The organism is Novosphingobium sp. BL-S-19, from assembly GCF_055521675.1.
The window spans coordinates 495,091-550,444 of sequence record NZ_CM145497.1; the positions used below are offsets into that span (position 1 = coordinate 495,091).

The window sequence follows — 55,354 nt, forward strand, 5'->3', positions numbered from 1 at the left end:
GCAGCGTGGTCGTGCCGCTGATCGCGGGGTCCTGAGAGTTGAAGCCGCCCGATCGATAGCCGGTGGCCGCGCGGGCGTAGAGGTTGATGTCGTGCGCGATGTCATACCCGGCCATCAGATTCCAGGTGAACTTGCTGAAGCTGGCATGCCCGGTTTCGGCCACCGGCAGCGGCGCGGCGCCGTTCTGCTGGCGGATCATGCTCTTGTCGTCCCAGGTGTAGCGCCCGCCCGCCGTCAGGCGGATGCCGCTGTCCCGCCCGCCGGGGTAGAACGTGAACTGGCCGTAGAGCGCCTTGCTCTCGCTGGAGGCGGTGTAGGTCAGCCGCGCCAGCGTCTGCACAAGGCGATAGCGCGCCGGATTGGCGGCGGCGAAGGACGGGCCCAGCGCGCCGAAATTGGCCAGGAAGATCGCGTTGGTGTCGAGGACGTAGCCGCTGTTCTGATAGCCGTCTTCCGATCCCTTTTCCCAGAAGTAGAAACCGCCCACGACCCAGTCCAACGTGTCGGTATCGCCGGAAACCTCGATCTCCTGGCTCAGCTGCTTGTGGTGGCGGTGGTTGTTGATGTCATAGAGGTTCTGCGACGTCGTCGGCACCGGCGCGGCGGCGATGAACGGGCGCGCGGCGGCGGGGATGGAGGGGATGTACTGCAGCAGCGAGACGGGCATCCCGTTGAACAGCGTGGCGTTGGAAAAGGCCGGCCCGGTGAACGCGCCGATGCCGTCCAGATCGGCGACGGAATCGCTGTTCCAGAAACGATAGCCGGTGGTGGACTTCACCTTGAAGGCGCCGAAATCGTTCTGGACCTGCAGGTTGTGGCCCCAGCTCTTGTCCATCGCCTTGCCCAGAATGTCGTTGCAGACTTTGCTGCGGTACTTGCGCCGGGGCTCCGCCAGTGCCGCGCATTCGGGATCGGCGAACGTCACGCCGGCCAGATATTGCGCCACCGGGGCCTGTTGGGTGACCGCCACCGATTGGCCGTCCACCACGATCGGCGGGCGATAGGTGCCGTCCGCCACGTTGGTCAGCTGGAAGGCGGGCGGGCTGCCGTCGATCCGGTTCCAGTCGAAGATGTACTGGATGCTGCCGGTGCCGCCCAGTTCGGCGCGGGCGGCGATGCGGAAGGCATCGCTGTTGCGCGCACCGGGGTCTTTCGAATCCTTGGGCTGCAGGATGTTGTCCACCACGCCATTGCGCTGCGAATGGCTGTAGGACAGGCTGGTGGCCACGCCGGCGATTTCACCGGGATCGAGGATGATCTTGCCGTTCCACGCATCGAAGTTGCCGTATCCGGCCTCTGCCTTCAGGCGGAAGGTCTTCGACGGTTCGCGGGAGATGAAGGCCATGGCGCCGCCGGTAGTGTTGCGGCCGAACAGCGTGCCCTGCGGCCCGCGCAGCACTTCCACGCGCTGGATGTCCATCACGTCCAGCCCCATCGCGCCCGAACGGGCGATGTAGACGCCGTCGACATAGAGGCCGTTCGCGGCATCGACGCCGAAGCTTTCGCTGCCCCCGTTGGAGATGCCGCGCATGGAGAAGACCGCCGCGCTGTTGCTCACCGTGCCCGGCAGGATCGTGACGTTGGGCGCCAGGCCGCTGAGATCGCGCGAATCCTGGATGCCCAGCTGCTCGATCTTCTCGCTGCCGATGGCGCTGATCGCGATGGGCACGTCCTGCAGGTTTTCCGAACGCTTCTGCGCGGTCACCACGATCTCGTTCAGGCCGGACTGGGCTGGCTCTGCCGGCTTTTCCTGCGCCATGGCGGGCAGGGCAAGCGCAAGCCCGCTGGCGCCCGCCAGCAAGCGCACGATGAGGGTGGGGCCGCTGAATCTCTGATGGCATTTCGGCATCGATTGTCTCCCGTGATTGTCTTTTTGTTCGCGGCAGGTCCGGCCCTATCCGGCCCGCTATCGCTGGTGCCCGGATCGGAACCGGTGTGGTGCACACCCTCCGGACGGAGGCGCGCCGGTGAGATTGGCCGTCAGGACGGCATGTAGAGTTGCGCGGCCTTGCCCCCGTCCACCGGCAGCGCGGTGCCGGTGACGTAGCTGGCATCGTCGGAGAGCAGGAAGGCGATGGCGCGGGCCAGTTCGTCCGGATGGCCGCCGCGGCCCATGGGAATGGCCTCCGTCGTGCGCGCGGCGATCTGCGGCGCGCGGGCGGCGAATTCCGCCGTCCCCACGGTCTGTACCTGGCCGGGGACCACGGCGTTCACGCGGATGCCCAGCGGCGCGCCTTCCATCGCGGCCACTGCGGTGAAATGGACCAGCGCCGCCTTGGAGGCCGAATAGCTGGCCATGTTGGGCGCCGCGCGGATCCCGCACGTGGACGCGACATTGACGATGGCACCGCCGTTTCCGGCATCGGTCATGGCCTTCATCGCCGCCTGCGTAGCGACGAAGGCGGCATCGGCGTTGACCGCGAAATCCTTTCGCCAGTGCTCTATCGTCAGCCGCGCGATCGGCGCGTAGTGGGTGGACATCGCGTTGTTCACCAGCATGTCCAGCCGGCCGTGGCGGCGGGCGACATCCTCGATCATCGCGGTGAGGGCGGGGAAGTCCGCCACGTCCAGCCGGACCGCCGTGATGCGGCTGCCTTCGGCCTCTATCGTGGCCAGGGCGTGGTCCAGCTTTTCCTGCCGGCGCCCGCAGATCGTCACCAGCGCGCCGCGCCGGGCGAGCAGGGCGGCGGTTGCCAGCCCGATGCCGTCGCTGCCGCCGGTGACCACGGCCACGCGCCCTTCGAAATCCCGAATCATCGCTTTCCCAGCTTCCTCTTGTCCCGTGGTGCGCAGCTCGCGAGCGGCTGCGTTACGCAATTGAATTCTTCAAAATGCGTAGAATGTAAACATAAAAAATACGAATCTACGCCAAAAGGACGAAATGGAGCGATTGCGCGGAACGCATGAAATGGCGCGAAAGTGTCGCCTGAATATGCGAAAAATGGGCATCTTGGTGGAGCGAATGGCGGGATCTTCGGAAAATCGCACAGCGCCGCAGTTGTCGATATAGCGCGTAAAAATAATTGCCTTGAAATACGCGAACAAGGGAATATTCTGGCCGCAGAACACAAACGATGCGAGTCGACGGGAACGGGATGTCTGGCGCGAAGCCGGGGCTGCGAAAGCGGGCCTTGCGGGCTTGGCCGGACCCATGTGCGCCCACGGCTACCGGGTAGGGGAAGGCAGTGCTCAATCAGTGTGACGGTGCGGGGGTGGCCACGGTCGACCCGGTCTTTGCGGAAGTCACCGCAGCCGGTGCCCCGTTCGAAATCGGTGAGCGGGACGGCCTGCGCATCTTCGTCAACGCGCCGTCGGACCTTGGCCAGTTGCTGGAAACGGCGCGCCGGTTCGGCGATCAGACGATGATCGTCGATTTCGAAGGCCCCGAAGGCGAGCGTCGGCTGAGCTATGCCGAGGTTTTCGCATGGCGTGACCGGCTAGTCCGTCACCTCGGCATCCGCCGAGGAGACAGGGTGGCGATCGCCATGCGCAACCGGGCGGAATGGATGGTGGCCTTCCTTGCCGTCATCAAGGCCGGCGGCGTGGCGGCGGTGCTCAACAGCCGGGGATCGGCGGCCGAGATTGCGGATACCATCGACTATGTCGATCCGGCGCTGGTTCTTGCCGATGGCGAGCGTGCCACGGCGATCCGCGATGGCGGCTATCGGGGCCGTGTTCTGGACCTGACCGATCCGCTGGAGGGGGAGGGTGCGGAGCCCGAACCCGTCGCACCCGCCGGGCCCGACGATGCCTGCGCGATCCTCTTCACATCCGGCACCACCGGCCGCTGCAAGGGGGCGGTGCTTTCGCATCGCGGCCTGATTACCGGACTGCTGGGCACGCAGTTGACCGGATCGATGGTGCTGCACAACATGGCGCGCCAGTACGGGATTTCGGTCGAGACCATGATGGAGCAGGCGCCGCCGCAGGCGATCCTGCTGGTCTATCCGCTGTTCCACATTTCCGGGCTGGGTTCGGGCTTCCTGGCGCCGATGCTTTCGGGCGGGAAGATCGTGACGATGCGGCGCTGGGATGCGGCGGAAGCAGTGCGGCTGATCGCCAAGGAGCATGTCACCCAGCTCTCCACCGTGCCGACGATGCTGTGGGACATGGTGCACAAGGCGCGGCTGGCCGATGCCGATCTGGCATCGCTGCGCAACATCGGCTCCGGCGGGCAGGCGCTGCCGCTGAATCTGCTGGAAGAAGTACACCGCCTCTGCCCGCACGCGCTGCTGGGCACCGGCTACGGTATGACGGAAACCTCCGGCGCGATCGCGCAGGCTGTGGGCGACGATTTCCTGCAGGCGCGCGCCTCTGCCGGCCGCGTGCTGCCGCTGGTGGACATGCGCATCGTGCGGCCCGACGGCGGCCTTTGCACAGCCGGCGAGAGCGGCGAGATCACGGTGCGCAGTGCCATGGTCATGTCAGGGTACTGGAACCGGCCGGAAGAGACCGCCGCCGCGCTCACGCCCGATGGCTGGCTACGTACCGGCGACATCGGCTTTCAGGACGAGCGTGGCTACATCACCATCGTCGACCGGTCGAAGGACATGGTCATCTCCGGCGGTGAGAACATCTACTGCGCCGAAGTGGAGCGAGTGCTGAGCGAACTGCCGCAAGTGCGCGAATGCGCGACTTTCGGGGTGGCGGACGACCGGCTGGGCGAACTGCTGGTGGCGGTGATCGATGCCGACGGGCTGGACGCGGATACCGTGCGCGAATGGGTGGGCGGGCGGCTGGCCCGCTACAAGGTGCCGGCGCACGTCGCCTTCTCGGCCGGGCCGCTGCCGCGCAACTATTCCCAGAAAATAGACAAGATCGCGCTGCGTGCGCTGTGGCCGCAACTGGCCGCGCAAGGCTGACTGCGCAACCGACAACGCGACAACGGACAGGAGAACATCGCATGGGCATGCCCCGTGACATCGGCATTATCGACTGCATGCTCGGCATTCCGGAGGCGGAGGACCGTTCCGAATGGTTCGCCCCGTTCCGTCCGCTGATCAAGGATCAGCAGACGATCCAGCAGTTCGCGATGCCCGCGCAGTACATGTTCAAGGATATTCCGCAGACCGGCGATGTGGACGATTTCGTGAGTTGGACCGTCGCGCAGATGGACCGCCACAACGTGGACAAGGCTATGGTCGGCTGGAACGACAATGCCACGTCCTACCGCGCGAAGGAGATGTTCGGAAACCGCTTCTTCTTCGACCTGCCGGTCGATCCCAATCGCGGGATGGAGGAAGTGCGGCGCATCCGGCGGATCCATGCCGAAGTCGGCCTGTCGGCGATCAGCTGCTTTCCGGCGGGAACGCTGCCGCAGGTGGCGATCAACCACAAGTACATGTTCCCGATCTACGCCTGCGCAGAGGAACTGGGCCTGCCGGTGCTGCTGAATGTGGGCATTCCCGGCCCGCGCATCCCGATGGAAACGCAGAAGGTTGAGCATCTGGACGAAGTCTGCTGGTTCTTCCCGGACCTGAAGATCGTCATGCGCCACGGGGCAGAGCCGTGGGAGGCGCTGGCGGTGAAGCTGATGCTGAAGTGGCCGAACCTCTATTATTCCACCAGCGCCTTCGCGCCCAAGCATTACCCCAAGGCGATAATCGATTACGCCAATACGCGCGGCGCGGAGAAGATCCTCTACGCCGGCTATTTCCCGATGGGCCTCAGCCTGGAACGCATCTTTTCCGACATGGAGAACGTGCCGTTCAAGGACCATGTCTGGCCCAAGTTCCTGCGCGAAAACGCGATCAGGGTTTTCGATCTCAAGTCATGACCGGAGAGGTACCCATGTCCGAAGCCGATCCGCGCGCCGCCAGCGATGCGCGCACCCCGCCCGTTGCCGTGTGGCAGATCCTCGAAAAGCTGCGCGGCCAGGATCTGGTCGACTGGCGCCTTGCCGAAGTGAAAGGCCGCGCTTCCGTGGAAGCGCGCAACCTGAATAACGGCATCCCGTTCGGCTGGTATCCGATCGACTTGTCCGCCGACCTTGCCGTGGGCGAGGTGAAGCCGCTGCACTACTTCGCCAAGGATCTGGCGATGTGGCGGGGCGAGGATGGGCAGGTGCGCGTGGTCGATGCCTATTGCCGCCACCTTGGCGCGCACATGGGTCACGGCGGCAAGGTCAACGGCAACCTGCTGGAATGCCCGTTCCACGCCTGGCGCTATGACGGGAACGAGGGCGTGGTGAAGGACATCCCCTATGCCCGCGCGATCCCGCCGCAGGTGAAGCGCAAGTGCGTGCGCACCTGGCACGTGGTGGAAGTGAACCGCTGGATCTGGGTCTGGTATCACCCTGAGGACGCCGATCCGCTATGGGAAGTGGCGGTGCTGCCGGAGGCGACCGATCCCGACTGGACCGATTACGAGGTCCACGAATGGAACGTCTGGGGTTCGCTGCAGAACATGGCCGAAAACGGCGTGGACTTTGCGCACTTCAAGTACATCCACGGCACCGCCGATGTGCCGCAGGGCGATCTGCGCTGGGGCGAATGGGGCCGCGGTGCGGATGTTAAGGCGAAGATGGGCACGCCGATGGGTGAAGTGGACGGCCTTATCAGCTATGACACGATGGGCCCGGGCCAGAGCTGGACGCGCTTCACCGGCATTTCCGAAACGCTGATGATCGCCTGCCTTACGCCGGTGAGCGAGGATCACGTCCATGCCCGCTTCTGCTTCACCCAGCCCAAGGCGCAGGCCGAAGGCCCGATGGGGCGGCTGGCCAAGGGCCTGATCCGCGACATCTGCAAGCAGTTCGATCAGGACAAGGTGGTGTGGGACCGCCAGAAATTTGAGCCCTCTCCGATCATCTGCGACGGTGACGGTCCGATCCCGCAGTTCCGCAAGTTCTATTCCCGCTTCTACGCCCAGCAGGATTGAACATGGCGGACATGTCGGGAGAAGGAACGTCGATGACCCGTCGCACGATGATCGCAGGTGCGGCGGCGGCCGGGGGGCTTGCCGCCGCACCTGCCCTTGCGGCCACGAAGGCCGCGACCGGGGCTGGCCATCCGCTCGATACGCACGATGCGCTGGGGCTGGCGGAGCTTGTCCGTACGCGTCAGGTATCGCCACTCGAACTGCTGGATACAGCGATCGGCCGGGCCGAGGCGCTAGACCCGCGCCTGCATTTCATGGCGCAGCGGCATTACGACTATGGCCGCGCAGCGATTGCCAACGGGCTTCCCCAAGGGCCGTTCCGGGGCGTGCCCTGGCTGCTGAAGGACCTGAACACCTATATCGCCGGGCTGCCGACCGGCAACGGCAGCCGATTCTTCAAGGATTACCGGCCCGACGTGACCTCCGAACTGGTGCGCCGGATCGAGAAGGCGGGCTTCGTCGTCTTCGGCAAGACCGCGGTGCCCGAACTGGGTCTGACCGGCACGACCGAGAACCAGGTGACCGGTGCTACCCGCAATCCGTGGAACCCGGCGCATATTGCCGGCGGTTCGTCGGGCGGGGCGGCGGTGGCGGTGGCATCGGGCGTGATCCCGGCTGCCCATGCGACTGACGGCGGCGGATCGATCCGCATTCCGGCATCGTGCTGCGGCCTGTTCGGCCTCAAGCCCAGTCGCGGCCGCGTGCCGATGGGGCCGCCGCGCACGGAAGGGTGGGGCGGGCTTTCGGTGCACCACGCGGTAACGCGCAGCGTCCGCGATTCCGCCGCGATCTTGGACGTTACGCACGGCGTAGAGCCCGGCAGCCGCTATTCCGCGCCCACCCCGTATGAGACGTTCCTGGCGCAAGTGACCAAGGCGCCGGGCAAGCTGCGCATCGCGCTGATGCTGGAGGCGCCGTCCCGCGCGCCGATCGATCCCGAGTGTCGCGATGCCGCGCTGGCCGCCGCGCGGCTGTGCGAAAGCCTTGGTCACACGGTCGTCGAGGCTGCGCCGAAGCTGGACGTGGCTGCCCTTGGCGCGGCCGGTTTCGCGTTGATCGCCTCTTCCGTGGCGGCGGACATGCTGGACCGGGCCAAGGCCACCAGCATTCCCGTGGGCCCCGATGTGCTGGAACCGATCACGCTGGCTTTCGTGGAGATGGGCCAGCACGTCACCGGCATGGACTATGTGCGGGCCAACAATGCGCTGCAGGCGGCGGCGCTGACGATGGCGCAGTTCATGGCCGATTACGACATGATCCTCTCCCCCACGCTGGCCGCGCCGCCGTTGGAACTGGGCAAGATCAACCTGACGCCGGGTGTCGATTTCGCCGCATGGGGCGCGCGCGCGGCGGCGTTCTCACCCTTTACGCAAGTGGAGAACATGACCGGCCAGCCCGCCATGTCGGTGCCGCTGGGCATGTCGAAGGCCGGCCTGCCGATCGGCGTGATGTTCGTCGGCCGTTACGGCGACGAGGCGGGACTGCTGCGCCTTGCCGGTCAGCTGGAACAGGCCGCGCCGTGGAAGGACCGGCGCCCGCAAGTGTGATCGGCCTCGGCCGGCCAATGACAATTCAGGAGTACGGGTAATGCGCGGATTGAGCGGCAAAGTCGGCATCGTAGCCGGCGGCGGGCGAGGCATCGGTGCGGCAACGGCGCGCCGCCTTGCAGCCGAGGGTGCTTCGGTGGTGATCGGCGATATCGTCGAGGAATGGGCGCTGGATACCGCGCAGACCCTGCGCGTGGCGGGCGGCAACGTCATCGGCATGCGGCTGGACGGCACCAGCGCTGCCTCTCAGGCCGCGATCGTGGCAGCGGCACTGGCGGAATTCGGCGGGCTGGACTTCTACCACTCCAACCTCGCGGGAGGGACGGAAGGCGATATCGACGTGCTGAACTGCACGGAGGAAGTGCTGGATCGTTCCTTCGCGATCAATGCCAAGAGCCATTTCCTCGCCACGCAGGCGGCGCTGCCGGTGCTGCTGGAGCGGGGCGGCGGGGCGATGATCTATACCTCGTCCGGCGCGGCGATTTCGGGCAATCCGCTGCAGGTCGCCTATCCGATGACCAAGAACGCGCTGCACGCGCTGGTCCGCCATGTCGCGCGCAAGTTCGGCAAGCAGGGCGTGCGCGCCAACGGCATCTGCCCCGGCGTGGTGATGACCGAGGCGGTGGCCCAGCACCTGACCGACGACTATGTGGCCGGTATGCTGGAGGCGATCCCGCATCGCAGGCTTGGCCAGCCGGACGATATTGCCGGCGCCGTGGCCTTCCTCGCCTCCGACGACGGCGAATGGGTCAACGGCCAGCTCTGGCACGTCAACGGCGGCTCGCTGCTACGCGATTGAGCATCGATCAAGCCCGGGGATTTCCCAATGCGGAGAAGCGCTTTCGATTCGACGTGCCGTTTCGATACTGGCAAGACCCTTCGCTTATCGGCAACGATGGGAAAGAAACGGGCGAGGGCATGGACGATCTGGCGGACTTCGATGAAACGGACCTGAAGATCGTGGAGCAGTTGCGGCGCAATGGCCGCGCCACGCACCAGCAGATCGCCAAGGCGCTGGACATCGCACCCACCACCGTTTCCGCCCGGATGCGGCGCATGGAAGAGTCCGGCACCTTGCGCGTGGTCGCCGTTTCGGACTTCGCGGTGCATGGCTATCACGTGCTGATCTACATCGGCATCGAGGTCAGCGGACGCGCGCCGGGCGACGTTGCAGAAGAACTGGCGCAGTTCGAGGAAGTCTTCGCCGCCTATCTGGTGACGGGCCGCTACGAAGTGAGCGTGCTGCTGGCCCTGCCCAACGTGGACGATCTTTCGCAGTTCGTGACCAGGAAGTTCTCGAAAGTGGCGGGCATCCGCTCGATCACCCAGTCGATCGGACTCGACATCATCAAGTTCGGTCTGGATTCGGTGGAGGACGCGGAATGAGCTGGCCCGATCTCGACGATCTCGATCACCGCATCATCGCGATCCTTTCGAAGGATGCGCGCGTGTCCAACCGCAGCATCGCCGCCGATCTGGGGGTCAATGAAGGCACTATCCGCCTGCGGCTGAAGCGGCTGCAGCAGGATGGCCTGATCGCCTTCACCGCGCTGATCAGCCCTAAACTGGACCGCAGTACCAAAACCGCTTTCGTCTCGATCCAGGCGGACATGACGCGGTTCAAGCAGATCGCCCGCGAATTGCGGCAGATCCCGACGATCCATTCTATCATGACGATGCTGGGTCCATTCAACATCATGACCACCTGCCTCTATCGAGAGATCGAGGATCTGCATGAGGTCACGGTGCGCCAGATCTTGGCAGTCGAAGGGGTGCAGCACGTGGAAACGTCGATTGCGGTGAAGACGGTGAAGTTCACCAATGGCGTGGTCGGCGTCAGCGCCGTCGCCAAAGGGTGACTATCGGCCGGCTGTTACGCCGGCCGATAGTGTCTATCCGTCCTATCCGAACTGGGCGGCGATATCGTTCACGGCCGCGCGGACATCTTGCCGGCGATAGCCGAGCAGAGCGGTTTCCACGGGATCGGGTTGGTAATCGATGAAGTTGCCGCGCCCTTGCGGGATCGCCACGTCGGGCAGCAGGGGCATTTCCGCGTCCCGTTCCTCCAGTTGCACATCGGATCGGCCCGCCGCGTCGAAGAACATCTGGAAGTATTCCCGGAACGACAGATTTTCGTCACCGACGAGATAGGCTTTGCCGGGGGCGCCCCGTTCCAGCGCGCCCTCGATCGCTTCGGAAAGCGACGTGAATGACATGAAATTTGTGCCGCCGGTCGGTGCGTAAGGCGGGATCGGCAGGTGTCCCTTGGCCCACTGGGCGTAAGGTTCGAAGATCGCGCTGGGCAGGCCGGGGACAGTGCCGACCATGAAGGGGGCATTCACGCTGCAGACGTCGAAGCCAGCGCGACCCTCGGCACGCGCTCCTTCGCAGGCGGCAAGGCGCGATTGAATGTAGACATTGCCGTCCAGCAGGTACGGAGCGGCCTGGGGGTAAAAGCTGCCGAGTTGCACCGCACGGGATACGCCCGCCTCGCGCGCGGCGGCGAAGAATGCGGGAATGGCCACGTCATTGGCCTGCCGCAGCCACGCCCCGAAGTCCGCCCCCGCAGGCACATGGCGCGGATCGTTGCCGGCGGCAAAGACGACCCAGTCGAACCCCGCCAGTCGATCCGGGGTGAAATCGCCGGTTACATAGTCGCCTTGTAGATAGGCGAGCTTGGCCATGGGCGTGGCGGCATTGGCGCCTGTGCCGCGCCCGGTGATGGTGACCTGATGGCCTTTTGCCGCAAGATGAAGCGCGGCATGGCCCCCAAGGGCGCCGGTGCCCCCGACGACGAGAACTTTCATGGACAATCTCTCCGTACAATTGTGGTTCTATCGGTTGACATTCGGCGGGGGCGGCGGGCCTGGATCGCCGACCGGCCGGTTCTCTTCCCAGTCGACGATCAGGTGCCTGCGGGTGAAGCGCCAGTTGGCACCGTCCCGCCGCCATTCGTCCTGATAACGGATCGCCCAGCACATCAGGGTGTCCGGACCCTCTGCATTCGCAATGCGATGTTCCGCCGTGCACAGGGTCTCTCCACTGGCGTGATCGCCCGCTATTTCCACGATCTGATCGTGGACGAGGTGACGAGTGGCCTTGAACGCGTGCGCCAGAAAATCGATGGACTTCAGGCAGGCCTCGATACCGTTCGCCACGAAACCGGGGCCGGTGATTTCCACCTCCTCTGCAAGAACCGCACGCCAGTCGTCCTTTGAGCGGCGATCCGCGCCCCGCGCATAGAGTGCGGCGGTGCGGCGCAGGGCGGCGCGATCCTCGTGCCGCGCCGTCATGACGGGACTTTGAGGCCGTTGGCGCTGATCATCGGGACAACCGTCCATTCGCCTTGCGGGGTCTGCATCCAGCCCGAGGCCGCGAGTGCGCCGCCGTCCACATGGATGGCCGTTCCGGTCACCCAGGAGGCAAGCGGGCTGGCCAGATAGAGCGCGGCCCCGGCGCAATCGGATGGATGGCCGAAGCGGCCGAGCGGGATCCACTTGTCCATATGGTCGCGGTTTTCGGGCGGGATCATGAAGTCCAGCGCGACTTGCGGGGTATCGGTGGTTTCCGGGGCGATATCGTTGACGCGGATGCCTTCGGGGGCAAGTTCGAGTGCAAGGCTCTTGGTGAAGCCCATCAGCCCCGCCTTGCCGGCCGCGTAGACCGAGCAATAGGGGATGCCGCGATAGGCCTCGATCGATGTGATGTTGATGATCGACGCGCCGCGCCCGGCCGCGCGCAGCAGGGGAATCATCGCGCGGTCCATCCGCAGGATATGGCCGAGATTGGTATCGAGAATTTCGTCGATCTCGTCTTCGCCCAGCATTTCGAAGGGGCGTGCGTGCACGAAATGGCCGACGTTGTTGACGAGCACGTCCAGTTTGCCGAATTCCGACGCGATCCGCTCTGCAAGAACCTTCGGGGTTTCACGCTTGAGCACATCGCATCGAATGACACGTGCGCCGGGCAGATCGGCTTCCACGGCCTTCGCGCGTTCGGCATCGATCTCGGCAATGATCACCTGGGCGCCGGCGTCGTTGAAGCTTTCCGCCACGGCTCTCCCGATACCGACGCCACCGCCCGTGACGAGAACTGTCTTTCCGGTGAAATCGAGCGCCTGACGCGGATGGAATGGGGTGCCTGTCTGGCCCATCGCTTGCAATCCTCTCGTCATGTTTTTCAAATCGCAATATGCGTTGTAAAAACATTAATTCAATACGCAAATATGGATCTTAATCCGATTGTTGTCCGTCGATTGTGTGTGAAATCGATTTCTTGTTGCGAGATGGTCCACCTCTCGATTCAGCTATCATCCAGGGGGACAGTGCGGATCGTTCAGTGGCAAGGGGCGTCCTCGCAGGATTCATTGCGGATATTTTTGAGATAAAAAATACGCAAAGTGCATCTTGAAAAGGTGATTTGCGTAATATAGCGTGATTGCAAGCGCGCAATTTACCGCAGGGGTGAGGGCGCGGCGGGAGGATGCAGGTGCCGTGGTGGCGGCGGCTACGCAAGGGCGGCGTGATGCGAACACGGCCGCTCTCTGCGCGGGTCGACCGTCGGGTGCCTGAGATCGTGAAAGCGGGTTGAAATGGAATTCACGTTTACCGACGAACAGCGGATGATTGCGGAGACGGCGCGTGCCTTCTTCTCCGAAAATGCGACCAGTGCGCGCACGCGCGCGGCAATGGAAGGTGAAGGCATCGACCGGGCACTGTGGCGTGACTACTGCCAGGAACTGAGCTTTTCCGGTATCTCCATCGCGGAAGATGCGGGCGGGGCGGGCCTTGGACTGGTCGAACTGGCGATCCTTGCAGAGACGGCAGGCGCACACGTGGCTGCGCTGCCGATGCTGGGCAGCCTGATGCTGGCCGCGCAGGCGATTGCGTCGGGCGGCAGTGAGGCGCAGCGCGATGCGTGGCTGCCGGGCTTGCTTTCGGGGGAGGCGATTGCCGCCTTCGTCGAGGATGCCGCGCTGGAGGCGCGCGACGGGAAGCTCACCGGCGGTTCCGGCTTCGTCGCGCATGGTGCGCTGGCCGAGGTTTTCGTGGTCACCGATGGCAGCGGCGCATGGCTGGTGCGGCGCGATGCGGCGGGGGTTTCCGTCTCTGCGCAGACGACGATGGATCAGACGCGCCCGCTGGCAGAAGTGCGGTTTGACGGCACTTCGGCGGAGGCTCTGCACGATCCGGCGGAAGGACTCGCAGCGGCCAACCGCGCCGCGCTGGTCGGCCTTGCTGCAGAGGCATTGGGCGGCGCGCAGGCCAGCCTTGACCGCACGGTGGACTATGCGCGGGAGCGTGTGCAGTTCGGCCGGCCGATCGGCTCGTTTCAGGCCTACAAGCACCGCCTTGCCGACATGATGGTGGAGATCGAGCAGGCCCGCTCTGCCGTCTATTGGGCGGCCTGCGCGGTGGATGAGGGGAGCGAGGAAGCCCCGCTGGCGCTCCACGCGGCCAAGTCCTTCGCCGCCGATACCGCATTTCGCTGCGCGGCGGACATGATCCAGCTTCACGGCGGCATCGGTTTCACATGGGAGCATGACGCACACTTGTTCTTCAAGCGCGCGCGTTCGCTCCAGACCTTGCTGGGCAAGGGGGACTGGCACCGCGAACAGGTGGCCGCGATGATTTTGGGAGAAGCGGCATGAAGCTGGGATTTTCGCAAGCGGACGAGCATTTTCGCCAGGAATGCGCCGATTGGCTCAACGGCCAGATGGCGGGCGAATTCCGCGACATCAAGGGCATCACCAAGCTGACCGGCAGCCCGGAACGCCGCAAGGAATGGGAAAAGCAACTCGCCGCGCATCGCTGGTCGTGCATTGGCTGGCCGGAGCAATGGGGCGGGCGCGATGCCACGCTGGCCCAGCAGGTGATCTTTGCCGAGGAATATGCCCGCGCCGGCGTGCCGGGCCGCGTCAACCACATCGGCATCGAACTTGCCGGGCCGACGATCCTGACGTTCGGCACCGAAGAGCAGAAGCAGCGCTTCCTGCCCGGCATCGCGGCGGGCGAGACGATCTTCTGTCAGGGCTTTTCGGAGCCCAATGCCGGGTCCGACCTTGCCGGCGTGCGCACCAAGGGGCGGCTGGAAGGTGAGGAATGGGTGGTCAATGGCCAGAAGATTTGGACCAGCCTTGCCCATATCTCGGACTGGATCTTCGTGGTCACGCGCACGGAAGAGGCCAGCCAGGGCCCGCGCGGGCTGACCTTCCTGATGATGCCGATCGACCAGCCCGGCATCGAGATTCGCGGCATCCGCCAGATCAACGGCGATGCCGAATTCAACGAGACGTTCTTCACCGACGCCCGCTGCCCGGCGGACAGCTATATCGGCGGCGTGGGCGAAGGCTGGAAGATCGCGATGGGCCTGCTGGCGTTCGAGCGCGGGGTGTCCACGCTGGGCCAGCAGATGGGCTTCCGCAACGAGTTGGATGAGATCATCGCCGCCGCCAAGGCCAATGGCGCGGCGAACGATCCGCTGATCCGCCAGCGCATCGCAAAGGCAGAGATCGGCCTGCGTCTGATGCGTTACGGCGCACTGCGGATGCTTTCCCAGACCGACAATTCGCGCATGGATGGCGCCGCGCTGACTTACAAGATCCAGTGGGCGACATGGCGCCGCAACCTTGGCGAACTGGGCATGGACGTGCTGGGGCAGGCGGGCGAAGTGACGCCGCATCAGGATTACGAGTGGGATACGCTGCCCAACCTGTTCCTGTTCAGCCGCGCGGACACGATCTACGGCGGCACCAACCAGATCCAGCGCAACCTGATCGCCGAGCGCGGCCTTGGCCTGCCGCGCGAACCGCGCTGGACGGCCTGACGCCGCGATGGAGCCGGAGGACCCGTTCGAGCGACTGAAGTCCATGCCCCCGCGCGGGCATCATGCCCTGCTGGGCATCTATCACGTCGCGGCCGGAGCGGATTGGGCCGAACTGGCCTGTCCGTTCTCGGCAGCGTTCCTGATGGATGCGGGCTCGGGCCCCGGCTCCTCCGGTCTCGTTTCCTCCGGCCCGGTCATCTCGCTGATCGATGCGGCGGCGGGGGCGGCGATCATTGCGCGCACGCGGCGGTGGGAGCCGATGGCGACGCTGGACCTCAGGGTCGATTACTTGCGCGCGGCGCGTCCCGAATGCACGCTCCACGCCCGCGCCACCTGCCACCGGGTGACGCGCCGCGTGGCCTTCACCCGCTGCGAGGTGCATGACGGCGATCCCGCCAATCCGGTCGCCTTCGCGGCCGCCAGCTTCTTTTTCACGAGCGAACCATGATCGAGCGAGCCCCCTATGCGCAATTGCTGGGCGTGCGCGAATGGACCGACGCGCAGGGCAATGCCGGCCTCGTCATGCCGGCTTCACCCGCGCTGGAGGGGAGGCAAGGTTTTCTCTACGGCGGCGTGATCGGCAGCCTGCTCGAACTCGCCTGCCTCGCCGCGCTGGCGGGTGAGGGCGAAGTGGCGGCAGAGCGCCCCCGACCGATCAACATCACCATCGACTTCCTGCGCGGCGGGTTGATGGTCGAAAGCTATGCCCAGGCGCGCATCGTGCGCCTGGGCAAACGGGTGGTGAATGTGGACGCGACCTGTTGGCAAGCGGATCGGGAAAGCCCCATCGCCACCGGCCGAATGCATATTTTGCGGTCTGTTTGAAAATCCGCCGCAGGCGGATTTTGGCGGCACCGGCCCACTCCCCCACCCGACCACCCATCAGGATACACTCGTGGATGGTCGGGTGGGGGAGTGGGCCGGTGCCGCTCTGAAAATGCCCTCTAGGGCATTTTCCAAACAGATACCTACAGCTTAACCGAAAGATCGATGCCGTAAGTCACCGGATCGTCGAACAGTGCGGCAGCCGTCACGCCGGTGTTGGAGATGATGTTGATCTGCTGCTTGTTGGTGAGATTCCGGCCCCAGACCGAGACGGTCGCGGTCGTCGGCCCCAGCGGCAGGTCCATCAGCGAGAGCCGCGCATTCAGCGTCAGCAGCGCCTTCTGGGTATTCTCCGCATTCATGTAGTCGTTGGTGTAGGGCAGGCCCGCCGCCGCGAAGCCGGCGCTGCTGAACACGCTGGTGCCGACCACGATCTTGGAGCGCAGCGCCCCATCCACGCGCAGGGCAAGGCGCATCCCGTTATCCAGCGGCTGCACGTATTCGGCCGAGAGGTTCGACATGAAAGTGGGGCGCATCGTTTCGGGATAGTCGGAGACTTTGCTGACGCCGCCGCTCGCCAGCACTTCGGGCGAGATTTCCAGATACTTGAAATCGGTCACGCTGCCGCTGGCGCTCAGCGTCAGGTTCTCGATGGGGATCGCGGTCACTTCGAACTCCAGCCCGAAGGCGCGGGCCTTGCCGAAGTTGGCGGTGTATTGAGAGGAGACGATGGGTTCGCAAATGCCGCTGGGCGAAGTCACGCAGCCGGATGAGGCGAAGATCGGCGTCTGCAAGTTGGAATAGCGCACATGGAACAGCGCCAGATTGGTGCGCAGGCGGTGGCCCAGCCAGTCGGCCTTCAGCCCGCCTTCCCACGAATAGGCGCGCTCCTCCTTGTAGGGGATCGCCGGGCCCTGGAACACTTTGCCGGTTACGCTGTCCACCGCGAGCGGGCCCGCCGCCGTGCCGCCGGCAATGAAGCTGGTGACGGTCAAGAAATGGTGCACTCTACAAATCGCCAGATTGCGACGGAGTGCGACAAGCCATTGTTTAGATTGCTTTATATATGTTGTATGCTTCGATCAAGCATTCCCGGCTTCGCTAAAGGTTATGTCCGATCCGCTCCTATTTGGCTCCTGGATTTCGATAGGAATGTAGAACTATGCCGAAGATGAAGTTGACGAAACGCGTTGTCGAAATTGCCCGGCCCGCGCTGTCTGATTACGAGCTGCGAGATACTGAAGTGCCGGGCTTCCTATGTAAGGTGACGCCTTCCGGACGGAAGGTTTTCATGGTTCAGTATCGCAACGTATCAGGGCGTCGGCGAAAGCCCGCCATTGGCCAGTTCGGGCAACTGACGGTCGAACAGGCCAGGGCTGTCGCGCAACGATGGATCAGCGAGGCAGCAGGTGGCCTTGATCCTTCCGTCGAACGTCAAAAGAGACGGGGTTCCCCCACTGTCCAGCAGTTCTCCGAAATGTTTTTTCGCCGGCATGTGGAGGTTAACAATAAGAAATCTACCCAAAAAGGGCGCGTTTACCGATTTAGGAGAGTGATCTTGCCTACCTTCGGTAATTGCAAAATTGACGAGTTCTCCCGTCAGGACATTGTCCTTTTTATGGATGCGTGGCGTCGCAAGCCGGGGCTGGCAAACTCAATGCTTAATGACATGCAATCAATGTTCACCTGCGCTGAGCAATGGGGTTTTTGTGAGAAAGGCAGTAATCCGTGTAACGGAGTTAAACGGTATGCTCAGGGCAAGACCACGCGATTGTTGACAATTACTGAGATGCAGCGGGTAATCGAGTATCTCGGCAAATCTGAATTGGAAAACTTTTTATACCCTGATTGCGTCATGGCGATCAGGCTTCAACTTGCCTTTGCAGCGCGAGCATCGGAAATCATTGCTCTTGAATGGGCCTGGATAAATTTTGAATTAAATTGTGTAATTTGGCCGGATAGCAAAACTGGAGCAATGTGGAAGCCATTTTCGTCTGACGTTGCACGTCTTCTGGCAAGTATACCGCGTAAAGAAGGTTCTCCATTTGTCTTTCCGGGAAGGAGATGTGGCGCCAAGCATCTTCATTTCGCTACCTATTATCGCGTCTGGAAGCGCATACTACGAGCATGTGATGTGCCTGGGGTAGGAACACACGGACTCCGCCACCGGGCGGCGACTGACATTGCAAACTCCGGCGTACCGTTGAAAGTCGGTATGGCATTAACAGGTCATCGGCGGCTGGCGACATTCATGCGCTACGTCCACGTGGAAGATCATCAAGTTCGTCAGGCGGTAAACGTCATGGCTGAGCAGCGTTTACGCGAATATCACGGTGAATGATAACACGCGGTAGTTGGATGTGGCCACGCCAGCGGCAGTTGAGCGCCGGCGCAATAGCCTTCCCCCTTTGTTGATCCGGCTATCGCGAGAAAAGCCGGCTTTTCATAACCCTGTGCCAGTTCTGCCACCGGCCAGAACGAGAGATCCGGCGCTTCATCGGGCGGGGGTAACCCCGGCCGATGAAGCAAATTCGGCCGGCGTCATGAACCCCAGCGATGTGTGAGGTCGGGTCTCGTTGAAGTCCGTCCGCACGCCTCGATCTTGCTTCTGGCGTCGTCCAAAGACAAGAACCAGTGCGTGTTGAGGCATTCATCGCGCAGCCGTCCGTTGAAGCTCTCCACGGAGGCATTGTCGGTAGGCTTTCCGGGCCTGCTGAAGTCCAGCTTGAGACGGTTCATCTAGGTCCAATGGTCGAGCGCCCGAGAGATGAGTTCGGGGCCATGGCACATCGGGAAGCGGCCCCTCGAAGGGCGCACCTCGGCGACTTGCGTGCCGACCTCCCCCTGGCGCAGCGCAAACGCAATCTGCCCGCCAGTGAACTTCGACTTCTTCATGCAAAAGCTCCAGCTCAAATCGCTTCGTTTTTGCCAGCTCCCTCTCATTCCCGCTGAAGGCATTTTTCGTGATAGGGTCAGTGCCGCAGAATCCCTGGGTTCACGAACCACTCCATCTCGACTCGAACGATCGTCATAGCCGTGCGGCCGGTCATCAATTCATGAATTCGCGCTTGTCTCGCAAAGCGAAAAGCGTACAGTCCAGTGCACAAATGAAAGAAGACCCGTGCGTGTGAAGACAGACAGCCGCCGGCAGACAATCCTCGATACGGCAATCGAGTTGTTTCTTGAGGTGGGATACGAGCGGGCAAGCATGGCGGCCATCGCCGCACGCGTTGGCGGTTCGAAGGGCACACTCTACAATTACTTCAAGAACAAGGATGATCTCTTCGCCGCGGCCATGATCGGGGCGATGGAAGAGCGGGGCATGGAGATCATGGAGCGGCTAAAGGCCTCTGCCGATGACCCTCGCACCGCACTGCTCCGCTTCGGGATCGAGTACCTCGGTTTCGTCACGTCCAAATACAATCTTGCAATCATGCGGACGGCGGTGGCGGAAGGTGCGAATACCACGCTGGGGGACAGGCTTTATAAACTCGGCCCTCTACGCGGGACGGAGGAAATCGCTGCGTTCATTGCCCCACTTCAGATGCAGGGCAAGCTCAGGGCCGGGTCGCCGGTGATCATCGCCGCGCATTTGCGCGGACTGCTGGAAGCGGGGGTTCTCGAACCCCAACTATTCGGGGCTGAGCCTGATTATCAAGTCGAGGAAGCCGTTGGGGGCGCCGTAGACGCATTCTTGCGGGCTTACGGATGTGATTAAATGCCCCGTATCTGGTGCTGTTGACGCGTGCCTCTCCAACTCGTGGGTGCCGAATCCAAGTAGGAACGTCCGGAGCTGACGAGCGCCAAGGTGATCGTTTCGGGCGGCTGCGCGCTGAAGGATTCGGAAACGTTCGAGCAGGTCATTGCCGCTCGGCGCTGCCGTCGCCGCCTCGCGCGCTGCGGCCGACGCGGGTTACGTGTACGACTATCACGTCGGCCAGACCTGCACGATCGTGGCTCCGGAAGTCTACATCGCGGTCGGCATCTCGGGCGCGATCCAGCACCTTGCCGGCATGAAGCACTCCAAGATCATCATCGCCATCAACAAGGACGAGGACGTTCCGATCTTCCAGGTCGCCGACGTCGGCCTCGTGGCGGATCTGTTCATCGCCGCGCTGGAACTGACCAAGTCCATTTGAAATGATCTGCTATCAGGGTGATCAGGCGCCCTATCCGAAGGAAGGTTGCGATATACGGTGGTTCGCCGCAAAGTGGCCAACAATAGAGTTATAGCGTTTCGAGGCCCCTTGCTTTGAAACGTACGCGCCGGGCGGGTCGGAGGAGGGCCTGCTCGGCGCATGACATCGAAGACCGGATTGGCTCCATCTACGAGCGAAACAATTCGGCTGACGAGGAGGCCGAACATGGGCATTGCGGTTCGAGGCGATTTGCCGATGTGCGCACCTCACACGGCGTCTCATTTCCGCATCGAACGCGAAATCGAAATCAATGGCATTTTTGCGGACATCCGCCATTTCGGTTGGAATGAGGGCAGTCGCGCTCTGTACGAGCCGAATTCATACTACCTTGATTTTTCGCTCGGCCCGCGGTGTCCAAACTCGCGATTTTTCAGGTCCGCCAACGAATTGGCCGATCCTCCGGGAGACGTCGTGTTTCTGCCAAAGGGCGGCGAATTTGCGACGTGGAGTGAGCCTGGTGAGCATAGCCTTCTTTGCCTGACGTTCGCCAACGAGCGCGCCGAGGAACTGTTCGAAGATGAACGGATTGCTGATCTGGCTCCTTGTCTCGATGTTCAGAGCGTGTCGATAAGGAAGGGCCTTGCCCGATTGGCCAATGAACTGCGGCATCCGGGATTCGGTCAGGCAATTCTGCTGGAGAGCATGGCGCTCCTCCTTGTGGTCGAGCTGTGCCGCCATTTCCAGAAATCGGGATCTCCTCAGGATGCCGGATCCGGACAAATGCCGGTTTGGCGATTGCAGCGAGTGAGAGACAGGATCGAAGCGGACTTGGGCACCGACCTCTCGGTATCCTGCCTCGCTGCCGAAATTCGCACCAGTCCCAGACATCTCATCCGCACCTTTCGCGCGACCACGGGAGAGACGTTGACGGGCTACATCGCCAAGCGCCGTATCGCCCGGGCTCAGGAGCAACTTCGCGACGATGCAATGATGATCAAGGTTATCGCCGGTAATTGCGGTTTTCAGAGCCCGGCCGCTTTTTCGGCGGCTTTCCGGCGGGCAACCGGCCTGACTCCGCGCGAATATCGGGACCGTTCTTCGTTGTAGTGACCCCCCATGGAAAGCCAGAATTCGTCATCGAGACAAGACGGATATCGTGCGACGATGGTAAGCGGCGTCATCACTCGTCGGGATGGCGTCGATTCCGGCAAAGCCCCCGGACGGCTAATCCGGGCAACCTGAGCCAGCACTCCATCGGCTTGCTCGGGCTCGCACTTTGGTGCCGGCGGTCAATCCGTGGCGAATGAAGTCCGATGCCAGGAAGTCGTGCGGGAAGCCTTTCGGAGTGAAACTGGCCGCTTCCAATCGCTCGAGATGGAGCAGATCCAGCGAAACGGCGAGAGCGGCTACATTGTCCTCATATTGCCGCATCGTTCGTGCACCCAGCAGCGGCGAGACCACGGTCGGGTTCGCCAAAGTCCAAGCGATGGCTGTTTGTGCCGAAGTAGCGCCGACATCGTCGGCAACTGCCTGAACGGCGTCTGCAATGGCCAACGTACGAGCATCCAGCTTGCCCGCAGCCGCCAGCATGGTGCCGCGACCTCCGGTGTCTTGACCCTCTCCGCTGCGCCGAACCGCGTATTTGCCGGACAGCAAGCCGCTGGCAAGAGGAGACCACGGCATCACGCCAATGCCGAGTGCTTCCGCGGCAGGCATGAGATCCCGCTCGGCGGTACGCTCCACAAGATTGTATTCGGCTTGCAACGCTGCGAACTGAGTCCAGCCGCGCAGGTCGGCCATCGTCTGCAATCGCGCCATCTGCCAGGCGGGCGTATCCGACAGACCCAGATAAAGAACCTTGCCCTGGGTCACCAAGTCATCAAAGGCGCGCATGATTTCGTCTGCGGGGGTGCTATCGTCCCAGACATGGAGAAATAACAGATCGATGCGATCGGTGCGAAGTCGGCGCAGGCTCGTCTCAACGGTCTGCATCATGTTGCGCCGGCTGTTTCCGGCAGCATTGGGGTCTCCAACCGATCTCGTCAGGGAGTATTTGGTGGAGAGAACAAGTCTGTTGCGCTTTGCCTCGGCGAATTTACCCGTCAAATCTTCCGAAACGCCGTCAGCGTAATATCCCGCGGTGTCGATGAAATTGCCGCCCTGATCGACGTAGGCATCGAAAATCCGTCGGGATTCCTCTTCGCCAGCGCCCCATTCCTCGCCGAACGTCATTGTACCCAGAGCCAAAGGCGAGACCCGCAATCCCGAGCGGCCAAGCAGCCGGTAGGTGTCGAGGGAAAGCGTTCCTGTATGCATGCGGTTCATGGCTGTGCTGGCTCTCTCTCTGCTTCAGTCACGACCCAATGCATCATACGATGGACGGGCCATCCCCCATCGTGCGGCAGGCCGCCGAACTTTCCGCTATTGATGTTACCAAGGCCGACGATGCGTTGCGCGCCGGCCGACGACAGCCCGTCGCGCAACTGCGTGATGCGGCCGGGCGGATAGACACCGACCGACTGAGTGGCCACGGAGACATGCGAAATAGCCTCTGCCAGGCTGGAGACGGCAACCACGTTGACAAGCTTTCCACCGGGATTGAATGCGACCGGATCGTTTGAACGAACCACCATTCCGGTGCCGTCGGGTTGTCCGAATACACGGTAGATCGGCTCGAGATTGCCGAGCATGTCGAGTTCGTCCAACAATGCCTCGGGAGGACGGGGTCCGCCATTTCCATTCCCATACCGAACATCCTTGGCCATCTCGGCCACGAGTGCCTCACAATAGGAATCGACTTGCGGTAAGGATCCCTCGACAAACTGGAAGCGAGCGCAGCTGCAAGCGTCCTGATTGAAGGCTATGATATCGGCCGCGCTGCGCCGGGCGATCTCGGCTATAGGCATTCCTGCGAAAGCCTCCTTGCCGATCAGCGAAATCGAAATCTTAGGGTCGAAGGATATGATCTCGAAACCGGGAGCTGCATATTTCATTGCATGGCGAACGGCCGCTTCGCCACCCCACACCGCCAGCTTGTCGAAATACTGGGATCTGAAGATGTGCTCCTCGATCGCGGTATCGCCGCCGCGCCAATAGGCCGCCGAGAACGAGCGTGTCACCGGGTGATTGGGCCCGACATCAGCCATCGTGCGCAGAAGTGCCGTGGCAGTGAACATGTCGTTCGAGGGCATCTTCAGCAAATGAACGCCCTTGCTGATAGCCCCGCGCACGATCGTCACTGGCGGCACGATGGGGGCATTCCCGGCAAGGATATGGACCATGCGTGGCGGAAACGCCCGGATGTCGAAGGCTTGGCCCTGGATATCACGTCTAACCCAGCCGTCATTAGCGCCGAGCCAACCGAGAGATTGCTCCGCCTCGGCTTCGACAGCCTCGCGCGCGAAAAACCATCCGATGTCCCTGTAGCAGTTTTCCAGAATCCGCGCGCCAAGACTATTGCAGTGGAGATTGAGGGCTGCCGCTTCCTGTAGATAGGCATTTTTATCGAAATCGAGTGCCTTGCCGACCTCGACGAGGAAATCGACGATTTCCGCCAGCGGCGTTTCGAATGCAGGTCCGGGGTCGCGTCTGGGCCAAATTAGCGCGTCGAGATCCAGTGCAGGGGTCATCACCGGGCTCGCGCTCGCTCGGGAGCGATGCTCGATTGCAGCGTCGAGCTGTACTTCTCCCTTTATGACGTGCGCTATCAGCAGGCTCGGCTCGTTGGACATGCTTTCCGGTCGCATGACTGTATCCTCGTTCAAGCCGCGACAGTCGGGGAAGACGAGATCGACCCGCGGACGTAGGAGTCGATGGATCCCGCGCAGCTGAGTTTGTCCTCGCCCTCTTCGAGATCGGCATAACGAGCTACCGCGTGGATCACCGGTGTCTTAACCCCTTCAAGGCCCGATCCGAACTCCACCTGGACCTTGTCGCCGGAAATCACGCCGCCCCAACGCGCATCGGCGAGGATGTCGAAAAATGCCATACGCCCCTCGACGAGGCCCATGTCACCGGTCGTGCCGAGCAGATGTTCGCCGGACTTGTCGAGAACCAAGGGGACGATCCACGGGGGTACCGCATAAGACTCGGTCGGCTGGATCTTGGCGCATAAGCCGCTCATCTCCACCATTGCATAAGAACTGGTAATCCGGTCGGGCGTGACGCCGAAGAATTGCTGGATTTCTTCCCGGTAGTCTGCTGGGATCGCAGCGCCCTTCGTGCCTCCCCCGAAGCTCATCAGAGTGTCGGGGTGGAAATCTCCGTTCTTTACCCCGCGCTTTCGCAGCGTTTCTACGATCTGCCAGGCAACGCCGTACATTACGCCGATGTAAAGGGGACTGTGCCGGCGGTCTTCCAACAGGTCGATCCAGGTCTCGAACTCGGCTGCACGCTTGATGCGGCGGACCTCGAGTTCGGCTTCGTAGGCTGCGATCTCGCCTGGGCCGATCTTGCCTGCTGCCAACAAACGCCTCAATTGCGCAGGCCTCATGGCATCGAACGCACGGATCGGATCCTCGCTCAATCGGTGCAGTTCGCCGGGCGCTGCCCAGCGAGGAAAGTGGCGGTTGCAGAAATCGATCATCTTATGGGTGCCGCGCTCCGGCATCATTGTGAAGACCGAGCGCGAGTGATCGGCGACGTAGCCGGGCGTGGACAGGTCAGCGGCGTGCAGACAGGCGGTGACGCTGACGTCCCGGTCCTGGTCCGACTGATCCAGAAATGAGGATTTTCCAGACGTTCCGCTCGAGGCAAATACGTGGTGGCCGGCCAAACGTGCGCGGTCCAACCACTCATCGATGTCGCGCACGTCCGACACGTCGATGTTGTCTGTGGGATAGGTTGCGAGCGTGCCAAGCCATAGGTTCATGTGAGCCCATTGCCCGTTGTCGACAAAGGCTTCCGGATAGCTTTTGTAGTTTGTGTGAGCGAAGAGAAGGGGCACAAGATCGGACAGCCCGTCTATGCTGTCGATCCCTGCCTCTCTGGCGCGCTTGTTCAGCACACCGATCTGTCCGCGCCGCTCGGAAAAACGTTCTCGTGCGGCTTCGAGCTGCAGTTCGGCCAACTGTTCCGGGGCGTTGCGGAATGGGTCTGCTGATCGTGCAAGTGCGATCAGTTCGTCGACGGCGCTCATGGTTGCGGCACTCCCGTTCGCTTGTGCCGCAGCACTATAGGAAGAGCTGTGCAGCATGCTGCAACTATGACTTTCAACACGAGGACATAGTGTCGCCGAAGCGACGTCATGTTGCGGCAAATGATTGTGGGGGCAACGAACGGCCAATGCCAGGCACGAGGGATTCCGATCTTCCCAAGGTGATGAAGGCCAGGGCGCCGGCCCTGACGCGGGCTGGCTATCTTTCGGCAGGGGCATTGCCTGCCATCAGTCCCCATGGTGCCCCGATTGCAGATCGGGGAGGCGAATATGGCGGGGCCGTTGCAGGAAGTGCTGGCATTTTTCGATGAAAGCGGCGGCACCGCGCAAGACATGATCTCGGCAATGAGGAAGCGATTCACGTCCGTCACGCGCTGGGAAAATGTTGGCGTGGCGACGACAGTCGGAATCGAGGAAGCGATGGCCTTCGTTGAGCGTTTCCTGGCCCGCATTCCCTTCGAGCGCTGCGAAGTCGTTGTTCACCACGCAGCAGCGCATGGCAACGTCGTCCTCTCGGAGCGCAGCGATATTTTTTACGGAGCAGACGGCGCGGAACTCGTTTCGCTGCGGCTGATGGGCGCACTGGAGATGGACGGGCCGTACATTACGGCGTGGCGCGACTATTTCGACACCAAGGGCTTCTGAAAGGCGATAGCATGGCAAAAGGAAAAGCTGTTTGGGCGCAAATCGCGCCTATGCCCGGTGAGGAGCTGGTCGCATCGGTGCGAAGCTACGAAGCCGCCGGAGTCGAGGGAGTTTGGGCACCCCAAATGTTTGGGGCGCCATTTTCGACCCTCGCGGCCGCCGCGCCTGCGACGCAGAAAATCAAACTCGGGACGGGCATCGCCCTGGCATTCGTGCGCAGCCCGCTTGAGACCGCTTGCAGCGCGGTTGATCTCGATCTGATCAGTGGCGGCCGTGTCGTGCTGGGACTTGGTTCCAGCGCGCAAAGCCAGACAGAAGGATCGTTCGGTTCGACCTATGGAAAGCCGCTTGCACACATGCGCGAAGTTGTTGGCATGATCCGCAAGATCGTGGCGTTCGGTCACACCGGAGAACTGTCACACCTCAAGGGTGATTACCACAGTCTTGACCTTTCGCACTTTCGCCTTCTGCATCCGCCCGTGCGAAGTGAAATTCCGGTCTATCTTCCTGCCGTATTCCAGAAGGCTTGCCTTCAGGCTGCCGAGATTGCCGATGGACTTTTGGGCCACCCTCTGTGGAACGAGGCCTGGATCGAACGCGAGGTCATTCCGAGTATCCGGGCAGGGCTCGACAAATCCGGACGAGAGCGCGGAGATTTTTCACTCAACCTTTCGATCTTCACCGCGATCGATCCGGATCGCAAAGAGGCCATACAGGATTGCCGGGCGACCGTTGCCTATTACAGCCAGTCCCCGCAATATCTGCGCTATTTCGAGGAGATCGGCTTCGGCAAGGAAGCCTCCGCTATCCAGGCGGCATTTGCGCGAGGCGATCTAGCGGCGATGACTGCCGCATGCCCGGACGAGATGGTGGAGAGCATCGCGGTCGTAGGCGACGTAGACGAGGTACGCGCCGGCGTAGCCAGGCGCGCACTGGCGGCAGACGCGATTACGCCCGTAATTCCGCACTATGGCCTCTCGCCGGAAAAGAGCCGGACATACAGCGCGCGGCTGGCGGAGGCTTTCTATGGCTGATCCCGTGCGCCAAGCGATTGCCCCGATGGCAGGAGCAGGTGCTTACAACCGGCATTCCGGTTTGCAGCACGCCAATCTTCATTCGGCGCTTCCTCTCTGGGAGGAGGCAGTGGGAACTGTCACTGCGAATTCCCAGGGCTTGGTTCGGATTGTGGATTACGGCGCCTCGCAAGGGCGCAATTCGCAGCTTCCCATGGGCACAGCCATCGACCTTTTGAGGGCTCACGACGTCCAACGACCACTGGAGATTATTCATACCGATCTCCCATCCAACGATTACTCGTCGTTGTTTGGGCTCCTGGCGACCGAATCGGAGAGCTACCTTGCGGACCGGAGAGATGTATTCCCGATGGCGGTGGGTCGATCTTATTTCGAGCAGATTCTACCCTCCGACAGCGTGGACTTGGGTTGGTCGTCCAACGCCTTGCATTGGCTCAGCCACAACCCCGTGAATGTCGCCGATCACGGCTGGGCCGTATACAGCAGCAGCGTCCGCGCGCGCGAAGTGGTCGATGACGTGCTTGCCCAGGATTTGCTCAATTTCCTGCGGGCCCGGTCGCGGGAATTGCGGGCTGGAGGGCGTCTAGTGTGCCAGTTCATGGGGCGTGGCGGCGACCGACATGGCTTCGAATGGATGGCAGGCCACTTCTGGGCAGCGCTCCTCGAGTTGAGGAGCGAGGGCCTGCTCGATGACAACGATACATTCATGGCGACCTCTCCATCGGCGGGACGTTCCCTGGAGCAATTGAAGGCGCCGTTCGAGCAGGGGCTCCTTCCTGACCTCTCGATAGTGCACGTGTCTTGCGTCCGTTCTCCCGATCCATTCTGGGATTCCTACCGCGAGACCGGGGACGCGGAGGCGTTCGGCTTTCAGTGGTCGTCGATGATGTGCGCGGCGAACGGGCCCAATTTCCTGGCCCAGATAGGCTGCAACAGAGATCCGGAGCGCCTGATGATAGAATTAAGAACAAGGCTTGCCACGCGCCTGGCGGCGGATCCGCAGCAGAGTGTTTCCTATCTCGCACTCCTGTCGATCCGAAAAGGGAGCTAGCCAGGGGGAATGGACGATCAACGAAAGTCGTATCGGAACGTGTAGATTTGCGAACGGCACTTTGATGAAGGCAGCGGAGAAAAGCGGTGAGCGATATCGAGAAAAACAAGGCAATTGCACGGCGCTATATGCGGGCCGTGGAGGAAGGGGATCTCGAGACAATCGAGGCTTTGCAGCACCCCGATTGCCGATGGTGGATATTGGGCCATGGTGACATGACGCGTGCGGATTTCATCGCCAGCGTGAAGGGCGGATTGCTGTCGGCTGAGCGGCGCACGGCGAACGTTGTCGGAATCACCGCCGAAGGTGAGCGGGTTGCCGTGGAAGTGAGCGGCGAGATGGTCTTTCCGGACCGGGTCTATCGCAACGAGTACCATAACCTTTTGATCATCCGAGACGGTCAGATCGTTTCGGGCAAGGAGTACATGGATACACGCGCGGTGGCTGAGGCTTTTTCGGCCGGCGCTTGAACGCGTCAATAATTTGCTGCTCGAGCCAGAGTGCATTTGGGATGGCCTGATGCCCACAAGCAGCCCCATCAACTGCATCGGACGGCAAATCGAGATCGCCTGCTTGAGTTGTTTTTTTGGGAAAGAAAATGGGCATTTTTACCCACGCGTGCCTCGGCACAAACGACTTGCAGCCGGCTGCCTGCTTCTATGATGCTGCGCTGCTGCCGCTCAGTATTGCCAATTTGGGTCCGTTTCAGGAACAAGGTCTCGGCTACGGGCGCACTGTTCCGGAATTGCTCATTCTGCACCCCCTGAAAGGCTGCGCGACTTCGTCAAATGGCGCGACCTTGGGATTTAAGGCGCCCAGCAGGCTTGCAGTCGACCAGTTTCATGCGGCCGGATTGGCGGCAGGTGGAACCGATGCAGGGGAGCCGGGACGGCGGCATGCGGTCCCCCACGCCTATGGCGCCTATTTGCTCGATCCCGACGGTAACAAGATCTGTGCCTATTGCTTCGATCCGTACTGATCGGATTTCCGCCACTGAACCCTATCGGATTGCAGGTTCGCTTTCGCACCACCCCGTCATCCTGCCCGCATCGGGAGACGAGAAGACCAAGGAGGACAGCCCATGCATGAAGCTGCATTGCAATTGCTCAAGCGGACGATGGACGATCAGTTGACCCGGACCGAACACCCGAGCGACTTTCCTGCCTTGCCGCCCATTCCGGTTGGACGCTACACCGATCCCCGGTTTGCGGCCCTCGAGAAAGAAGGGCTGTGGGATCGGGCGTGGTTGCTCGCCGGCATAGCTTCGGAGCTGCCAGAGCCAGGATCTTACCGACTCTTTCGCCACCTCGATCGATCCGTGATCCTTTCCCGAGGAAAGGACGATCGGATTCGCGCATTCCACAACACCTGTAGGCACCGAGGTTCGCCCCTCTTGCTTGAGGAGGAAGGACGAGCCTCGCGGTTCGTCTGTCCGTACCACTCCTGGAGTTACGCGCTGGACGGCGCCTTGAAGGCGGTGCCCAGTCAACACGATTTTGCCTGTTTCGAAAAGTCGGACCACGGCTTGGCAGAGGTGCGCTGCGAAACCTATCGCGGCTTCGTCTTCATCAATTTTGATGACGCGGCGGGCCCTTTGCGCGAGTTTCTAGGGGAATTTGTTGCCTTGACCGAAGGCTATCCTCTCGAGCGCATGGTTGTGAAAGACCGGTTCACGGTCGAAATGGAGTGCAACTGGAAAATCGCCTATCACAACTTCCTCGAAATCTATCACGTCAATACTGTTCATCCAAAGACGCTTGCGCCGCACCTCGACTCCCGCAGTTTCGTGATAGCGCTTTACGATGGTGGCCATATGCGTTTTGGCACGCGCAAAAAAGGCGGCGTTTCGCTCTTCGAAAAACCCCCCGTCCAACCTGACGATATTGCAGACGTCTTTCTCGAGAACACGGTCGCATTGCCGACGTTTCCGAACACGTTTTTCTCGCTCGATCCCGTGGGCTTCAATCTGCAATGCTTCTGGCCGGCCGGCCAGAACAAGTCGGTCATGGAAGTGCGCCAGATGGGATGGGCAACGGATGACGATGCCGACAGGGAATACTGGAGCGGAATGCGAACGGCGACCGAACACATCCTGTCAGAGGACCTCTGCCTATTCTCCAATATACAGCAATCGCTGCGCAACGGTGCGTTGACGTCGATCGTCACCGGTTATCAGGAGCGGGCGCTCTATTGGTTCGAGGAGGAGATCGACCGCCGGATAGGCCCCGATCGCGTGCCGCAAGACCTTCAGGTGAAGCCGAGGTTGGCCTCCTACTCCGCGCCCCATAGCGAATGAATAGGCCGACTGCGGGCTATGAGATCGTTGAGGTGCTCGCACAAATCATACCGCCAATGCGCGGCGTGACGATATGATGGTGTGCATGATGCGAGTCTAGTTGGTCACCGGTGGCGAAGTTACCTGCGATTGCTCGGGGTGACCCCGTTGGTACAGGAGCTACTTTGTTTTTTTCACAGCTCGCAGTGCGCGGTTGGCAGCGATCCTTCCTGCAATGCCGGACACACCGCCGCCGGGATGAGCGCCGGCACCTCCGATAAGAAAGCCGGGAAATGGCGGCCGGGGGCCGCCAAAACCGGAAGCCGGACGGTGCACCCCCGATCGCAGGGCACCGAAATCTATGTGGGTGACGCACCCATTGCTGACGTTGAGCCGCTTTTCTCGTTCGCGCGCCGTTTCCACGAAGCGCCCGACCTCTGTGTCGAGCCCGTCGTAGAACTCGCCAAGATGGCTTATGATCGAGGCCATCGTTCGGTCCTTCAACTCCGCGCTCCAGCCCTCGCGCGCATCCACAGCAACACCGGGCAAGTAGATGTAGGCCAGCGAACCGCCCGCCGGAGCCTGCGAAGGATCGGTATTGGACAGCGGGCTGAGGGACATCGCGTGACGATCGGGTATGTCGCCCCGCCGCGCCATGGCAAATGACCGCCGCACTTCTTCGGGCGTTCCGATGAGTCCCACCGCCTTGTCGAGGTCGGCGTCGTCATGCCGCATGTCCTGATGCCGCTTGAGCCGCAGCGGCCCGGACATAGCGATATTGGCCAGAAACGGCGCGGCATTGGAGCGGTTCGACGGGGCATGCTCGATGCGTTGAAACAATGTGCGCGAAACGCCACCTGGGGTCGTCAGGCGCATTGCCGTTCTGGGGTCGCACGTCGCGATCACCATCTTGGCGCGTATGATTCGGCCATTTTCCAGTCGCACGCCCTTGGCCGCCCCGTCGTCGACGATAATTTCCGCAACCGGCGCATTGAGCTCGATTGTGGCGCCCGATGCTTCGATACTGCGAGCAAGCGCGTCCGAAAAGGACTGGAGGCTGCCGATGGGTTTACCGGTGCCATATTTGTGCGTGACGGCGAAGATCATGTATGCAGCAGCATTTCCGTCGTCATCGATGGGACCGGCGCCCGCGGCGATTCCCAGCAACAGCGCGATTGTTGCGGGGTCTTCGAACCTTTCGCAGGCGATCTGGTCGGCGGTCGCCTTGGACATCGCCACCAGTTCGTCTTTCAGCCGGACGTTGCGGACCGCGCTTTTGATCACCTTCGACATATTCCGCACGTCGGGCCGTCCGGGCTCGGCCATCATCATGGGAAATCCAATATCCATCATGACGTTCAACGTCTTCATGAAATCCAGATAGGCCTTGCCGTCGTTGCGGTTGATACGGGCGATGTCTTCCGCCGTGCGGCGATAGTCATAGAAGAGGGCGATAGAGCTGCCATCGGGATGGAGGTAGGCGTAAGTGGGGTCGGGATCGACAGTCCGTAAGCCGTACTTATGGAGATCGAAGTCCTCGATGATGCCAGATTTGCGCGCAAACAGTAGTTCCACGGCGCAGGGCGTTACCAAGTGCTCAGGCGCTTCCGGAATCATGTAGCCCGAGCTCGTCATCCCGCCCACTTTCGCAAGGCGCTCGACGACGACGACTTTCTTGCCCGCCCGCGCCAGATAGCCTGCGGCCGCCATGCCGTTGTGGCCGGCTCCTATAACGACGACGTCGACCTCCTCCATCATCTCCTGCTATCCCCCTAACAAATCAGCCATTCGCCGCAGCCGTGTACGCCTTGCCCCATTCGGCGAGGGCAAGAAGGCGCGTCTTTCGGTCTGCCTGAATGCGCGGGATCTGCGCCTCATCCGGACCATCGGGTACGATCACAAGGGGTTCCTTGCCCAGACTTGCGAGAGCCAGTGCACAGACGTTTGCGGGATCGTAGGCGGTCGAATAGTCCATCCCAAGCCCTTCGGTCGCCCGGCGAAGGGTCGGAGTGTCCATGATCGGAGCGGCTATTGCGAGGATATCTACGCCTTGTCCGTCGAGCTCTGCCCAAAGCGATTCCACAAAATTCAACTCGAAAGCCTTCGTCGCTGAGTACATGGTCAGCCAGGGCTGGCCGCCAAGACCGGCTCCCGAAGACATGACTATGATCCCCCCGCTGCGCCGCTTGACGAGTCTGTTGCCGAAGCCATGGACGGCTTCGACGACATTGGCGGCGTTCATGGTCAGAAGGCTGAGCGCTCGATCGACAGGTTCTCCAAGGAAACTGTTGCCAGCCCCGTCGGCTCCGGCGTTCGAAACGAAGAGTCCGATATCGAGATCACGTGTCTCTTCGACGAGCCGGGAGCCCGTTCCCGATTGCGTGAGATCGGCAACCACCGAGCGAAACGCAATCCCGTACAAACCGGCGAGCCGTTCGCCCAGTTGATCCAGGGCCTCCTTGCGGCGGGAAACGAGGACCAAGTTGATGCCCATCGCCGCAAGTTGTTCTGCATAGCTTGCGCCTGTTCCTTCCGAGGCCCCGGCGATCACCGCCCAAGGGCCGTAACGGCGTGCAAATTCGGCGTGATCAAGCGGAGGAAGCTCTACTGTTCGCATGCTGGAATGATCCTTGCCCGGGTAACGCGCGTCGGTTTGTTTAATTGCGCGGATGGCGCCTGTTACAAGCTGACGGGGAATCTCCGTCCTATCCGGAGGCAGGGAGCATCCTTGTTGATGCAAAGGATTAGGATAATTCAAGCGGGTTGATGTTCCAAAACATCGGAAAACTACCATTCCATCCACGTTGATATGGATTCTTGCGGCAAAGGTGTTAATCCTTTCCCGGTGGAAACAGCCTCGCCTCAACGACGTGTACGAATACTCCGGCGAGCAACTGAAATTTTCCTCGACCGCGGTTATGCCGGTGCGACGATCGACGACATCGCGCACGCTGCCGGCGTAGGGAAAGTTGCGATCTATCAGCTATTTGGTGACAAGGTAGAATTGTTCGCCGAGTGCATGATCGACGCTGCCAAAAACGCATCGGAAGGCGCCCGATCTGTGCTGCGCTGTGATGAACCGGTTCGTGACGTACTTGTCGCGTTCGCCGAGCAGCACATTCGCCAGATGCTCCGGCCGGTCTTCGGCGCCAGGCCGTTCTACGAATTTATTCGGGTGCTCCTGAGCGCTTCGATCACACATCCCGATATCAGTGGAAGATGCCTCGCTATCCTTCGGACCGAGGAGGCCGCCCGGCTGAACGACTACTTCCAAGCGATGATTGATCGGGAGACGTTGGCAGGGGGCGATGCAGATTTTCTCGCGCGCCAATTCATGCAAACGATCTTCTTCACCAATGTGGTCATTCTGGAGCCCGCAAGCGTAGAGTGTTACAGCAATCCGCGCGCTTCCGCGGAAAATGCGGTTGACCTGTTTTTGAACGGATGTGCGCGAGGCGCTCTGCGATGTCTGGCGGTTGCTTCAGATTGACGTGATCGATTCTGAATTCTCGTCGTGGCATCATCTCCCGCCAAGCCCTGATCTGCTTGCATCATGACGATGCCAAGCTGGCCGCTTGACACCAATCCATGAGAGGCACCCTATCCTTGGAAAGGCGCGAAGATGCAGGGGCACCGCAATTCTATAGAATATGGAATTGGATCGCCGCCTCCCTTCGTCAGACGTGCCTTCCGGCCCGAGCCTGTTCGGCACGGAGCCGGTCAGTACGCCGCTGACCCGCCGCCAAGCCGTTCTTGAGCGCCTTCGCAGCAACATCGTCTCAGGAGCATTGCCCCCCGGTACGCTGCTGCGCGAAACGAGTTTGGCGGCGCATCTGGAGGTCAGCGCCACGCCGGTTCGCGAGGCACTTGGCACGCTAGAGGCCGAAGGGCTGGTCGAGATTGAAGTGCACCGCCTGAAACGGGTTGCGCGCATTGACTTTCGCGGCATGCGGGACCTGCTTCGCGTTCAGTCCGAGCTTTGGCGGCTTGGCTACATATGGGGCATGCCACATGTTGGGGCAGGGCAGGTAGCTCAACTCGAGCACGCACTTGCGCGCTACCGCACGTGTTTGGCGAGCGATGATTCCGCAGGCGCCCTCACTGCTGGGCTGGATTTCCATACGATCTTCATAGCGGCGTCGAGGAATCGGGAGCTGCTGCGCTCAACGCTCGACCGTAGAGCCCTGATTGCAAGGTTTGTCCTGCTGCACGGTCTTCAAACGATTTGCCCGCTCGGGCTTTCCCAGCATGAAGCGATCCTTGCAGCCTTCCTGGCGAACGACCGCTCCGCAGTGCTCGCCGGAGTCGACCGCATCGCCACTCGCCTGATCGCGCTGGCCGTCCAGGGGTGCGAGCCGTCAGACGACGTTGCTGAAAATCAGAAAATATAACTTACGAAAGAGATACCTGAGATGGATTTCGAACTCGAGGACGAATACCGTTCCTTCCGCGACACTGTGCATCGCTGGGTCGAAAACGAGGTGCCCAAGGAGTGGTCGCGAGCGCTCGAGAAGGACGAGCATGCCTACCCCTATGCCCTTTGGGACAAGCTGACTGAGGCGGGCTTTCACGGCGTCGGCATTCCCGAGGAATACGGCGGGCAGGGCGGCGACGTGGTAATGCAGATGCTGCTGGCCCGCGAACTGGCGCGTTCCCTGGGTGGACTGGCATGGATCTGGGGGATCACCAGTTTTGCTGGGGGGAAGTCGATCGGTCTCTACGGATCTGCCGAGCAGAAGGAGAAGTATCTGCCGCTGATCGCTTCCGGTCAGCTCAAGGCCGCCATCGCATTCACGGAACCGGGGGGCGGTACCGACCTGCTTGGCGCGATGACGACAACGGCCGAACGCGTCGATGGCGGCTGGAAGCTCAACGGCGAGAAAACCTGGTCCTCATCTGCGCATGTTGCCGACTATCTTCTGGTGATTGGCCGAAGTGACAGGAATCCGGAGAAAAAGCATCAGGGACTGACTCTTTTCTGGGTTCCCGCCAAGACTGCCGGAGTGACGATAACCCCGCTCGCCAAGCTCGGCATGCGATCGATGGGGAGCTGCTCGATCCATTTCGAAGATGCTTTCGTCGCAGACGAACAAGTGCTCGGCGAGCCGGACAAGGCCTGGTACATGTTGCTGCCCACGCTCAACAACGAGCGGATCATGGTCGGCGCGTTCTGCCTGGGCGTCATCGACGGCGTTCTGGAAGACGCTGTCGCCTACATGCAGCAGCGCAAGGCATTCGGCGGGATCATCGGTCGTTTCCAGAGCCTGCAGCACTATGTGGCGGATATCGCCACGATGCAGAAGACCACCGAACTCATGCTGCATTTCTGCGCCGACAAGCAGAGCCGAGGCGAAGACGTGGGCGTTGAAGCGAACATGCTGAAACTCATCGCGTCGGAAAATGCCAACGCGGCTGCAGATCTCGGCATCCAGATCCTGGGCGGCATGGGCTACTCCGCAGAGACCGACATGCAGCGTTACTGGCGGGACAGCCGTCTCTGGCGGATCGGCCCGATCACCAACGAGATGGTGCGAAACGGCATCGCGGAGAGCCTCGGGTTGCCCCGATCCTTCTAAGCGACAGGTGCAGGAATGACAGGCCCCGGAAAATGGGGCGGGACCAACCACAGGGAGTGTGGGAATGATGATGTTTCCGGAGCAGCCGATCCCCGATCACGTGCCGCCAGCCTTGGTGAGCCGGGACTTTCCATTTATTTTCGGAACGACGACGGACAAAGATCCGTTCGACGATCTGGCCATGCGGATCCATGACGGACCCGAAATCATTTACGCGGCCCATGCATATCCCGGAGGAACGGGAGCATGGGTGCCACGCCGCATGACGCATCTTCGCGAAATCTATCTCGATACAGAGCACTTTTCTTCCACCGACTTTTCGCCTTTCTCGAAGCTGGTCGGTGGAGCGTGGATCAATTCGCCGGCGGAACTCGACCCTCCGGCGCATGGGCCATTTCGTCAGATGGTGAACCCGGCCTTCACGCCCAAGGCCATGGCGGCGCTGGAAGACAGGATTCGGCACTATGCGGTGGAGTACATCGAGACCTTCGCCAAGCGCGGGCAGTGCGAATTCATGGGCGAGTTCGCATTCGAATTCCCGATAAAGGTCTTCATGGAACTGATGGGTTTGCCGCTCGACCGGGTCAGCGAATTCATGGAATGGGAAATGAACCTCTTGCATAACCACGATTTGTCCAAGATCGCGGATGCCACGCGCAGTGTGCTTGACTATCTGGCCGGCGAGATTGCCGACAGGCGCGCAAATCCGCGCGACGATCTCATTTCATTCGGCGTGCGGGGCGAGATAGAGGGACGTCCTCTGACGCAGGACGAACTGCTCGGCTTCATGTTCAACCTATTTATCGGCGGGCTCGACACTGTCTCCACGAACATGGGCCTACAATTTCGCCACCTCGGCACACACGTTGAAGACCAGGCAATTTTGAGAGCCGACCCTTCACAGATCCCGCATGCCATCGACGAATTGATGCGGGCATACGGGGCGGTCACCACGTTTCGTACCTGCAAGAAGGAAGCGGTGATAGGCGGTGTGCAGTTCAGGCCGGGAGATAAGGTCGCTATGTCGACAACGCTCGCCGGGCGGGACCCCGACGAGTTCGAAAATCCCTGCGAGGTAAAGCTGGACCGGCGGCCGAGGCACGTCGGCTTCGGCTTCGGCATACATACCTGCGTCGGCATGCACCTGGCTCGCCGCGAATTGCGGATCGCGATGGAAGAGTTCCTGGCGCGGATTCCGGAATTCCGCCTTGCGCCCGGTCATCGGGTGCGTTGTCATCTGGGCATGATCCAGCCAGTGGAATTGCCGCTGGTCTGGTGAGAGTGCGACGGAGCCGTTTCCAGGACAGTCGCTGCTTTCTGACAGGAGAGCGCCTTGGAAACGGCTTTCGAGCCTAAAGGTCGACGCAGGCTTCGTCGAAGTCCAGCCGGGGATTGCGTGGATGGAGTCCTGCCGGATCGCCGTGACCGATGTTGCACAGGAAATTGCTTTTCCAGCGGCCATCCGGGAAGAATTCGGAATCGAGGCTGGCCGCATCGAAGCCCGACATAGGACCGCAATCGAGACCCAGGGCGCGGGCGGCCATGATGAGATAGGCGCCTTGCAATGTCGAGGAACGGGCGACAGTCTGCGCGACGAGTGCGTCATTGCCTTCAAACGTCGCCCGCATGTCCCTTGCGGGAAACAGCTTGCCGTAGAATTCATAGAACCGTGTGTCACCCGCTACGATCACAGTGCAGGGAGCCTGCATGACCTTGTCTCGGTTGCCGGCGTTGACGTGAGGCAAGAGCCGGACCTTGGCATCGGCCGAGCGGATGAAGACAAATCGGGCCGGATTGCTGTTCGCGGTCGTCGGGCCCCACTTCGCGAGTTCGTAGAGGTTCCGAATGGTCTCCGTGCTGAGCGGACGATCTTGCCAGGTGTTATGCGTGCGGGCTTCCCGAAACAGGAGGTTCAGCATCGTGTCGTGTTCGAGCGTGGTTGCGCCAGTCATCCTCATTCCTCGTCAGTGGAGTAGGAACCGGGAATTCCACGCTCGATCCATTGGCGATGTTCGCGTGCGAGGATAGCTTCGGCCTCTTCGGCCAGAAGCGCCATCTCCGCGATCTCCCAGACGCGGTGGTTTCCGGTCGCATAGGCGCGGGCGTTCTCGCGATAGAGGAGCGCATCGATGATGTTGCCGTGCAGCTTGTCAAGAACGCGCGTCACTCGGCCGGGCGTGCCCATTACCAGGGAATTTGGCGGAATAATGGTGCCGGCGGGCAAGAAGCTGTGAGCAGCAACAATCGAGCCGTGGCCTATGACGCAGCGCTCCATGATCGTGGCACCGATGCCGATGAGGCAGCCGGGCTCCAACGTGCATCCGTGCAGGACTGCACGATGTCCAACTGTACAGTAGTCGCCGATGATGGTCGGGTCATTCCAGCCGATGTGGATCATGGCGTGATCTTGCACACTTGCGCATTTTCCGATGCGCACATGACCTCTCTCGCTCCGAACGACCGCGTAAGGCCACAGACTGCAATCCTGTTCCAGCATGACGTCGCCGAAGATCCGGGCTGTGGGATCGACGTAAGCTGGTAGAGAGCCGATGCTCGCCTCGGTCACGATATCGCCGTTCGTTGTCTCTGTTGCTACCCCTGCGCAGCATCCACGGGCCGTCCCTCTCTAAATGGGCGGTGGATGCTGCCACTGGGGCGATCGCCTGCCTAACACGCGATCGCCCCGGCATTTTGGATCAATAGGCACCCGGCGGAGAGATCGGATCGGCTCCGGCAAGGTTCCGGCCATAGATTTCGTAGCCGATGGTCGGGATATTCTGGATGTGGCGGAGAGCCATCGAAATATCGCGCCAGTAGCGGTTGATCGGCTTGTCCAGCGCAAAACCGGAAGAACCCGCCTGGAACATCAGCGATTCACTCGCACTGTGAACGAGTTCGACCATCTGGGCACCGCCGGAGCGCTGCTTTGCCTTCTCGGCGAGGGTGAACTCCTCACCCTGCGCAACTCGGTCGAGCTTGGCTGTGAGGTTGAACAGGATCAACTTGGCCGTGTCGATCATGGCGGCCGCTTCACCAAGGTCGCGCATGTAGGCACCGGAATTGGTGCGCGGCGAAATCGTCGTCGTCAGTACGGGCTTCTTCGGCGATTCCGCCGTAACGATCTCCAGCATGCCCTCGACTGCGCCAATGAGCTGGGCAATGCCGGTCGTGCGAACCACAGGAACGGCAGGAAGGAGGTCTGAAGGCGCGCCGAAATGACGCTTGGTCCGATCGATCTGGCCCGCGCGTTCGTCCATCAATACCATCTGGTCATCGGGAATGAACACGTCCTTTGCTATCGCCGTGTCCGACCCGGTTCCCTGCATGCCCGAAACGAACCAGGTGTCCTCAATAGTCATGCTGTCCATCGGCAGATAACACATGCTGATGCCCGGAACGACCGGCCCGTCGTAGCCTTCAAGCACCACGCCCTGTTGCGCCCACTTCGACTGGCGGGAGCCGGACATGTAGGGCCATTTACCGTTGATGATCCAGCCGCCGTCCACCTTGCGCGCCTTGCCCGGCGGGTTGTAGGCGCCGCACACGGTCTGCGGGCCCTCGCCAAAAATTGTGTCCTGGACACCGTCGGGCGCGAGACTGGTGATCCAGCTGGTGCCGTTGATGATCTGCATCACCCAGCTGACCGCGGGGTCGCCCTTGGCGATTTCCATCTGGACGCGGCAAAAGTCGGTGGTCGAGAGTCCGAAGCCGCCCAGGCGTTGAGGCAGCAGAAGCCGCAGGAAACCTTCCGTCTTGAGCATTTGATCGACGGCCGGGGTTGGGCTGCGCCGCTTTTCCCCTTCAGGCGCTTCCTTTTGCAGGAATTCGCGCAGGCTGCGCGCCTTTTCCACCAGGCCGTCGGCCACCGCCTTGTCGGCGAAACCGGATTGCGTGTCTGATTCGAGCTTTGCTACTGTTGCCATGAAATCATCCTCTCGTATTTTCGGCTTGGTGGCCGGCGATTTGCATTGCGATTTCGTGCAGCCGATCGGGAGAACCGTTCCAGAGTTCCAGCCATTCACCAGTGGCCGGAATGATCAGCGTGCTAAGCTGCAGGCGAACGAGCGTGTCGCAGAATGTGTCCCGGTCTATGGTATTTCCGGTCAGTCCTTCGAAATAGTCGAGCACGGGTTCGAGAGCGCGTTGCACGGCGGCCTTGTGACGGCCGAAATGGCTGCGCAGGAAACTCAGGTGAAAGGCAGGTTCGACTTCGAAGATCCGTTCCGGCGACCGCTCGATCGTAAAACGGCCGAAGAATTTCATGACGGCACGGAACCGCTCGATCGGATCGGGAATGCCTTCGCCAGCCTCGACAATGCCCTTTTCGAAACTGCTGCAGATGTATTCGCTGACTGCCGCGAGCACTTCTTCCTTGGACGCGAAATGACGATAGAGGGTCCCGCGCGACACGCCGCTGCTTTCGCTGATGTCACTCATCGACAGTCGCCGCGTTCCGATTGTCGCGATCGCGCGCAGTGTACCATCCATGATCTTCTGGACGCTGCCCGTGCTGTCGGTGGCGACGACTTCGCTCCAGTCGGTGTGCGGCGTCAGTTTCATGTTTGGGCTTCCATCTCGGCAAGGTTGTGCGGAACGCTTACATAGCCGGGCAGATGCTGACCGCCATCGACATTGATCAGCTCTCCATTGACGAAACGCGACATTTCCGAGGCGAGGAAGAGCACGACCGGTCCGATGTCCTTCTCGGGATCGCCCGCGCGCTTGAGCGGATTACTGGCCGTTGCCATTTCAAGGAAGCCGGGCACGTCCTCTGCCAGCTGCGCGAACACCTGGCCCATCCCTGTCGGTGCGATCGCATTGGTCCTGATGTTGAACCGGCCCCATTCAACCGCAGCGGTGCGGGTCAGGCCCAGGATCGCCCCCTTGTTCATGTTGTAGTCGGCATGAAGCCATGCACCCGTCTGGGCGTCGATCGAGTAGAAATTGACGATCGAGCCGCCGCCGCGTGCCTTCATGTGCGGGAAGGCGGCACGCATGGCCCACCAGGTTCCCCAGGTACCGATCTCGAGAGTGCGCTGGAGCATCTCATCGGTCTTCTGTTCCAGCAACACGTTGGCAGACAGCTGCGAGGCATTGTTGATCAGGATGTCGAGGCCTCCGAACTCGGACACGACCCGCTCGATCATGCCTTCGACGTCGTCCTTGATACCCATGTCCGCCGAAAGGCCCATGGCGCGGGTTCCGAACTCCTGGCTTATCTCGGCCGCAACCGCTTCCGCCGCCGCGCCGTCGCGCCCGGTAATGAGGATATCGGCGCCCTCACGCGCCAGGCAGCGGCTGATGCCGTAGCCCAGCCCTTTTGCCCCGCCCGTGACGATGGCGATCTTGCCCTGAACCAACCCAGTCAAGCAGCTTCTCCTGCAAATTGTTCGCCCAGCGCGCGGTCCATTTCCATGCGTTCCTGGCAATAGTCCTGTGTGAAAACGTAGCCCCGCACGTTCTTGTCGTTGTCGCGGAACAGATACTTGAGCCCCCGCTCGTCGTTGGCCGCTTCCTCCCACCGCCCGGCGACGCCGATCGGAGCCGGAAGCAGCACCACCGGGTAGGCTGTGGTCTTGACCTGCACCGAGAGCGGCGGAAAGTGGATATTCGTAGGTGTTCCGAGCGCACTGGGAGCGATGGCGCGCGCTGCCGACATGATCGGTGTTACATAGGCTGCGAGGCCTTGCGGATATTCCGCGCAGTCGCCGATCGCGTAGATGTCGGGATCGGAGGTCCGCCCGGTCTGGTCGACTGTAATGCCCCGGCCGGTCTCCAGCCCCGCCTCACATGCCAGCGCGACATGAGGGCGAAGGCCCACCGCCGAAAGCACGGCAACGGCTTCAATCACCATGCCGCTGTCGAGCTGCGCGCGAACCCCGTTTGGAGACTTGTGGATGGCCGTGATCTTGCTGCCCAGGTGCCATTCGACGCCCTTGGTAGCCAGCGCATCACGGATTCGATCACCGACCCCGCCGGGTACCAGCTGAGCCAAAGGATGGAGCAGCATATCCACGACTACCGGAAAATAGCCTGCGGCAGAAAGATCGTTCGCAAACTCAGTTCCGACAAGTCCGCCGCCCATGACCAGCACTCGCCCGCCAGCGGGCAGCCGCTCGCGAAACTCGCGGTAATTGTCGAGATTGTTGACCGCAAGAGCCCGGTGGGCCGCGTCGCCATCGATCGGCGGCCGCACAGGATCTGCTCCAAGCGCGAGGATCAGTTTGTCGTAGAAGATCGGCCCGCCAGTTGTCAGTACAGCCTTGTCCTGCCGATCTATGGACTCGACGAGGCGTCCTGCGCGCAGATCAATTCGGAGCTGAGCCGCCATTTTCTCACCCGGCGTGGTAATCAGGGCGTCGGGCATTTTGCCCTTGGCCAGTGCGGTGGACAGCGCCGGTTTGGAATAGAAGTGGCCATCGTCCTGCGTCACCAGGGTCAACCGAGCGTCCGGCGCGAGCTTGCGTAGCTCCCGCAGGACGCCGTAGCCGGCGAGGCCGCTCCCGATGACGACGATGTGCGGGGATGACGTCACCGTGCCCGTCCGATCAGAGGAAGATCGCAAGATTGGACATTCCCAGCGTGGACTGGTCGACAATGATCTCCCTTACGGACAGCTTGTAGTTGCCATCCACAAGACGCCAGACGTCCCGGCGCTCGGCGGTAAGCGTCTCGTTCTCCGGATTGTCGAAGCGGCTGCGCTCGACGAAGAGGTAGCTGACCACTTCATATTCGCCGCTCTTCTCGCTCTCGGCGATCCGCACATTAGTGACGAACCGCCGCGTGCGCGAGGGCGGGTCTTCTGCCCAGGCGCTCTTCGAGAGACGACCGGTGCGCATGAGGATCGACCCGTAATTCTCGTCGAAATGCTTCATCGTCCGTACGACGTCACGGTCCTTGTTGGGGCCATTTCGCGTGAGACGCAGCGGTGCCGTATAGATCAAATCCTCCGCAAGGAAGGCGACCCAGTCGTCGAAGCGCCGCTCGTCGAGCGCAGCCGCTTCGTCATAGAGCGTTTCCAGAATGCGGTTGTAGACCTCCGAACCGAGCGGTACCCGCTTGGTGGAAACAAGACCGCGCATCACTCCAGTCTTGTCGATTGCGGCCGTGGCGTAGTTCACCATGTCGTGATCCTCCCAGTCTCAGGCTTCGGCCATCAGATTGTAGTAAGCCATCCACCAGGCCCACTGCGTGTCATCCTTGGTGAAGCCGGGATAGAGATCGCCGCCTCCCACCCAGCCTTCCGGCCGCTCGTGGCCGTGAAGCGCCTGGTACTTGAGCGTGATGGTCTTGCTCATGTGGCCGCGTGCATTGCGCATGATCTGCGGCCAGGTATCGGCGTCGTCCTGCTCGATCGTTCCGGAGGTGCCGGTCGACCAGATGGCGTTCTGCAACATATCGCGCTTCACGTCCTCAGGTGCGTCCTTCTCCGCGAAAATGAAGTTCACGAATTCGACCCTGTCCGGCCCCTTGGGAACATAGGTGTGCAGCGACAGCGCGCCTGACGCGCCGCCATCGGTGCGAGGCGCAAAGATGAATGCGATCAGCACGTTGGGGAACATGCCGCCGACTTGCGGGGGGATCGTCGCTAACTGGTTGACCTGATCTTCCGTCAGATTCTTGAAGAGCTGAGGGATCAGGTCCTTGGTGATGCCGGGCGGCGAAAGTAGATGAAGGCGCTCTTCGGTCGACTTCCCTTCAAAACTGACATCCGCAAACATCTTGAAGGTTTGGGCCGCTTCCAGACAGCGCAGGGTATGGCCTTGCGGAACCGAGATATCGACACCGTACATGCCGGGCGCCGTATCGTAGATCGATTCGGCAGTACCGCCCATGATCCCGCCTTCCATAAGCGAGCGGTGCAGCGTCAGAGTATGGAAGCCGTCGGATCCCGACTGTTCGCCAGGGATCTTCCAATTGCAGGGCAGCACGAAGCGCTGCGGCGGGCCGAGCATTTCTAGGCCGTTATCGGTACGGCAGAACAGCTGATCGAGATAGAACTTCGCGTCGCCGAGGTAATCGTCGAACGAAAGATCCTCGTTCCACGTTGCGAAGATGAGGCCGCCGTACAGATGGACGCGGGCCTTCTTGAGCCCGAGTTCTTCCTTCTGGCGCTTGTTGCCGTGCATCTGTTCCTTTTCGATCGGGGCGCCGATAAAGCTGCCATCGGGTCGGAAGGCCCAGCCATGGTAGATGCAGCGGTGGGCATGGGCATTGCCCGCCTCGGCTGTGCAGACCTTCATGCCGCGATGCGGACACACGTTGAGCATGACGTGAATTTCGCCGCTACGGTCGCGCGAGACGATGACATTGTCCTCGGCCATATCGCGCATGACGTAATCGCCGGCCTTGGGAATCTCGGACTCATGGCCCAGCAGGAGCCAGGTTCGCGCGAAGATGCGCTCCATTTCCAGCTCGTACAATTCCTTGTCGTTCATCACACGCAGCGACACTTCGTTCATCTCGCGGTCGATGAGATTGTCGAGCGTCGTCCCGTCGCTGAGTGTCAACCCAGGGTGGTGCAGCATCTTCCTCTCCTTGGAAAATCCGTGTTTGATCGAGTTATACATATTGAACGAAATCTGTTCAAGCTGTAATAATCCGAAAAAAGGAGAGGACTATGAGTCAGAAGCTGAAAGTGGTGATCGATAAGGCCGCATGCTGCGGATACGGCGTCTGCGCCGAAATCTGCCCCGCGGTGTACAAACTCGACGCCAACGGCATCGTATACGTGGACGACGAAATCGTGCCGGACGGCCTGGAAGAGCTGGCACGCGAAGGCGCCGAAGCATGTCCGCAGGCCGCGCTCGCAGTGGTCGACGCCTGATAAGGGCTCGGTCGGTGGTAAAAGAATCCTGATTCGCCCTCGGAGCGAACCTGTCGCCGGGAAGGTCTCAGGACGGACCGACTTGAGGCAGCAGTGTTTGAAATCAGGCAGGGCGGGAATCCACGGCACTATGGCAAGCGGCACCGAAATTCTTTTCAGGCCATGTGAAGTCGGGGCGCTAGCGCTGCCCAACCGCTTCGTAATGGCGCCGATGACGCGAAATTTCTCGCCTGATGGGATTCCGTCAGCGGGTGTGGCGGACTACTACCGCCGCCGTGCCGAAGCGGAAGTAGGTCTTATCGTCACGGAAGGCATCGGGGTGGATCATCCTGCTGCCGTCGGCAGGGAGACAATGGGGGGCGGAGCCTCGCCGGTCATGCACGGCGAGGCCGCGCTTGCGCGGTGGCGCGCGGTCGTGGACGGGGTCCATGAGGCCGGGGGAAAGATCATTCCCCAGCTATGGCACCAAGGCGTCATTCGAGTCCCGGGAACCGGCTATCATCCCGACACGCCGTCGGCGCGCCCCTCAGGCATCTGGGGCCCCCTCGACAAGGCGATGGTACCGCCGGACTATCTCGAACAGGTTCGCGAGCCTACCGCGCCGCTGACAGAGAACGAAATCGCCGACATCATCGCCGGGTTCGCACGAAGCGCGGCAAATGCGAGAGCCGCAGGCTTCGATGGCATCGCCCTCCACGGTGCACATGGCTACCTGATCGACAGCTTTCTCTGGGGACAGACAAACCTGCGAACGGACCGGTGGGGAGGCGCACTCCCAGACCGCGCCAGGCTTGCGGCAGAGTTGGTCCGGGCAGTGAGGGCCGCGACGGCGCCCGATTTTCCGATCATGTTCCGGTACTCGCAGTGGAAATTGCAGGATTACGATGCGCGAAATGCGCAAACCCCGGATGAGCTCGAATCCTTGCTGACACCGATTGTCGAGGCGGGCGTGGACCTGTTTGACGTCAGCACCCGGCTGTTCTCGGCGCCCGCATTCGACGGCTCCGATCTCAGCTTGGCGGGATGGGTAAAACGGCTTACGGGCCGGCCGACGATAGCGGTGGGCGGCGTCGGCCTCTCGCGCGATTTGCAATCGTCGTTCGCCCAGCCGACCGTGATGACCAACAATCTTTCGCTTGTGGCGGAGCGCTTGGCGAAGGGTGAGTTTGATCTGGTGGGGGTGGGAAGGGCGCTACTGATGGACCCGCAGTGGGTTTGCAAGATGCGGAAGGGAGAGAGCGTCAATCCCTTCCGGCTGGAAGCTTACGGGTCGCTGGATTAACGCTTAATGCGTGTCACAGGCGGCAAACACTTGAATCCGGGCGAGGTTGGTGCGCTCGGGCTGAGCCGCCATGTACCGCACGGCATCCGCAACATCCTCAGGTTGCATCGGCGGTATGAAACTGTCCCAGGCTGGCTGTCCGCGTGACTTCATGTCCTCGAATATTTCCGTGCTCGTCGTGCCCGGCGAAACGATACCGACTTTCACTCCAGTGCCGGCCAATTCGACCCGCAAACAATCGGTGAACCCCTCCAGTGCTCGCTTCAGGCCGCCGTAGACACCGACACCAGGTGCAACGATGTTGGCGCCGATGCTCGAAATATTGATGATTTGGCCTCTGGCTGCCGATTTCATTGTCCGTGCAAACAGAGTACTGGTGCGAACGACCGCTTCGTAATTGAGCGCCATCATCGGTCGCAACTGGTCGAGATCGAAATCGTCGATCGGTGCCGCATGAAGAATGCCCGCATTATTGACCAGAATGTCGGCTCGCCCGAACTTAGCCAGAACGAAGTCGTGCAAAGCCCGAGCGGCGTCGGGATCCGCCATGTCGGCTGAATGGACACAGGCATGCTCGCCAAGTTCGCCCGCCAGTGAGGCAAGGCGTTCGGCGCGGCGGGCGACCAGCACTGTCCTCGCGCCCGCCTCGGCTAGAGCTCGCGCAGTGGCCGCGCCTATCCCCGACGATGCCCCGGTTATAATGGCGACCTTACCGTCAAGGGCGTTCATTACCGTCACTCGTGCGCTCCTGTCTCGTTCAGCCGGATCAACCGCTTGCCGTGGTTTTCCCCACGGTAAAGGCCCGCAAGGGCATCCGGACAGCTCTCAATCCCGTCGAGTATTTCCTCGCGCCACGTCAGGCGGCCCTGCTCGGTCCACTCGCGCAGCTGCGCAACAGCGTCGGCGTAACGGGCCATGTGATCGAAGACGACGAAGCCTTCCATTCGTGCCCGCTTGACCAGAAGGTGGCGTTCCACGCGCGGACCATCGGGCCAGGGAGCCCAGCGGTCCTGCGACGCTGTTCCGCAGACGATGACACGGCCGCCGAGCGCGAGGTGGGGCATTACCGCGTCGCTGATCGGGCCGGCGACGTTGTCGAAATAGACGTGGATCCCCTGGGGCGCGACGCGGCTCAAAGTGGCGGCCACGTCCTGGCCGCGGTAGTCGATTGCAGCCTCGAATCCAAACTCCTCGACACAGCGCCGCACTTTGTCTGCTCCCCCGGCAATACCCACCGTGCGGCATCCAAGGATATTGGCAATCTGGCCCGCGGCGGACCCAACCGCGCCTGCGGCCGTGGATACCAACACGGTTTCACCGGCGCGCGGCTGCCCGACAAGCGTGAGGGCCAGATAGGCCGTGACGCCGTTTATTCCCAAAATGCCAAGCGATGCGCGCAGTTCTTTTTCGCTGGTCTTCTGAAGGATTTGATCGGCCGCTACGCAAGCGAAATCCTGCCACCCGAACCATCCTGCGACGTATTCGCCAACTTGGAAATGTTCGTGGTTCGATTCGATGATACGGCCTGAGGCGAGGCTGCGCATGACCGAGCCCAGGGCCACCTGGTCTCCGTAGTTACCGACGTCGGCGATCCAGCCGCGCATGGCGGGCTCGACCGAGAGATAGTGATTTTGTACAAGTATCTGGCCCGGACCGGGACGGTCCACCGGAGCGCTGCGGATTTCGAAATGCTCGGCCTGGGCAATGCCTGCCGGACGAGAGCGCAACCTGACCTGCCGGTTCGTCGCCATCAAAAACCCGCTCTGACCATCGTGAATTTCCGGCGGGATATCCGCCAGCCTTCTGCCGTGCGGATCAGGCAGTCGTCATAGAATCCGGCCGCTCTGGTCGCGCTGCCTCCCGGTGCCGGGTCGGTCAGCACAGCGTCCACATAACTGCGGGCCAGAATCTCGCTATTGCGGCTCTCGACCACGATATTGGTTATGCGGTGAAGCGTCGCGCCTAGATTGCGATGCGCGGATTCCATGTACTCGGTGATCTCGCGCGGTCCGCGCCATTGACCGAAGCTGCCGTAATCCACTTCGCAGTCATTCGCGAAGCAGGAGCGAAACAAGGGCCAGTCCCGGGTATCGATGCCGGTCGCGTAGCGCAGCAGCAGATTGCGTATTGCGCGCTCGTCATCGGCCGCGACAGGCGATGTTCTCGTCAGGCTGCCTGATGTCGGCATGCTCCATCCTCCCGTTTTGATACTTGCGACGATAGTGCGTAATCGGGACGACTTGCCCGTCCAAGGATAGGAGCTTGCGGGGACACGCCCCTATTTTTCCGATTTTTCTGGCCCATCATTTCGTCGGCAGAGCATAGGCGATCAGTTCGTCACTCGTTCCAGACAGCATGGCTGCATGGCCGCCGGCCGCGATGACGACAAATTGGCGTCCGCTGGGCCGGGACCAATACGTGGTCGGCGATGCATTGCCGCCGGCTGGCAACCGTGCTTTCCACAACACCTGCCCACTTTCCGTCGCAAGGGCGCGAAATACGTGCTCCTGAGTTGCGCCGATGAAGGTGAGGCCGCTCGAAGTCGTTAGTGACCCGCCAATGTTCGGCACCCCCATAGGTATCGGTACGAGCGAAGGCAGAGCCAGCGGCCCGCTGTCGCGCGATGAGCCCAAGGTACGAGACCATACCAGCTTGCCGGTTCTGAGATCGACGGCGTTGATCCTGCCATAGGGCGGCTGCTGACACGGGATCGCGAGCGGCGAAAGAAAGGGTGCGATTTGCGCGGCGTAAGGCACGCCCTGTTGAGCCGCTGGACCTCCCACATTGCTCATGTGCGCTGCATTCATCGGCTTGATGCCGCGCCGATCCGCCTCCGCTCGGGAAATGAGGCGGTTGTAGTTGGCGACCTGGTTGTTGTTGACGATCATGAGGCCGCGTCTCACATCGACGGAGACACCGCCCCAGTCGATCCCCCCAAGGTAGCCAGGCCACGTAATCGTGAAGCGGTCCGTCGAGAGGGGGGTCATTTCGCCTTCGAAACGGGCTTGCCGAAAGCGGATGCGGCACAATGCCTGATCGATCGGCGTGAGCCCCCACATGCTCTTTTCCGTGGGAGCCGGGCCGCCGAAACTTGGCATCGCGGCGGAAAAGGGCTGGGTGGGAGATAGTCGCTCACCGGCGACCGCTCCGCGGGGAACAGCGCGTTCCATTACCGGCAGTAGGGGTTTACCCGTCATGCGGTCCAGGACGAAGATCTGCCCCCGCTTTGTGGGTTGTACAAGTCCATGGATGCCGCCGGGCAGGTCGAAGAGAGTAGGCTGCGCCGCAACATCGTAATCCCAAAGATCGTGATGTGTCGTCTGGAACGACCAGCGGACTGCTCCTGTCTGGGCGTCAAGTGCGACAACAGCGCTGGAGTAGCGATCGTCCAGCGCCGTGCGGTGGCCGCCGAAGTAGTCAGGCGTTGCGTTTCCGGTTGGCACATAGACGAGCCCCAGAGCTTCATCGGAACTCATCGGAGCCCAGCTATTCGGCGTGCCTCTTGTGAACGTCGCGCCTGGTTCCGGTGAACCGTGATCGTCCGGGCGGCCAATATCGAATGCCCACGAAAACTCGCCCGAAACAGCATCGAACGCGCGGATGACGCCCGAAGGCTCCTGCGTTCGCTGACCGTCGATGATCCAGCCGCCGACGACCAGCCGTCCGCGAACCAGCGCCGGGGGCGAAGTGACGAAGTAATAGCCCTTTTCGACGGACCCAAGGCCCTTGGTGAGATCGACCTCGCCGTTCTGTCCGAAGGCGCGGCAGGACTGTCCCGTGGCAGCATCGAGCGCCAAAAGCCGAGCATCAAGCGTAGCGGTATAGATACGTTCCGAGCAGGTGCCCGTCGCGCCAGGGACGCGGTAATATGTCACGCCGCGGCATACGAGGCCGTAAACGCCTTCGAGGTCTGTCCTTGGCGAATGACGCCAGATCTGGCTGCCGGTTTCAGGGTCGAGTGCGATTACATCATTATTACCCGCGCAAATGAACAAGCGATCGCCGATCTTGAGGGGATTGGTTTGAAAGGCCGTGCCCTGCTTGCCGCTTGTCATTTTGCCCGTGTGGTAAGTCCAGACGGGTTTCAGATTACCGACGTTTGCTGGTGTGATCTGACCAAGCGGGGAATAGCGCGAGCCTCCGCGGTCGTTGCCATATGCAATCCAGTCACCTTCTTCCGATGCTGCTGGTGCCGGTCCCCAAGCTGTGCTTGTGGCTGCAGGTGTGCGGTCGGCCCAGAACGCCGCCCCGATCCCGGCTATCCCGATTACCGCAAGGCCAGGCCAAAGCAGGCCGCCGCCGGGCAGGGCCGCTTGCTGGCCGAGATGCCGGCGGTACCAACCTGTCAGCATGTAGAGACCCATGACAGTCGGCATTGCGATCCGCGGCGCCAGTGCCCAGCCATCGAGGCCGCACTCCCACAGCGCCCAGCATAAGTTCACACCGAGAAATACCCAATAGAGCAGCGCAGACTTTGCTTCCCTAAGCCATCCCAGAACTGCGCAGACAAGCATGACAAGGCCGCTCAGCAGATACCAGGGCGATCCACCCAGCAAGGCGAGCTGGGCGCCAAGGACAGTCAGGGTACCGCCTGTTGCGCCCAGCAGCACCAGGAAAGCGTGATTGAATAGGCGTCGCATGTCACCGCCTTGGGTCTCAGGATGGAGCGTGAGCGCGGGCTCAGGACGGAAGTTGTTGAGCCAGCCAGTCCGGAACATTGATCCGGTAGCATTTCTGTTCGTAAAGGCGGCTGATCTTCCAGCCCTGCTCGGTCCGGATAAAGTCGTGAACATACCAGAGCCCAAATACGAGCGTGTCGCTCGATTGCCCCTGCGAGACGGTCATCGGATTGTAGCATACCGTCTTGGTCTGCGCGGTATCGCCATCGATGGCGTATTTTGTCGTCGACACTGCATGCTGGTAGGCGAGAATGGGAGATAGCCCCTCCACGAGGAATTGCTTGATCTCGCTCAGTCCGCCGCGCACGCCCACCATTTCTGAATAGTCTATCAGCGCGTCTTGCGTGAAGAAGTCGTCAAGCGCGTCCCAATCGCGATTGTCCACGGCATAACAATATCCCACGATCAGGTCCTGCAGTTCAAACCTGTCGGACATTTCCTGCATGCTCAGGGTCATGGCCTCTCCTCCGTTCGATATGGTGCGATCGCACGGGCGTTCGTCTTGGCCGCCTTTCGTTGGGTAGGTGGCAGCAGGTGCGGGGACCGGAATGACGGGTTACGGCCTGCGCGATGAGCGGGCCAGATATCAAGCAAGGAGACTACTGATGGGCCTGGCCCCGTTCACTGAAGCCGATTTCGTCCTGTCCAAGGAGAAGCGGGCCGAAATCACAGCCGGACTGACTGAGCGGCAGGCTTTCATGGTCACGCAATGGATGGACCTGCACGAAGTCATCAATCGGGGCGATTGGGACGGCATGGATGCCTTCTTCAACACCGACACCATGACGTATGACAATCCGAACCGGCCGGATCTTGGCACCTACCACATCTGGAAGACCTCGCCGCAGGGCCTCTACAAGACGTTCCCGCCCAGCACTTACCGGACTTTGAAGGCATGGGGACGCGGCGACGATGAGGTCTGCGTGCTCTGCCATCACTACGGCAAGCACACTGGTGGTCCCTACATGGGTGTTCAGCCGACCGGAAACGAGCTCAACGTCCTGTGGTTCTCCTGGCTGCGTTTCCGCGGCGACAAGATCGACCACATCTATTCGATCTCCGACGTGCTCTCGATGCTGAAGGACCTCGAAGTGATCGATGTGCCTCAGCCGGTCGATCCCTACAAGTGATCGAGCACGCCCCGACCGCCTGCGTTGTCGGGCGGTCGGGGTGTGAAAAGGCCCAATCTTAGAGCGGGACTTGCGGCGTAACGCGCCAAGGGTTTGACGTGAGTCTCTCGGGTGCCTCGGGGTATCGGCGTCCTTAACGCTGCGAGTTTCGCAGTAGCGGCTGACGCCTCATTCGCCCGGCTTGGCCATCTCATCGATCCAGTTGTTGAGTTTCGCCCAGCTGTTGCTGCGCGTTGAGGCGAAGTTATGGCAATGCGCAGAACCAGCGAGCGGCATCAGGCTGATACGGCGCGACTTGCCGTAGAACGACGGCTCAAGAAGCGGATCCGGACTGACGTCAATGTCCGCGAAATGCAGATAGACGGGAACATCGATCGCTGCTGCCTCATCCGCCACGCCGCCGGGTACGATCGCCAGGCGGCCGTAGCTGTTGGGCGTGACCGAGGCGCGGGCATCGTCGGCGGCAATGACGGCCTCCGGCACGTCAGGGGCGTGGAAACTCGCGCGCATCGAACCCCGATCCGCTTGACTGTAGCCACTGCCTTCGACCCGCTTTTCGAGATCTGCACGCACTTCGTCCGGCAGATCGAGGCTGATATTGGTGAACCCAAGGATCGCAACCTGATCGAAGCTGCGAAACGAGGCCTGCTGAATGATCGTGAGCATTCCGCCCATGGAATGACCGATGCCGCTGATCCGTCTGCGCTTCGCAGCCAGTTCCCCGCCGAAATCTCCAGCGTCGATCCGGCACAGGATGTTTGCAAGCGCCTGATGGTGCGCCCGCGCGCCGAGCAGGGGATTTAGTAGCCCTTCGTCGTGTGGCTTGGAACTATCCCCCATGCCCAGCGCGTCGAGGGTAAGGACGGCCTTTCCCTGGGCGAGGAAGTAATCGATGAAGCTGTAGCCGGGGTAGCCGTCAATCTGTGCATCCCAGTACCAGCGACTGTACGAACCGCCATGAAGGCAGACCAGTAGGTCGAGAGCATCTGAAGGCACGGTTTCGGGGAGGGCCAGCGTAGCGGCAACCGTGAGTGGCTGCGCGAATTCGATCGCGGGTCCAACGGGTATCGACAGCGTTAATTTGGACACGTTTGCTATCCTGTTTCAGAGGCTGAAGCCGCCGTCGACGATCAGGGTCTGACCCGTCACGTAACCTGCACGCGCCGACGCGAGGTAGGCCACGGCGTTGGCGATATCGCCTGCATTGCCAAAGCTCTGGAGCGCGATCCGCTTGCGCTGGGATTCCCAGATGTCCGGTGTGTAGAGAGTTGAAAGAAATTCGGCGCCAAGCCCTGCGTCAATGATGCCTGGTGCAACCGTGTTCGCCCTGATGCCGTACCGCCCTTCTTCTTTCGCAACAGCCCGGCAAAGAGCCTCGATACCGGCTTTGGGAACCGATGAAAGCGCATCGCCAGGGGGGAAGCAGTAATTGGCAACCGATACGACCGCGACGAAATTGCCGAAGCCCTGCGTTCGGAAGTGCGGCAGGGCATGGGCAACCACGCGGGTGAAACCCATCAGTTCGATCTCGATGACTTCGCGCCATTGCTGTTCGACGATCTGACTGACGAATGGCTGCGGAATTTCGACGCCGCTGGCGTAAACGACGGTTCCGATTGCTCCGAACCGCTCCACGGTGCTGCGCATGGCCTCCTGGATCGAAGCATTGTCGGAAAGGTCGCAGCGGACCGCCAGGGTGCCGCCGTTTCCGCCGATTGTTTCGGCGACTGCGAGGGCTCGCTCGTGGCTGGAACGATATCCGATGGCGACGCCGTTCCAGTCAGAGGCAAGCTGCCTGCATATCTCGCTTCCAAGGCCGCCGGTTCCGCCAATGACGATTGCGGCTCCCCGGTTCATAAAGGCAGATGCTCGGCCAGATGGCGTAGCAGTCGAACTGCGAAGGCATCGTTCTGGTCGCCGGTGAACATGTGACCGACACCCTCGGCGATTTCGACCTCCAATTGCGGAGTGAGGCTTTTGAAATGGCGAACGCTCTCGTCCGAGACAAGTTCGCTGAGCTGCGCCTTCACCAGCACGACGGGTGATTTCACCCTGCCGGCCGCTGCGAACAGGGATGCGCGTTCGGAAGGCGGATGCAGGAATTCGGGTGCGGTTGTGCGCGGATCCCAATGCCAGAACAGCCGGCCGTCTTGCTTCCGCATCGACTTGGCCAAGCCGGATACGTTGGCAACGCGCGGTTGGCCCAAATGGCGATGCAGAGCATCGGCTGCGTCATCCAGCGTGGCAAAGCCGGCGTCGCTGCTGCGAAAGAAATCGCGAATGCCATCCACGCCGTCATCGACGATTAGCGGCGCCACGTCCGCCAGCATGATCAGCCTGACGAGGTCGGGATGACGCGAACCGCCGACCAGTGCCGATTGCCCGCCTCGCGATGCGCCGACCAGCGCAACGGGCCTGGCGAGACGGGCGACGATGGATTCCACATCCCGCCCGTAGGCTTCCAGCTCATAGTCGCCATCGGCCGCCCAGCCGCTCTCGCCATGTCCGCGCAAATCGAACGTGAGTGCATAGTAACCGGTCTCCGCCGTCCGCCGCGCCGACTGCGTCCATGAGCGGCGGCTTTGGCCGCCGCCATGGAAGAAGCACACTGCAGGCGCAGCAGGGTCGCCGAAGGCATCGGCTACCATGTCGAGATGGTCACCGGGCCACGTGGTTCGGGAAGCGGTGATCATGCGCAAGTCTGCCGGTCAGGCCGCGGCGACCGGGGGTACCAGTTCTGCAAAGGAAGGATGTTCGCCTGGCCCGCTGTACGCGAACTTGCCCGGTGCATGGTGCCACTTGCCGTCGTTCCTGCTTTCATACGGCGAGGCGACCTCGATCAAACAGCCATGGGTGCTTTTCGGGCCCACCCAGCTCCATTTCTGCCAGGTCATGTCCGGGTCGTTGTAGGTCTTGCCGTCGCCAAGCACCTGAATGCCTTCCGCGGCCAATTTCTCCATTGCTCCCGGTACGTCGTCGGTAGCAAAGCAGAAATGATGCACGTGCTCGCCGACCTTTTCGAGGCGGTCGCCCATCGGCGTTCCCGGGGAGGGCTGGATGAACTGGATTTCTGTTCCACCATTGTTGACGAAAGTGGCCCACCGCATTCCTGCATCCGCGCCGCTCGAGAATTCGTCGTACTTGACGATACGCTCTTCCAGCGATGCAGGGTCGAGAACGCGCAGTATCTTGGTCCAGTTCTCGATGGCGGTGTCGAGGTCGCGTACGACCATGCAAACGTGGGCAAAAGGTCCGCTAGGCATAATCTCTCTCCTGGAGAATTTTCAGATTTCTATTGTTGCTGTGCCGGAATTGACGGTGCCACGCCCGTCCACGTCGAGCTTGAATTCGCACGTGACCGTGCCTCCATCGATCGCGGTAACCTTGCCGGTGACGACAGCGTGATCCTCGCCATAGACATTGTCCAGAAAGCGCGAATCCATCTTCGAAATCCGGCCTTTGGGGAAGGCACGCATGAGCATGTT

The 55,354-nt window shown here is 61.5% G+C and carries 56 protein-coding genes and 2 pseudogenes (2 of these 58 running past the window's edge); 28 read left to right on the forward strand and 30 right to left on the reverse strand.

From position 1 onward, the window contains the following. Nucleotides 1-1,849, reverse strand: partial view of a TonB-dependent receptor gene (locus ACZ1JV_RS02105; RefSeq protein WP_465149415.1) — the 5' portion only. The gene continues 713 nt to the left of window position 1, outside the view; only the first 1,849 of its 2,562 coding nucleotides appear in the window; it begins with the start codon at nucleotides 1,847-1,849; its stop codon lies beyond the left edge, outside the window. Nucleotides 1,850-1,980: 131 nt separating this feature from the next. Next, on the reverse strand, nucleotides 1,981-2,757 hold the full coding sequence (locus tag ACZ1JV_RS02110) for an SDR family NAD(P)-dependent oxidoreductase (RefSeq protein WP_465149416.1): 777 nt from the start codon (nucleotides 2,755-2,757) through the stop codon (nucleotides 1,981-1,983). Nucleotides 2,758-3,185: 428 nt separating this feature from the next. Between ACZ1JV_RS02110 and ACZ1JV_RS02115 the strand changes: the two genes are divergently transcribed. From ACZ1JV_RS02115 to ACZ1JV_RS02145, 7 genes are all read left to right on the forward strand, one after another. Then, the gene (locus tag ACZ1JV_RS02115) at nucleotides 3,186-4,862 is read left to right on the forward strand and encodes a class I adenylate-forming enzyme family protein (RefSeq protein WP_465149417.1); all 1,677 of its coding nucleotides are present in this window, start codon (nucleotides 3,186-3,188) and stop codon (nucleotides 4,860-4,862) included. 41 nt (nucleotides 4,863-4,903) lie between these two features. Beyond that, a complete protein-coding gene (locus ACZ1JV_RS02120) occupies nucleotides 4,904-5,776 on the forward strand; it encodes an amidohydrolase family protein (RefSeq protein ID WP_465149418.1) in 873 nt (290 codons plus the stop codon). A gap of 14 nt (nucleotides 5,777-5,790) precedes the next feature. Continuing rightward, nucleotides 5,791-6,879, forward strand: a complete 1,089-nt coding sequence (locus tag ACZ1JV_RS02125) for a Rieske 2Fe-2S domain-containing protein (RefSeq protein ID WP_465149419.1) — start codon at nucleotides 5,791-5,793, stop codon at nucleotides 6,877-6,879. Nucleotides 6,880-6,911: 32 nt separating this feature from the next. Beyond that, complete coding sequence (locus ACZ1JV_RS02130; protein ID WP_465149420.1) at nucleotides 6,912-8,426, forward strand: amidase; 1,515 nt, start codon at nucleotides 6,912-6,914, stop codon at nucleotides 8,424-8,426. 40 nt (nucleotides 8,427-8,466) lie between these two features. Beyond that, entirely contained in the window at nucleotides 8,467-9,225 is a 759-nt protein-coding gene (locus ACZ1JV_RS02135) for an SDR family NAD(P)-dependent oxidoreductase (protein WP_465149421.1), read from the forward strand. Between the two features lie 119 nt (nucleotides 9,226-9,344). Then, on the forward strand, nucleotides 9,345-9,812 hold the full coding sequence (locus tag ACZ1JV_RS02140) for an Lrp/AsnC family transcriptional regulator (RefSeq protein ID WP_465138758.1): 468 nt from the start codon (nucleotides 9,345-9,347) through the stop codon (nucleotides 9,810-9,812). Further along, the gene (locus ACZ1JV_RS02145) at nucleotides 9,809-10,285 is read left to right on the forward strand and encodes an Lrp/AsnC family transcriptional regulator (protein ID WP_465149422.1); all 477 of its coding nucleotides are present in this window, start codon (nucleotides 9,809-9,811) and stop codon (nucleotides 10,283-10,285) included. The genes ACZ1JV_RS02140 and ACZ1JV_RS02145 overlap by 4 nt, the downstream gene beginning before the upstream one ends. A gap of 42 nt (nucleotides 10,286-10,327) precedes the next feature. Here the strand turns inward: ACZ1JV_RS02145 and ACZ1JV_RS02150 are convergent, their stop codons facing one another. The 3 genes from ACZ1JV_RS02150 to ACZ1JV_RS02160 are packed head-to-tail and all read right to left on the reverse strand — an operon-like array spanning nucleotide 10,328 to nucleotide 12,579. Next, nucleotides 10,328-11,233 (reverse strand): NAD-dependent epimerase/dehydratase family protein, encoded by a 906-nt coding sequence (locus ACZ1JV_RS02150; protein WP_465149423.1) that lies wholly within the window; start codon nucleotides 11,231-11,233, stop codon nucleotides 10,328-10,330. Between the two features lie 27 nt (nucleotides 11,234-11,260). Then, nucleotides 11,261-11,719, reverse strand: a complete 459-nt coding sequence (locus ACZ1JV_RS02155) for a nuclear transport factor 2 family protein (RefSeq protein WP_465149424.1) — start codon at nucleotides 11,717-11,719, stop codon at nucleotides 11,261-11,263. Next, nucleotides 11,716-12,579: an SDR family NAD(P)-dependent oxidoreductase gene (locus tag ACZ1JV_RS02160; RefSeq protein WP_465149425.1), complete on the reverse strand. Its 864-nt coding sequence runs from the start codon at nucleotides 12,577-12,579 to the stop codon at nucleotides 11,716-11,718. The genes ACZ1JV_RS02155 and ACZ1JV_RS02160 overlap by 4 nt, the downstream gene beginning before the upstream one ends. 438 nt (nucleotides 12,580-13,017) lie before the next feature. Here ACZ1JV_RS02160 and ACZ1JV_RS02165 point away from each other — a divergent pair, with 438 nt between their 5' ends. The 4 genes from ACZ1JV_RS02165 to ACZ1JV_RS02180 are packed head-to-tail and all read left to right on the forward strand — an operon-like array spanning nucleotide 13,018 to nucleotide 16,076. After that, entirely contained in the window at nucleotides 13,018-14,076 is a 1,059-nt protein-coding gene (locus ACZ1JV_RS02165; protein WP_465149426.1) for an acyl-CoA dehydrogenase family protein, read from the forward strand. After that, the gene (locus ACZ1JV_RS02170; RefSeq protein ID WP_465149427.1) at nucleotides 14,073-15,251 is read left to right on the forward strand and encodes an acyl-CoA dehydrogenase family protein; all 1,179 of its coding nucleotides are present in this window, start codon (nucleotides 14,073-14,075) and stop codon (nucleotides 15,249-15,251) included. The genes ACZ1JV_RS02165 and ACZ1JV_RS02170 overlap by 4 nt, the downstream gene beginning before the upstream one ends. A 7-nt stretch (nucleotides 15,252-15,258) precedes the next feature. Then, nucleotides 15,259-15,699 carry a PaaI family thioesterase gene (locus ACZ1JV_RS02175; RefSeq protein WP_465149428.1) on the forward strand — a complete coding sequence of 147 codons (441 nt, stop codon included), beginning with the start codon at nucleotides 15,259-15,261 and terminating at the stop codon, nucleotides 15,697-15,699. Next, entirely contained in the window at nucleotides 15,696-16,076 is a 381-nt protein-coding gene (locus tag ACZ1JV_RS02180; RefSeq protein ID WP_465149429.1) for a PaaI family thioesterase, read from the forward strand. The genes ACZ1JV_RS02175 and ACZ1JV_RS02180 overlap by 4 nt, the downstream gene beginning before the upstream one ends. A 143-nt stretch (nucleotides 16,077-16,219) precedes the next feature. On the opposite strand, the gene ACZ1JV_RS02185 is transcribed toward ACZ1JV_RS02180, so the two are convergent. Continuing rightward, entirely contained in the window at nucleotides 16,220-17,083 is an 864-nt protein-coding gene (locus ACZ1JV_RS02185) for a TonB-dependent receptor domain-containing protein (protein WP_465149430.1), read from the reverse strand. Between the two features lie 155 nt (nucleotides 17,084-17,238). Here ACZ1JV_RS02185 and ACZ1JV_RS02190 point away from each other — a divergent pair, with 155 nt between their 5' ends. Next, complete coding sequence (locus ACZ1JV_RS02190) at nucleotides 17,239-18,417, forward strand: tyrosine-type recombinase/integrase (RefSeq protein WP_465149431.1); 1,179 nt, start codon at nucleotides 17,239-17,241, stop codon at nucleotides 18,415-18,417. Between the two features lie 153 nt (nucleotides 18,418-18,570). Here ACZ1JV_RS02190 and ACZ1JV_RS02195 read toward each other — a convergent pair. Continuing rightward, nucleotides 18,571-18,860, reverse strand: a pseudogene (locus tag ACZ1JV_RS02195) (integrase core domain-containing protein); the annotation flags it as partial. A 343-nt stretch (nucleotides 18,861-19,203) separates the two neighbouring features. Between ACZ1JV_RS02195 and ACZ1JV_RS02200 the strand changes: the two are divergent. From ACZ1JV_RS02200 to ACZ1JV_RS02210, 3 genes and pseudogenes are all read left to right on the forward strand, one after another. Continuing rightward, nucleotides 19,204-19,794: a TetR/AcrR family transcriptional regulator gene (locus tag ACZ1JV_RS02200; protein ID WP_465138747.1), complete on the forward strand. Its 591-nt coding sequence runs from the start codon at nucleotides 19,204-19,206 to the stop codon at nucleotides 19,792-19,794. Between the two features lie 63 nt (nucleotides 19,795-19,857). Next, nucleotides 19,858-20,215, forward strand: a pseudogene (locus ACZ1JV_RS02205) (FAD-binding protein); the annotation flags it as partial. Nucleotides 20,216-20,440: 225 nt separating this feature from the next. Beyond that, the gene (locus ACZ1JV_RS02210; RefSeq protein WP_465149432.1) at nucleotides 20,441-21,322 is read left to right on the forward strand and encodes a helix-turn-helix domain-containing protein; all 882 of its coding nucleotides are present in this window, start codon (nucleotides 20,441-20,443) and stop codon (nucleotides 21,320-21,322) included. 117 nt (nucleotides 21,323-21,439) lie between these two features. Here the strand turns inward: ACZ1JV_RS02210 and ACZ1JV_RS02215 are convergent, their stop codons facing one another. From ACZ1JV_RS02215 to ACZ1JV_RS02225, 3 genes are read right to left on the reverse strand one after another with little or no spacing between them, the layout of a single operon-like run. Then, nucleotides 21,440-22,540, reverse strand: coding sequence for an aldo/keto reductase (locus ACZ1JV_RS02215; RefSeq protein WP_465149433.1), 1,101 nt, complete (start codon nucleotides 22,538-22,540; stop codon nucleotides 21,440-21,442). Beyond that, on the reverse strand, nucleotides 22,537-23,961 hold the full coding sequence (locus tag ACZ1JV_RS02220) for an acyl-CoA reductase (RefSeq protein ID WP_465149434.1): 1,425 nt from the start codon (nucleotides 23,959-23,961) through the stop codon (nucleotides 22,537-22,539). Before ACZ1JV_RS02220 ends, ACZ1JV_RS02215 begins: the two co-directional genes overlap by 4 nt. Nucleotides 23,962-23,975: 14 nt before the next feature. Next, entirely contained in the window at nucleotides 23,976-25,352 is a 1,377-nt protein-coding gene (locus ACZ1JV_RS02225; protein WP_465149435.1) for a hypothetical protein, read from the reverse strand. Nucleotides 25,353-25,640: 288 nt separating this feature from the next. On the opposite strand from ACZ1JV_RS02225, the gene ACZ1JV_RS02230 reads away from it, so the two are divergent. From ACZ1JV_RS02230 to ACZ1JV_RS02255, 6 genes are all read left to right on the forward strand, one after another. Continuing rightward, nucleotides 25,641-26,015: a limonene-1,2-epoxide hydrolase family protein gene (locus ACZ1JV_RS02230; protein ID WP_465149436.1), complete on the forward strand. Its 375-nt coding sequence runs from the start codon at nucleotides 25,641-25,643 to the stop codon at nucleotides 26,013-26,015. A gap of 11 nt (nucleotides 26,016-26,026) precedes the next feature. After that, complete coding sequence (locus ACZ1JV_RS02235; RefSeq protein WP_465149437.1) at nucleotides 26,027-27,049, forward strand: LLM class flavin-dependent oxidoreductase; 1,023 nt, start codon at nucleotides 26,027-26,029, stop codon at nucleotides 27,047-27,049. Continuing rightward, nucleotides 27,042-28,100 carry a class I SAM-dependent methyltransferase gene (locus tag ACZ1JV_RS02240; RefSeq protein ID WP_465149438.1) on the forward strand — a complete coding sequence of 353 codons (1,059 nt, stop codon included), beginning with the start codon at nucleotides 27,042-27,044 and terminating at the stop codon, nucleotides 28,098-28,100. Before ACZ1JV_RS02235 ends, ACZ1JV_RS02240 begins: the two co-directional genes overlap by 8 nt. 86 nt (nucleotides 28,101-28,186) lie before the next feature. Beyond that, the gene (locus ACZ1JV_RS02245; protein ID WP_465149439.1) at nucleotides 28,187-28,570 is read left to right on the forward strand and encodes a nuclear transport factor 2 family protein; all 384 of its coding nucleotides are present in this window, start codon (nucleotides 28,187-28,189) and stop codon (nucleotides 28,568-28,570) included. A 128-nt stretch (nucleotides 28,571-28,698) separates the two neighbouring features. Continuing rightward, nucleotides 28,699-29,079, forward strand: a complete 381-nt coding sequence (locus ACZ1JV_RS02250; RefSeq protein ID WP_465149440.1) for a VOC family protein — start codon at nucleotides 28,699-28,701, stop codon at nucleotides 29,077-29,079. Between the two features lie 102 nt (nucleotides 29,080-29,181). Next, entirely contained in the window at nucleotides 29,182-30,396 is a 1,215-nt protein-coding gene (locus ACZ1JV_RS02255) for an aromatic ring-hydroxylating oxygenase subunit alpha (protein WP_465149441.1), read from the forward strand. Between the two features lie 159 nt (nucleotides 30,397-30,555). Here ACZ1JV_RS02255 and ACZ1JV_RS02260 read toward each other — a convergent pair whose 3' ends face one another. Together ACZ1JV_RS02260 and ACZ1JV_RS02265 are read right to left on the reverse strand one after the other, a co-directional pair. Then, nucleotides 30,556-32,133, reverse strand: a complete 1,578-nt coding sequence (locus ACZ1JV_RS02260) for a phytoene desaturase family protein (protein ID WP_465149442.1) — start codon at nucleotides 32,131-32,133, stop codon at nucleotides 30,556-30,558. Between the two features lie 22 nt (nucleotides 32,134-32,155). After that, nucleotides 32,156-32,992 (reverse strand): SDR family NAD(P)-dependent oxidoreductase, encoded by an 837-nt coding sequence (locus ACZ1JV_RS02265; protein WP_465138736.1) that lies wholly within the window; start codon nucleotides 32,990-32,992, stop codon nucleotides 32,156-32,158. A 228-nt stretch (nucleotides 32,993-33,220) separates the two neighbouring features. Here ACZ1JV_RS02265 and ACZ1JV_RS02270 point away from each other — a divergent pair, with 228 nt between their 5' ends. From ACZ1JV_RS02270 to ACZ1JV_RS02285, 4 genes are all read left to right on the forward strand, one after another. Beyond that, nucleotides 33,221-33,865, forward strand: coding sequence for a TetR/AcrR family transcriptional regulator (locus tag ACZ1JV_RS02270; RefSeq protein WP_465149443.1), 645 nt, complete (start codon nucleotides 33,221-33,223; stop codon nucleotides 33,863-33,865). 160 nt (nucleotides 33,866-34,025) lie between these two features. Beyond that, nucleotides 34,026-34,766, forward strand: coding sequence for a GntR family transcriptional regulator (locus ACZ1JV_RS02275; RefSeq protein ID WP_465149444.1), 741 nt, complete (start codon nucleotides 34,026-34,028; stop codon nucleotides 34,764-34,766). Between the two features lie 21 nt (nucleotides 34,767-34,787). Then, nucleotides 34,788-35,951 carry an acyl-CoA dehydrogenase family protein gene (locus ACZ1JV_RS02280; RefSeq protein ID WP_465138733.1) on the forward strand — a complete coding sequence of 388 codons (1,164 nt, stop codon included), beginning with the start codon at nucleotides 34,788-34,790 and terminating at the stop codon, nucleotides 35,949-35,951. A gap of 64 nt (nucleotides 35,952-36,015) precedes the next feature. Further along, on the forward strand, nucleotides 36,016-37,230 hold the full coding sequence (locus ACZ1JV_RS02285; RefSeq protein ID WP_465149445.1) for a cytochrome P450: 1,215 nt from the start codon (nucleotides 36,016-36,018) through the stop codon (nucleotides 37,228-37,230). Between the two features lie 73 nt (nucleotides 37,231-37,303). Here the strand turns inward: ACZ1JV_RS02285 and ACZ1JV_RS02290 are convergent, their stop codons facing one another. From ACZ1JV_RS02290 to ACZ1JV_RS02325, 8 genes are all read right to left on the reverse strand, one after another. Further along, entirely contained in the window at nucleotides 37,304-37,903 is a 600-nt protein-coding gene (locus ACZ1JV_RS02290) for a malonic semialdehyde reductase (RefSeq protein WP_395335283.1), read from the reverse strand. A 2-nt stretch (nucleotides 37,904-37,905) separates the two neighbouring features. Then, nucleotides 37,906-38,517 (reverse strand): gamma carbonic anhydrase family protein, encoded by a 612-nt coding sequence (locus ACZ1JV_RS02295; RefSeq protein ID WP_395335280.1) that lies wholly within the window; start codon nucleotides 38,515-38,517, stop codon nucleotides 37,906-37,908. Between the two features lie 130 nt (nucleotides 38,518-38,647). Continuing rightward, the gene (locus tag ACZ1JV_RS02300; RefSeq protein ID WP_442046994.1) at nucleotides 38,648-39,973 is read right to left on the reverse strand and encodes an acyl-CoA dehydrogenase family protein; all 1,326 of its coding nucleotides are present in this window, start codon (nucleotides 39,971-39,973) and stop codon (nucleotides 38,648-38,650) included. Then, nucleotides 39,879-40,511: a TetR/AcrR family transcriptional regulator gene (locus ACZ1JV_RS02305; RefSeq protein ID WP_133085022.1), complete on the reverse strand. Its 633-nt coding sequence runs from the start codon at nucleotides 40,509-40,511 to the stop codon at nucleotides 39,879-39,881. The genes ACZ1JV_RS02300 and ACZ1JV_RS02305 overlap by 95 nt, the downstream gene beginning before the upstream one ends. Continuing rightward, nucleotides 40,508-41,320: an SDR family NAD(P)-dependent oxidoreductase gene (locus ACZ1JV_RS02310; protein WP_133085023.1), complete on the reverse strand. Its 813-nt coding sequence runs from the start codon at nucleotides 41,318-41,320 to the stop codon at nucleotides 40,508-40,510. Before ACZ1JV_RS02310 ends, ACZ1JV_RS02305 begins: the two co-directional genes overlap by 4 nt. Continuing rightward, a complete protein-coding gene (locus tag ACZ1JV_RS02315) occupies nucleotides 41,317-42,486 on the reverse strand; it encodes an NAD(P)/FAD-dependent oxidoreductase (protein WP_465149446.1) in 1,170 nt (389 codons plus the stop codon). The genes ACZ1JV_RS02310 and ACZ1JV_RS02315 overlap by 4 nt, the downstream gene beginning before the upstream one ends. A gap of 13 nt (nucleotides 42,487-42,499) precedes the next feature. Continuing rightward, nucleotides 42,500-43,075: an aromatic-ring-hydroxylating dioxygenase subunit beta gene (locus ACZ1JV_RS02320; RefSeq protein ID WP_443478692.1), complete on the reverse strand. Its 576-nt coding sequence runs from the start codon at nucleotides 43,073-43,075 to the stop codon at nucleotides 42,500-42,502. Nucleotides 43,076-43,093: 18 nt separating this feature from the next. After that, nucleotides 43,094-44,479, reverse strand: coding sequence for an aromatic ring-hydroxylating dioxygenase subunit alpha (locus ACZ1JV_RS02325; protein WP_133085026.1), 1,386 nt, complete (start codon nucleotides 44,477-44,479; stop codon nucleotides 43,094-43,096). A gap of 92 nt (nucleotides 44,480-44,571) precedes the next feature. On the opposite strand from ACZ1JV_RS02325, the gene ACZ1JV_RS02330 reads away from it, so the two are divergent. Then, on the forward strand, nucleotides 44,572-44,778 hold the full coding sequence (locus ACZ1JV_RS02330; RefSeq protein ID WP_133085027.1) for a ferredoxin: 207 nt from the start codon (nucleotides 44,572-44,574) through the stop codon (nucleotides 44,776-44,778). Nucleotides 44,779-44,908: 130 nt separating this feature from the next. Then, nucleotides 44,909-46,060, forward strand: a complete 1,152-nt coding sequence (locus ACZ1JV_RS02335) for an NADH:flavin oxidoreductase (RefSeq protein WP_465149447.1) — start codon at nucleotides 44,909-44,911, stop codon at nucleotides 46,058-46,060. Between the two features lie 3 nt (nucleotides 46,061-46,063). Here ACZ1JV_RS02335 and ACZ1JV_RS02340 read toward each other — a convergent pair whose 3' ends face one another. The 5 genes from ACZ1JV_RS02340 to ACZ1JV_RS02360 form a co-directional block, all read right to left on the reverse strand. Beyond that, on the reverse strand, nucleotides 46,064-46,789 hold the full coding sequence (locus ACZ1JV_RS02340) for an SDR family oxidoreductase (RefSeq protein ID WP_465149448.1): 726 nt from the start codon (nucleotides 46,787-46,789) through the stop codon (nucleotides 46,064-46,066). Nucleotides 46,790-46,794: 5 nt separating this feature from the next. Beyond that, nucleotides 46,795-47,811, reverse strand: coding sequence for an NADP-dependent oxidoreductase (locus ACZ1JV_RS02345; RefSeq protein ID WP_465149449.1), 1,017 nt, complete (start codon nucleotides 47,809-47,811; stop codon nucleotides 46,795-46,797). After that, on the reverse strand, nucleotides 47,811-48,248 hold the full coding sequence (locus ACZ1JV_RS02350; RefSeq protein ID WP_133085031.1) for a nuclear transport factor 2 family protein: 438 nt from the start codon (nucleotides 48,246-48,248) through the stop codon (nucleotides 47,811-47,813). The genes ACZ1JV_RS02345 and ACZ1JV_RS02350 overlap by 1 nt, the downstream gene beginning before the upstream one ends. A 115-nt stretch (nucleotides 48,249-48,363) precedes the next feature. Further along, nucleotides 48,364-50,700 carry a membrane-bound PQQ-dependent dehydrogenase, glucose/quinate/shikimate family gene (locus ACZ1JV_RS02355; protein WP_465149450.1) on the reverse strand — a complete coding sequence of 779 codons (2,337 nt, stop codon included), beginning with the start codon at nucleotides 50,698-50,700 and terminating at the stop codon, nucleotides 48,364-48,366. A 40-nt stretch (nucleotides 50,701-50,740) separates the two neighbouring features. Next, nucleotides 50,741-51,196: a nuclear transport factor 2 family protein gene (locus ACZ1JV_RS02360; RefSeq protein ID WP_465138720.1), complete on the reverse strand. Its 456-nt coding sequence runs from the start codon at nucleotides 51,194-51,196 to the stop codon at nucleotides 50,741-50,743. 148 nt (nucleotides 51,197-51,344) lie between these two features. Here ACZ1JV_RS02360 and ACZ1JV_RS02365 point away from each other — a divergent pair, with 148 nt between their 5' ends. After that, the gene (locus ACZ1JV_RS02365) at nucleotides 51,345-51,869 is read left to right on the forward strand and encodes an ester cyclase (protein WP_133085034.1); all 525 of its coding nucleotides are present in this window, start codon (nucleotides 51,345-51,347) and stop codon (nucleotides 51,867-51,869) included. A 168-nt stretch (nucleotides 51,870-52,037) separates the two neighbouring features. Here ACZ1JV_RS02365 and ACZ1JV_RS02370 read toward each other — a convergent pair whose 3' ends face one another. The 5 genes in view from ACZ1JV_RS02370 to ACZ1JV_RS02390 are tightly spaced (at most 21 nt apart) and all read right to left on the reverse strand, a layout consistent with a single transcriptional unit that may run on beyond the window. Continuing rightward, on the reverse strand, nucleotides 52,038-52,958 hold the full coding sequence (locus ACZ1JV_RS02370; protein WP_465149451.1) for an alpha/beta fold hydrolase: 921 nt from the start codon (nucleotides 52,956-52,958) through the stop codon (nucleotides 52,038-52,040). 15 nt (nucleotides 52,959-52,973) lie between these two features. Next, on the reverse strand, nucleotides 52,974-53,726 hold the full coding sequence (locus ACZ1JV_RS02375; RefSeq protein ID WP_465138718.1) for an SDR family NAD(P)-dependent oxidoreductase: 753 nt from the start codon (nucleotides 53,724-53,726) through the stop codon (nucleotides 52,974-52,976). Next, nucleotides 53,723-54,562, reverse strand: a complete 840-nt coding sequence (locus ACZ1JV_RS02380) for an alpha/beta fold hydrolase (RefSeq protein ID WP_465138717.1) — start codon at nucleotides 54,560-54,562, stop codon at nucleotides 53,723-53,725. Before ACZ1JV_RS02380 ends, ACZ1JV_RS02375 begins: the two co-directional genes overlap by 4 nt. Before the next feature lie 15 nt (nucleotides 54,563-54,577). Next, nucleotides 54,578-55,132, reverse strand: a complete 555-nt coding sequence (locus ACZ1JV_RS02385) for a VOC family protein (protein ID WP_465138716.1) — start codon at nucleotides 55,130-55,132, stop codon at nucleotides 54,578-54,580. A 21-nt stretch (nucleotides 55,133-55,153) separates the two neighbouring features. Beyond that, a protein-coding gene (locus ACZ1JV_RS02390) for a MaoC family dehydratase (protein WP_465149452.1) crosses the window boundary here: on the reverse strand, nucleotides 55,154-55,354 show its 3' portion. The gene runs 189 nt beyond the window's last position; only the last 201 of its 390 coding nucleotides appear in the window; its start codon lies beyond the right edge, outside the window; the stop codon is at nucleotides 55,154-55,156.

Coding starts and splice junctions, on each gene's coding strand:
- ACZ1JV_RS02160 (WP_465149425.1), bottom strand. CDS start 12,579: ATGGGCCAGACAGGCACCCCATTCCATCCGCGTCAGGCGCTCGATTTC.
- ACZ1JV_RS02220 (WP_465149434.1), bottom strand. CDS start 23,961: ATGCGACCGGAAAGCATGTCCAACGAGCCGAGCCTGCTGATAGCGCAC.
- ACZ1JV_RS02215 (WP_465149433.1), bottom strand. CDS start 22,540: ATGAACCGCATGCATACAGGAACGCTTTCCCTCGACACCTACCGGCTG.
- ACZ1JV_RS02230 (WP_465149436.1), top strand. CDS start 25,641: ATGGCGGGGCCGTTGCAGGAAGTGCTGGCATTTTTCGATGAAAGCGGC.
- ACZ1JV_RS02335 (WP_465149447.1), top strand. CDS start 44,909: ATGGCAAGCGGCACCGAAATTCTTTTCAGGCCATGTGAAGTCGGGGCG.
- ACZ1JV_RS02280 (WP_465138733.1), top strand. CDS start 34,788: ATGGATTTCGAACTCGAGGACGAATACCGTTCCTTCCGCGACACTGTG.
- ACZ1JV_RS02255 (WP_465149441.1), top strand. CDS start 29,182: ATGCATGAAGCTGCATTGCAATTGCTCAAGCGGACGATGGACGATCAG.
- ACZ1JV_RS02240 (WP_465149438.1), top strand. CDS start 27,042: ATGGCTGATCCCGTGCGCCAAGCGATTGCCCCGATGGCAGGAGCAGGT.
- ACZ1JV_RS02305 (WP_133085022.1), bottom strand. CDS start 40,511: ATGAAACTGACGCCGCACACCGACTGGAGCGAAGTCGTCGCCACCGAC.
- ACZ1JV_RS02225 (WP_465149435.1), bottom strand. CDS start 25,352: ATGAGCGCCGTCGACGAACTGATCGCACTTGCACGATCAGCAGACCCA.
- ACZ1JV_RS02385 (WP_465138716.1), bottom strand. CDS start 55,132: ATGCCTAGCGGACCTTTTGCCCACGTTTGCATGGTCGTACGCGACCTC.
- ACZ1JV_RS02155 (WP_465149424.1), bottom strand. CDS start 11,719: ATGACGGCGCGGCACGAGGATCGCGCCGCCCTGCGCCGCACCGCCGCA.
- ACZ1JV_RS02330 (WP_133085027.1), top strand. CDS start 44,572: ATGAGTCAGAAGCTGAAAGTGGTGATCGATAAGGCCGCATGCTGCGGA.
- ACZ1JV_RS02150 (WP_465149423.1), bottom strand. CDS start 11,233: ATGAAAGTTCTCGTCGTCGGGGGCACCGGCGCCCTTGGGGGCCATGCC.
- ACZ1JV_RS02365 (WP_133085034.1), top strand. CDS start 51,345: ATGGGCCTGGCCCCGTTCACTGAAGCCGATTTCGTCCTGTCCAAGGAG.
- ACZ1JV_RS02250 (WP_465149440.1), top strand. CDS start 28,699: ATGGGCATTTTTACCCACGCGTGCCTCGGCACAAACGACTTGCAGCCG.
- ACZ1JV_RS02140 (WP_465138758.1), top strand. CDS start 9,345: ATGGACGATCTGGCGGACTTCGATGAAACGGACCTGAAGATCGTGGAG.
- ACZ1JV_RS02340 (WP_465149448.1), bottom strand. CDS start 46,789: ATGAACGCCCTTGACGGTAAGGTCGCCATTATAACCGGGGCATCGTCG.
- ACZ1JV_RS02210 (WP_465149432.1), top strand. CDS start 20,441: ATGGGCATTGCGGTTCGAGGCGATTTGCCGATGTGCGCACCTCACACG.
- ACZ1JV_RS02165 (WP_465149426.1), top strand. CDS start 13,018: ATGGAATTCACGTTTACCGACGAACAGCGGATGATTGCGGAGACGGCG.
- ACZ1JV_RS02275 (WP_465149444.1), top strand. CDS start 34,026: ATGGAATTGGATCGCCGCCTCCCTTCGTCAGACGTGCCTTCCGGCCCG.
- ACZ1JV_RS02320 (WP_443478692.1), bottom strand. CDS start 43,075: ATGGTGAACTACGCCACGGCCGCAATCGACAAGACTGGAGTGATGCGC.
- ACZ1JV_RS02190 (WP_465149431.1), top strand. CDS start 17,239: ATGCCGAAGATGAAGTTGACGAAACGCGTTGTCGAAATTGCCCGGCCC.
- ACZ1JV_RS02135 (WP_465149421.1), top strand. CDS start 8,467: ATGCGCGGATTGAGCGGCAAAGTCGGCATCGTAGCCGGCGGCGGGCGA.
- ACZ1JV_RS02360 (WP_465138720.1), bottom strand. CDS start 51,196: ATGACCCTGAGCATGCAGGAAATGTCCGACAGGTTTGAACTGCAGGAC.
- ACZ1JV_RS02290 (WP_395335283.1), bottom strand. CDS start 37,903: ATGACTGGCGCAACCACGCTCGAACACGACACGATGCTGAACCTCCTG.
- ACZ1JV_RS02355 (WP_465149450.1), bottom strand. CDS start 50,700: ATGCGACGCCTATTCAATCACGCTTTCCTGGTGCTGCTGGGCGCAACA.
- ACZ1JV_RS02110 (WP_465149416.1), bottom strand. CDS start 2,757: ATGATTCGGGATTTCGAAGGGCGCGTGGCCGTGGTCACCGGCGGCAGC.
- ACZ1JV_RS02350 (WP_133085031.1), bottom strand. CDS start 48,248: ATGCCGACATCAGGCAGCCTGACGAGAACATCGCCTGTCGCGGCCGAT.
- ACZ1JV_RS02170 (WP_465149427.1), top strand. CDS start 14,073: ATGAAGCTGGGATTTTCGCAAGCGGACGAGCATTTTCGCCAGGAATGC.
- ACZ1JV_RS02260 (WP_465149442.1), bottom strand. CDS start 32,133: ATGATGGAGGAGGTCGACGTCGTCGTTATAGGAGCCGGCCACAACGGC.
- ACZ1JV_RS02180 (WP_465149429.1), top strand. CDS start 15,696: ATGATCGAGCGAGCCCCCTATGCGCAATTGCTGGGCGTGCGCGAATGG.
- ACZ1JV_RS02265 (WP_465138736.1), bottom strand. CDS start 32,992: ATGCGAACAGTAGAGCTTCCTCCGCTTGATCACGCCGAATTTGCACGC.
- ACZ1JV_RS02130 (WP_465149420.1), top strand. CDS start 6,912: ATGACCCGTCGCACGATGATCGCAGGTGCGGCGGCGGCCGGGGGGCTT.
- ACZ1JV_RS02375 (WP_465138718.1), bottom strand. CDS start 53,726: ATGAACCGGGGAGCCGCAATCGTCATTGGCGGAACCGGCGGCCTTGGA.
- ACZ1JV_RS02235 (WP_465149437.1), top strand. CDS start 26,027: ATGGCAAAAGGAAAAGCTGTTTGGGCGCAAATCGCGCCTATGCCCGGT.
- ACZ1JV_RS02380 (WP_465138717.1), bottom strand. CDS start 54,562: ATGATCACCGCTTCCCGAACCACGTGGCCCGGTGACCATCTCGACATG.
- ACZ1JV_RS02325 (WP_133085026.1), bottom strand. CDS start 44,479: ATGCTGCACCACCCTGGGTTGACACTCAGCGACGGGACGACGCTCGAC.
- ACZ1JV_RS02285 (WP_465149445.1), top strand. CDS start 36,016: ATGATGATGTTTCCGGAGCAGCCGATCCCCGATCACGTGCCGCCAGCC.
- ACZ1JV_RS02125 (WP_465149419.1), top strand. CDS start 5,791: ATGTCCGAAGCCGATCCGCGCGCCGCCAGCGATGCGCGCACCCCGCCC.
- ACZ1JV_RS02145 (WP_465149422.1), top strand. CDS start 9,809: ATGAGCTGGCCCGATCTCGACGATCTCGATCACCGCATCATCGCGATC.
- ACZ1JV_RS02175 (WP_465149428.1), top strand. CDS start 15,259: ATGGAGCCGGAGGACCCGTTCGAGCGACTGAAGTCCATGCCCCCGCGC.
- ACZ1JV_RS02120 (WP_465149418.1), top strand. CDS start 4,904: ATGGGCATGCCCCGTGACATCGGCATTATCGACTGCATGCTCGGCATT.
- ACZ1JV_RS02345 (WP_465149449.1), bottom strand. CDS start 47,811: ATGGCGACGAACCGGCAGGTCAGGTTGCGCTCTCGTCCGGCAGGCATT.